The 48902-nt window shown below is 40.9% G+C and carries 50 protein-coding genes (1 of these 50 running past the window's edge); 21 read left to right on the forward strand and 29 right to left on the reverse strand.

All coding sequences use genetic code 11. The annotated features are described in order from the left end of the window. The 3 genes from DW005_RS03565 to DW005_RS03575 all read left to right on the forward strand — a co-directional run. On the forward strand, positions 1-230 hold the 3' portion of the coding sequence (locus DW005_RS03565) for a 5'-methylthioadenosine/adenosylhomocysteine nucleosidase (protein WP_117478192.1). Its footprint begins 469 nt before the window's first position; only the last 230 of its 699 coding nucleotides appear in the window; the start codon falls outside the window, past its left edge; the stop codon is at positions 228-230. A 102-nt stretch (positions 231-332) separates the two neighbouring features. Continuing rightward, positions 333-1871 carry an endo-1,4-beta-xylanase gene (locus DW005_RS03570; protein ID WP_117478193.1) on the forward strand — a complete coding sequence of 513 codons (1539 nt, stop codon included), beginning with the start codon at positions 333-335 and terminating at the stop codon, positions 1869-1871. Between the two features lie 105 nt (positions 1872-1976). After that, positions 1977-3500 carry a L,D-transpeptidase family protein gene (locus DW005_RS03575; RefSeq protein WP_117478194.1) on the forward strand — a complete coding sequence of 508 codons (1524 nt, stop codon included), beginning with the start codon at positions 1977-1979 and terminating at the stop codon, positions 3498-3500. Between the two features lie 317 nt (positions 3501-3817). Here DW005_RS03575 and glgB read toward each other — a convergent pair whose 3' ends face one another. From glgB to DW005_RS03595, 4 genes are all read right to left on the reverse strand, one after another. Next, positions 3818-6094 carry a 1,4-alpha-glucan branching protein GlgB gene (gene glgB, locus DW005_RS03580; RefSeq protein ID WP_242989350.1) on the reverse strand — a complete coding sequence of 759 codons (2277 nt, stop codon included), beginning with the start codon at positions 6092-6094 and terminating at the stop codon, positions 3818-3820. A gap of 22 nt (positions 6095-6116) precedes the next feature. Beyond that, positions 6117-7856 carry a phospho-sugar mutase gene (locus DW005_RS03585; RefSeq protein ID WP_347461395.1) on the reverse strand — a complete coding sequence of 580 codons (1740 nt, stop codon included), beginning with the start codon at positions 7854-7856 and terminating at the stop codon, positions 6117-6119. A 90-nt stretch (positions 7857-7946) separates the two neighbouring features. Continuing rightward, on the reverse strand, positions 7947-9248 hold the full coding sequence (locus DW005_RS03590; RefSeq protein ID WP_117478196.1) for a PEGA domain-containing protein: 1302 nt from the start codon (positions 9246-9248) through the stop codon (positions 7947-7949). A 71-nt stretch (positions 9249-9319) separates the two neighbouring features. Further along, the gene (locus DW005_RS03595; RefSeq protein ID WP_117478197.1) at positions 9320-10318 is read right to left on the reverse strand and encodes a hypothetical protein; all 999 of its coding nucleotides are present in this window, start codon (positions 10316-10318) and stop codon (positions 9320-9322) included. A gap of 125 nt (positions 10319-10443) precedes the next feature. Here DW005_RS03595 and DW005_RS03600 point away from each other — a divergent pair, with 125 nt between their 5' ends. The 3 genes from DW005_RS03600 to DW005_RS13680 all read left to right on the forward strand — a co-directional run bounded on the left by DW005_RS03600 (position 10444) and on the right by DW005_RS13680 (position 13626). Then, positions 10444-12171, forward strand: coding sequence for a DUF885 domain-containing protein (locus DW005_RS03600; protein ID WP_117478198.1), 1728 nt, complete (start codon positions 10444-10446; stop codon positions 12169-12171). A gap of 89 nt (positions 12172-12260) precedes the next feature. Next, complete coding sequence (locus DW005_RS13750) at positions 12261-13124, forward strand: YIP1 family protein (protein ID WP_181974927.1); 864 nt, start codon at positions 12261-12263, stop codon at positions 13122-13124. 43 nt (positions 13125-13167) lie between these two features. After that, the gene (locus DW005_RS13680) at positions 13168-13626 is read left to right on the forward strand and encodes a hypothetical protein (protein ID WP_147324410.1); all 459 of its coding nucleotides are present in this window, start codon (positions 13168-13170) and stop codon (positions 13624-13626) included. A 217-nt stretch (positions 13627-13843) separates the two neighbouring features. On the opposite strand, the gene DW005_RS03615 is transcribed toward DW005_RS13680, so the two are convergent. Together DW005_RS03615 and DW005_RS13755 are read right to left on the reverse strand one after the other, a co-directional pair. Then, entirely contained in the window at positions 13844-15364 is a 1521-nt protein-coding gene (locus DW005_RS03615; RefSeq protein WP_117478200.1) for a carboxylesterase family protein, read from the reverse strand. Positions 15365-15471: 107 nt separating this feature from the next. Then, positions 15472-15624: a hypothetical protein gene (locus tag DW005_RS13755; protein WP_022377772.1), complete on the reverse strand. Its 153-nt coding sequence runs from the start codon at positions 15622-15624 to the stop codon at positions 15472-15474. A gap of 737 nt (positions 15625-16361) precedes the next feature. Here DW005_RS13755 and DW005_RS03625 point away from each other — a divergent pair. The 3 genes from DW005_RS03625 to hydF all read left to right on the forward strand — a co-directional run bounded on the left by DW005_RS03625 (position 16362) and on the right by hydF (position 19787). Next, the gene (locus DW005_RS03625) at positions 16362-17801 is read left to right on the forward strand and encodes an ISLre2 family transposase (RefSeq protein ID WP_117478202.1); all 1440 of its coding nucleotides are present in this window, start codon (positions 16362-16364) and stop codon (positions 17799-17801) included. A 338-nt stretch (positions 17802-18139) separates the two neighbouring features. Next, positions 18140-18508, forward strand: coding sequence for a hypothetical protein (locus tag DW005_RS03630; protein WP_117478203.1), 369 nt, complete (start codon positions 18140-18142; stop codon positions 18506-18508). A 73-nt stretch (positions 18509-18581) separates the two neighbouring features. Then, positions 18582-19787, forward strand: a complete 1206-nt coding sequence (gene hydF, locus DW005_RS03635; RefSeq protein ID WP_117478204.1) for a [FeFe] hydrogenase H-cluster maturation GTPase HydF — start codon at positions 18582-18584, stop codon at positions 19785-19787. Here hydF and DW005_RS03640 read toward each other — a convergent pair. Both DW005_RS03640 and DW005_RS03645 read right to left on the reverse strand, forming a co-directional pair. Then, a complete protein-coding gene (locus tag DW005_RS03640; protein ID WP_117478205.1) occupies positions 19779-21680 on the reverse strand; it encodes a GGDEF domain-containing protein in 1902 nt (633 codons plus the stop codon). The two genes, hydF and DW005_RS03640, sit on opposite strands and share 9 nt — an antisense overlap. 19 nt (positions 21681-21699) lie before the next feature. After that, the gene (locus DW005_RS03645; RefSeq protein WP_242989351.1) at positions 21700-23091 is read right to left on the reverse strand and encodes a CCA tRNA nucleotidyltransferase; all 1392 of its coding nucleotides are present in this window, start codon (positions 23089-23091) and stop codon (positions 21700-21702) included. 91 nt (positions 23092-23182) lie between these two features. On the opposite strand from DW005_RS03645, the gene DW005_RS03650 reads away from it, so the two are divergent. The 6 genes from DW005_RS03650 (at position 23183) to DW005_RS03675 (ending at position 27255) form a co-directional block, all read left to right on the forward strand. Then, positions 23183-23449 carry a TIGR03905 family TSCPD domain-containing protein gene (locus DW005_RS03650; RefSeq protein WP_022377765.1) on the forward strand — a complete coding sequence of 89 codons (267 nt, stop codon included), beginning with the start codon at positions 23183-23185 and terminating at the stop codon, positions 23447-23449. 71 nt (positions 23450-23520) lie between these two features. Further along, on the forward strand, positions 23521-23997 hold the full coding sequence (locus DW005_RS03655) for a QueT transporter family protein (RefSeq protein ID WP_117478207.1): 477 nt from the start codon (positions 23521-23523) through the stop codon (positions 23995-23997). Positions 23998-24108: 111 nt separating this feature from the next. Next, positions 24109-24981 carry a M15 family metallopeptidase gene (locus DW005_RS03660; RefSeq protein ID WP_022376283.1) on the forward strand — a complete coding sequence of 291 codons (873 nt, stop codon included), beginning with the start codon at positions 24109-24111 and terminating at the stop codon, positions 24979-24981. Between the two features lie 15 nt (positions 24982-24996). Continuing rightward, a complete protein-coding gene (locus DW005_RS03665; protein ID WP_117478208.1) occupies positions 24997-25728 on the forward strand; it encodes a lysophospholipid acyltransferase family protein in 732 nt (243 codons plus the stop codon). A gap of 75 nt (positions 25729-25803) precedes the next feature. Continuing rightward, on the forward strand, positions 25804-26262 hold the full coding sequence (locus DW005_RS03670) for a hypothetical protein (RefSeq protein ID WP_117478209.1): 459 nt from the start codon (positions 25804-25806) through the stop codon (positions 26260-26262). 258 nt (positions 26263-26520) lie between these two features. Continuing rightward, positions 26521-27255 carry a zinc ribbon domain-containing protein gene (locus DW005_RS03675; protein WP_181974928.1) on the forward strand — a complete coding sequence of 245 codons (735 nt, stop codon included), beginning with the start codon at positions 26521-26523 and terminating at the stop codon, positions 27253-27255. A 42-nt stretch (positions 27256-27297) separates the two neighbouring features. Here DW005_RS03675 and DW005_RS03680 read toward each other — a convergent pair whose 3' ends face one another. From DW005_RS03680 to spoIIR, 6 genes are all read right to left on the reverse strand, one after another. Next, entirely contained in the window at positions 27298-28710 is a 1413-nt protein-coding gene (locus tag DW005_RS03680; RefSeq protein WP_117478211.1) for an ATP-binding protein, read from the reverse strand. Positions 28711-29010: 300 nt separating this feature from the next. Next, positions 29011-30033, reverse strand: coding sequence for an HD-GYP domain-containing protein (locus DW005_RS03685; RefSeq protein ID WP_117478212.1), 1023 nt, complete (start codon positions 30031-30033; stop codon positions 29011-29013). After that, complete coding sequence (gene dapF, locus DW005_RS03690; RefSeq protein ID WP_147324411.1) at positions 30030-30875, reverse strand: diaminopimelate epimerase; 846 nt, start codon at positions 30873-30875, stop codon at positions 30030-30032. Before dapF ends, DW005_RS03685 begins: the two co-directional genes overlap by 4 nt. A gap of 12 nt (positions 30876-30887) precedes the next feature. Then, positions 30888-31322 (reverse strand): DUF1934 domain-containing protein, encoded by a 435-nt coding sequence (locus tag DW005_RS03695; protein WP_022376288.1) that lies wholly within the window; start codon positions 31320-31322, stop codon positions 30888-30890. A gap of 11 nt (positions 31323-31333) precedes the next feature. After that, the gene (locus tag DW005_RS03700) at positions 31334-32383 is read right to left on the reverse strand and encodes a D-alanine--D-alanine ligase family protein (protein ID WP_117478213.1); all 1050 of its coding nucleotides are present in this window, start codon (positions 32381-32383) and stop codon (positions 31334-31336) included. 101 nt (positions 32384-32484) lie between these two features. Continuing rightward, positions 32485-33120, reverse strand: coding sequence for a stage II sporulation protein R (gene spoIIR / locus DW005_RS03705; RefSeq protein ID WP_022376290.1), 636 nt, complete (start codon positions 33118-33120; stop codon positions 32485-32487). Positions 33121-33242: 122 nt separating this feature from the next. On the opposite strand from spoIIR, the gene ispE reads away from it, so the two are divergent. The 3 genes from ispE (at position 33243) to DW005_RS14330 (ending at position 34892) form a co-directional block, all read left to right on the forward strand. Then, complete coding sequence (gene ispE, locus DW005_RS03710; protein WP_022376291.1) at positions 33243-34106, forward strand: 4-(cytidine 5'-diphospho)-2-C-methyl-D-erythritol kinase; 864 nt, start codon at positions 33243-33245, stop codon at positions 34104-34106. 98 nt (positions 34107-34204) lie between these two features. Next, entirely contained in the window at positions 34205-34786 is a 582-nt protein-coding gene (locus tag DW005_RS03715; protein WP_117478214.1) for a hypothetical protein, read from the forward strand. Next, on the forward strand, positions 34758-34892 hold the full coding sequence (locus DW005_RS14330) for a hypothetical protein (RefSeq protein WP_278286499.1): 135 nt from the start codon (positions 34758-34760) through the stop codon (positions 34890-34892). The genes DW005_RS03715 and DW005_RS14330 overlap by 29 nt, the downstream gene beginning before the upstream one ends. Here the strand turns inward: DW005_RS14330 and DW005_RS03720 are convergent. The 14 genes from DW005_RS03720 to DW005_RS03780 all read right to left on the reverse strand — a co-directional run bounded on the left by DW005_RS03720 (position 34889) and on the right by DW005_RS03780 (position 44971). After that, complete coding sequence (locus DW005_RS03720) at positions 34889-36439, reverse strand: SPOCS domain-containing protein (RefSeq protein ID WP_181974929.1); 1551 nt, start codon at positions 36437-36439, stop codon at positions 34889-34891. The two genes, DW005_RS14330 and DW005_RS03720, sit on opposite strands and share 4 nt — an antisense overlap. A 105-nt stretch (positions 36440-36544) precedes the next feature. Continuing rightward, positions 36545-36784 (reverse strand): Veg family protein, encoded by a 240-nt coding sequence (locus DW005_RS03725; protein ID WP_022376294.1) that lies wholly within the window; start codon positions 36782-36784, stop codon positions 36545-36547. Between the two features lie 125 nt (positions 36785-36909). Then, positions 36910-38103, reverse strand: a complete 1194-nt coding sequence (gene coaBC, locus DW005_RS03730; RefSeq protein ID WP_117478216.1) for a bifunctional phosphopantothenoylcysteine decarboxylase/phosphopantothenate--cysteine ligase CoaBC — start codon at positions 38101-38103, stop codon at positions 36910-36912. Between the two features lie 13 nt (positions 38104-38116). Next, positions 38117-38503, reverse strand: a complete 387-nt coding sequence (gene panD / locus DW005_RS03735; RefSeq protein WP_117478217.1) for an aspartate 1-decarboxylase — start codon at positions 38501-38503, stop codon at positions 38117-38119. Positions 38504-38521: 18 nt separating this feature from the next. Beyond that, the gene (panC, locus tag DW005_RS03740; protein ID WP_022376297.1) at positions 38522-39367 is read right to left on the reverse strand and encodes a pantoate--beta-alanine ligase; all 846 of its coding nucleotides are present in this window, start codon (positions 39365-39367) and stop codon (positions 38522-38524) included. A 12-nt stretch (positions 39368-39379) separates the two neighbouring features. Next, entirely contained in the window at positions 39380-40207 is an 828-nt protein-coding gene (gene panB, locus DW005_RS03745; RefSeq protein WP_117478218.1) for a 3-methyl-2-oxobutanoate hydroxymethyltransferase, read from the reverse strand. After that, positions 40208-41074, reverse strand: coding sequence for a Rossmann-like and DUF2520 domain-containing protein (locus DW005_RS03750; protein WP_117478219.1), 867 nt, complete (start codon positions 41072-41074; stop codon positions 40208-40210). A gap of 63 nt (positions 41075-41137) precedes the next feature. Further along, the gene (locus DW005_RS03755) at positions 41138-41551 is read right to left on the reverse strand and encodes a hypothetical protein (RefSeq protein ID WP_117478220.1); all 414 of its coding nucleotides are present in this window, start codon (positions 41549-41551) and stop codon (positions 41138-41140) included. 5 nt (positions 41552-41556) lie between these two features. Continuing rightward, positions 41557-41844, reverse strand: coding sequence for a recombinase family protein (locus tag DW005_RS14125; protein ID WP_242989353.1), 288 nt, complete (start codon positions 41842-41844; stop codon positions 41557-41559). A 21-nt stretch (positions 41845-41865) separates the two neighbouring features. Beyond that, positions 41866-42006: a hypothetical protein gene (locus DW005_RS14130; RefSeq protein ID WP_022376301.1), complete on the reverse strand. Its 141-nt coding sequence runs from the start codon at positions 42004-42006 to the stop codon at positions 41866-41868. An 88-nt stretch (positions 42007-42094) separates the two neighbouring features. Next, positions 42095-43027, reverse strand: a complete 933-nt coding sequence (locus tag DW005_RS03765) for a hypothetical protein (RefSeq protein WP_117478221.1) — start codon at positions 43025-43027, stop codon at positions 42095-42097. Further along, positions 43017-43505 carry a type II toxin-antitoxin system antitoxin SocA domain-containing protein gene (locus DW005_RS03770; protein ID WP_117478222.1) on the reverse strand — a complete coding sequence of 163 codons (489 nt, stop codon included), beginning with the start codon at positions 43503-43505 and terminating at the stop codon, positions 43017-43019. Before DW005_RS03770 ends, DW005_RS03765 begins: the two co-directional genes overlap by 11 nt. A gap of 74 nt (positions 43506-43579) precedes the next feature. After that, a complete protein-coding gene (locus DW005_RS03775; RefSeq protein WP_117478223.1) occupies positions 43580-44635 on the reverse strand; it encodes a Fic family protein in 1056 nt (351 codons plus the stop codon). A gap of 150 nt (positions 44636-44785) precedes the next feature. Continuing rightward, entirely contained in the window at positions 44786-44971 is a 186-nt protein-coding gene (locus DW005_RS03780; protein ID WP_117478224.1) for a hypothetical protein, read from the reverse strand. 391 nt (positions 44972-45362) lie between these two features. Between DW005_RS03780 and DW005_RS03785 the strand changes: the two genes are divergently transcribed. Together DW005_RS03785 and DW005_RS03790 are read left to right on the forward strand one after the other, a co-directional pair. Next, entirely contained in the window at positions 45363-46013 is a 651-nt protein-coding gene (locus tag DW005_RS03785) for a hypothetical protein (protein ID WP_117478225.1), read from the forward strand. 50 nt (positions 46014-46063) lie between these two features. Beyond that, positions 46064-47368, forward strand: a complete 1305-nt coding sequence (locus DW005_RS03790; RefSeq protein WP_117478226.1) for a restriction endonuclease subunit S — start codon at positions 46064-46066, stop codon at positions 47366-47368. 33 nt (positions 47369-47401) lie between these two features. Here the strand turns inward: DW005_RS03790 and DW005_RS03795 are convergent, their stop codons facing one another. Continuing rightward, complete coding sequence (locus DW005_RS03795; protein ID WP_117478227.1) at positions 47402-48211, reverse strand: tyrosine-type recombinase/integrase; 810 nt, start codon at positions 48209-48211, stop codon at positions 47402-47404. A gap of 131 nt (positions 48212-48342) precedes the next feature. Between DW005_RS03795 and DW005_RS03800 the strand changes: the two genes are divergently transcribed. Next, positions 48343-48846: a restriction endonuclease subunit S gene (locus tag DW005_RS03800; protein ID WP_278286502.1), complete on the forward strand. Its 504-nt coding sequence runs from the start codon at positions 48343-48345 to the stop codon at positions 48844-48846. Positions 48847-48902 lie beyond the last annotated feature (56 nt).

Raw genomic sequence — 48902 nt, forward strand, 5'->3', positions numbered from 1 at the left:
CCAGTGCGGAGAAAAAGAATTATTTAATTGAAACATTCCATGGTGACTGTGCCGAAATGGAAGGTGCTGCCATGGCGCACACTGCTTACTTAAACAACGTCCCATTTTTAATTATCCGCGCCATTTCTGACAAGGCAGATAATTCCGGTCATATGGATTATCCGGTTTTTGCAAAACAGGCAATTATCCACACCGTTTCCCTGCTTAAGGAACTTTATCAACATTTATAAACAATTTTCTTTGAGAATAACACAGTGGAATGTCACAATAGTTTATTGTGGCATTCCTTTTTTGGGGTTAAAATATGGTTACAATGAAAGGAGTGTAGCTATATGAAACAAATCAAAAAGGTAATTGCCCACAGCCTGGTTGCCGTTCTTTGTCTGTCTTCATTTCTGACAAACACGGCGTCCACCGAAGCAAAGGCAAAAAAACCAAAACTTTCCCAAAAATCAATGACCCTGACAAAGGGAAAATCAAAAACTCTTAAGGTAAAAAACACAAAAAAATGCAAGGTCACCTGGAAAACAAGCAAGAAAAAGATCGTTTCAATTTCAAAAAAGAAACGTACCTCCTGCAAATTAAAGGCAAAAGCGAAAGGAACCGCAAAAATCACCTGCACGGTAAAAAGAAAGAAAAAGACATATAAACTTACCTGCAAAGTAAAGGTGAAAGCAAAAAAGACCGTCGTTGCTTCCAGCTTAAAGGATACCTATGCAAAAATTGTACCATACATGGGTACCTGCCTAAACTACGGAAGTGCTTCTAATCCACGAGAACTGCAAAACGCGTCCACAATGAAATTTGTAAAAAAACAGTACAACAGCTTTACTTTGGAAAATGAAATGAAACCGGATGCTATTCTCGGCTCATCCGCCAAGCTCATTTCCGTTGCTGACGCAAAGAAAAAGGGATATTACATTCCTGCAGGATATACCGAATCAACCGTTCCGGAATTAGCATTTACAACCGTTGACAAATCTTTAGAGGCCGCAAAAAACAACGGTTTGAAAATGCGTGCCCATACTTTGGTATGGCACAGCCAGACGCCATCCTGGTTCTTTACAAAAAATTACGATGGCTCAAAAGTTGTTACTCCTGCTGTTATGGATGCCCGTCTTGATTTTTACATTCATAATGTAATGGGACATGTAATGGATAAAGAAAAAGCTTTAACCGGTTCTGCCGGAAGCATTGTTTACGCATGGGATGTCGTGAACGAATATCTCCACCGTCCGTCTTTTGCATTTTTCAAAACATGGACGAGCGTATATGGCGATATGGGAAATTCTCCTTCTTATGTAAAGAAAGCATTTGAAATTGCCTACGATATGTTAAAGAGTTATCAGGCAACGGATAAAGTCACGTTGTTTTATAATGATTACAACACCTATTTCGGTGTAAAAGACACATTAAATCTGGTGGAATTTATCAACAAAGGCGAAACTGCTAAAATTTGCGGAGGCATCGGCATGCAGAGCCACGTAGATGTAAAAGTTCCTACGGTTGCCGAATACGGCAGTGCATTGGAGCAGTTTTTAGCAGCAGGTTACGAAATTCAGATAACCGAACTTGACTTTACTATAAACTTTGACACGGAAGGAACTAATGCTTCCTACGCTTACACACCGGAGCATGAAACCGATGCAGATCAGGCAAAATTCGTAAAAAAACTGATGCAGACCATCATTACCAAACAAAAGAATCGTAATCAGAGTGTAAATCCAAAAGGAATTACCGGTATCACTCTCTGGGGCTTATGTGATGCGACGTCATGGCGTTCCCAGTGTGCTCCTCTTTTGTTTGATACCAGTATTTATGATCCAAAATTGTCATACACAGCCTTTTTAGAGGCGGCAAAAATCTGGTAAGTTGCGGTAATTGTAAAAAAAGAGTGTGTTTGTGTTGACAACTCCACCGCAAAATTTTATAATCCCATTGTGAGACAATATTATTTAGGAAAGAGGGATGTAAGGGTGGATAATCGAGAAACACAAAAACCATCTTGGATTCGTACAAAAAAGGGAAAGGCAATGCTTATTGCTACAATTGCAACACTTGTTGTAGTGATAGGCATTGTTTTGGGTATACATATTTATTATATGAACCGCTGGTACTCAAACACATGGATTGGTGACAGAGAAGTATCAGGCATGACCTATGAGGAATCTGCGGAATTGATTAATCGGGTATTTTCCACGTATCAACTGAAAATAACAGGAAGAAATAATGGAACTTTGACCATTGGAAAAGATGACATTGATTATCAAGTCGACATCAAAGATTCTCTTCAGAAAAAATATGATGAGCAACATGATTCTCTTCCTTTCTTTTCCCTGGGAAAAAGAAAGCAGGTGGATATTGACTTAGGGGCTTCTTATGATGAGAAAAAACTGGATGCCCTCGTGGGACAGTCTGATCTCTCAACCGGAAGTGAGTCATATCCGGTTACACAACCGCAAAACGCAAAGGTCGCTTTTTCATCAGAGAAAAAATATTTGGTTATTGAAAAAGAATATTTAGGAAATACGCTTAATCACGATGAATTGATAACGGCGATTGGAAAAGCTCTGAAATCCGGACACGAAAAGGTAAACTTAACGGATGAAAAAAAATACCCAGATGTATACGAAAAGCCAAGTATTTATTCCACAGACCCTTCGCTTCAGCAAAAAGTGGATGCCTGCAATCCGGTAATTCTGCGCTGGATAACCTGGACAATTCAAAAGGACATTAAAGAAACCATCGGTCCAAAACAGATTTATAAATGGTGCAATTATAAAAACGGAAAAGTTACTTTTGATAATCAGGCAATTGAAAAATGGGTTGAAAAAACCTGCTTTAAGTACAAAACTATTGGCGTGACACGCTCATTTAAAAGCCACAACGGCAAAACTGTTTCCGTAACCGGTGGGGACTACGGTTGGCAGCTTGTTTACGATACAATGCTGAAGCAATTGACAAGCGCTCTGAAAAAGACAATGGATGCAAATAAGCAGAAAGCCTATATGGAAAATCCGGATGCCACACAGAAAAAAGCATTGACGATCAAAAAGAAAACAAAATTTGCCAACACGGCATTTACAATGAACATAGATGACAAAACAAAGGATTGGGACACAGAAAACTTTACTGAAATTGATCTTACTGCTCAAAAGGTTTATGTATGGCGCAACGGAAAAGTTGCTTTTAAGTGTCGAACAATCAGCGGAAAACCAGTAAAAGACCGTCAAACACGAACCGGTGCTTATTTCATCAAAGAACACCAGACACACCGTACTCTCCGCGGCGATAACTATGCAACGCCGGTAAACAACTGGGTTCGTATCATGTGGACCGGAACCGGATTCCACGGTGCGCCTTGGCAGCCATGGAGCCGCTGGAGTAAAACACTTTATAGAAGCCGTGGTTCACACGGATGCTTAAACTTATCTCCATCGGATTCGAAAAAGATTTATGACTTGACAAAGTACCGTGAGATGGTGTTTATACATTATTAATGTAGGTTGTTAGAAATAAAAAAGGGAAAGCGGGATATTTGCTTCGCAAATATAGCTTTCCTTTTTTATTTTAACAACCGGCGATAGGGCTGCAGATTATACTAACTCTCGCCAAAATGCTGGCTGCTATGTTACGACTTAAGCCGAAGTGGCTTTCTAACTTTATATATTACTAAAAAAGATTTGTGTTTCATGGGTACAAACGCGCGGATTCAATATGCACACTTTCAGCACATGACATATCTCCGCGTGTTTGTCTAAGCGACAGCGCCCATGAAACACAAACTTTTTTAGTAAAATATACAATTAGAAAAACACTACGCCTTATAATCATACCGCAATACTACGACCGACAATGGTGGAACATACAGTTCCAGTTCGTAATATTTCTTTCCCGGCTGGATTTTTTCGCCCGGTCTTGGTACTACCGGTGCCTTACATGGTTTTGCCTGAATCGGCTTTTTATTCACACGGTCTTCACCGCCAAATCGCTCTTCGTCGGAATTTAGTATCTCCGTAAAGGTTCCGGCACAAGGTGCATTGACCTGATAATCTTCCAATGCCATCGGTGTGAAGTTTGCAATAAACATCAACTGGTCTTTTACTGAGCTGCCACGGCGCACAAACGCTACTGTACTTAATTCCGGACGCCAGCAGTCCATCCACTCAAAGCCCATAACATTAAAATCGTGATAATACAAGGCATCGTACTTTTGGTACAAGTGATTTAATTCACGTACGTAATCCTGCATTTTCTTATGTCTGTCATCTTCTTCCAGTAAAAACCAGTCCAGACTTCGAAACTCTGCCCATTCTCGTTTCTGAGCAAATTCCTGCCCCATAAACAAAAGCTTTTTGCCCGGATGACCATACATAAATCCAAATGCGGCACGAAGGGAAGCAAACTTATCTCCTTCCAAACCGGACATCTTGTTTAACAGAGAACATTTTCCATGAACCACTTCATCATGCGATAAAACCAAAATGTATTTCTCACTGGTGTAATAATCAATACTAAAACACAACTGCCTCTGATGGTCTTTTCTGAAATATGGATCTAATTTCATGTACTCCAAAAAGTCATTCATCCAGCCCATATTCCATTTGTAAGAAAAGCCAAGTCCGCCATCTGCTACCGGCGCCGTAACGCCCGGCCATGCCGTCGACTCTTCCGCAATGATATAAGCTCCCGGATGCTCCTTTTCCACCTCGGAATTTAAATGCTGCAGGAAATGAATTGCCTCGTAATGCTCATTTCCGCCATCTTTGTTCGGAAGCCACTCGCCATCGCTTTTTCCATAATCCAAATACAGCATAGAGGCAACGGCATCCACACGAAGTCCGTCAATATGGAACTTCTCTATCCAGAACAGTGCATTGGCAACGAGGAAGTTTTTCACTTCCATTCTTCCGTAATCAAAAATATATGTTCCCCAGTCTGGGTGTTCACCACGTCTGCTGTCCGGATGTTCATACAACGGCTGTCCGTCAAAACGTCCAAGGCAGTGAGCATCTTTCGGAAAATGCGCCGGTACCCAGTCTAAAATTACCTGAATCCCCCGCTTGTGCATTTCATCCACAAAATACATAAAATCTTTTGGCTCACCATAACGGCTCGTCGGCGCATAATAACAGCCAACCTGATATCCCCATGAGCCATCAAACGGATACTCTGCAATTCCCATCAATTCAATATGAGTATAACCCATATCAACCACATAGTCGCCAAGCATAGATGCTAACTCACGATATGAAAAATTGCCATTGTCATCGTCTTCAATCCGTTTTTTCCAGGAAGCAAGATGAACCTCATAAATACTCATCGGCTCTTTGTCTCTTACATCTCTTGATTTTTTCTGATGCTTCTTCTGATAAGAACCATCCTGCCATTTGTAGCCATCAAGCGACGTAATTCGGGAAGCATTTCCCGGACGCAGTTCCGCATAATTTCCATAAGGGTCTGTCTTATACAACTTATCCCCGCTCTTTGCCGTAATCTCATACTTATAGGCAGCGCCTTCCCACGCGCCCGGCACGAACAGTTCAAAAATACCGCTGCTCCCCCTCATAATCATCTTATGAAGTCTTGCATCCCACATATTAAACTCGCCGATTACACTCACGCTGCAGGCGTGTGGCGCCCAGACAGCAAACTGAACGCCCTCCACGCCATCGCGCTTCATCGGATGTGCTCCTAATTTTTCATAAATTTTATAATGGTTTCCCTCCGAGAATAAATACCGGTCAAGTTCACCAAACATCCCCGGAAATGCATAAGGGTCGTCAATTTCAATCACATCGTCCGGTCCATATTCCACCCGGAATCGATATTTTTTCAGCCGCTCCGATTTCTTCTCAATGACATAGCCAAAAAATCCTTCCGGCTCCATTGGTTCCATCTCGTAAGTGGTCTCCCCTTTTGAATCCAGCACCCACATACGTTTTGCACACGGACGATATGCGGTAAAAATCTGCACATCCTCCTCTTTGAAAATGTGGCAGCCAAGCAAATCCTGAGGTGCATTCAAAATTCCCTCTTCCAATTCCTTCAGCATCTCTTTGCTCGTCCACTGTTCCAAATATGGATTGCTCACATGTTCACCCCCTGCATTTATTTTATCCTAACTGATTCAGCAAGTCCTTTACAATTACAGCCAGTTTTTCTGATTTTTCATCGGCATCTGCCAAATCTTTACCAACAACACCAAAGTAAAGTTTAATCTTTGGCTCCGTACCGGATGGACGAACACAAAGCCATGCATCCTCGGTCAATTCAAAATAGAGTACGTTGGACTTTGGAATACCGGTTGGTTTCTTCTCGCCGGTCTTAACATTTACGATTTCATCTTTCAAATAATCTCTTACTGCCGTCACATCGTAATTACCAAATTTCATCGGCGGATTTTTACGGAGATTATCCATAATCGACTGAATCTTCTGCAGTCCCTCAATACCTTTATGCGTAATGGCAATTACATTATCTTTGTAGTAGCCGTATTTCTCATACATATCTAACATAGCATCCCAAATTGTTTTGCCTCGCAGTTTATAATAAGCAGCCGCCTCGCAAAGTGCCATCGATGCCACAATCGCATCCTTATCTCTTGCATGCGTTCCAATCAAGCAGCCATAACTTTCCTCAAAGCCGAACAGATAGTGGCCTTTTCCGGTTGTCTCCATGCGGAGAATCTCTCTTCCAATCCACTTAAATCCGGTCAGGCACTCGGTCACTTTGATACCATAATATTTTGCCATCGCATCTACGAGGTTTGAAGTAACAACCGTCTTAATCAACTCGCCATCTTCCGGAAGTTTTCCTTCCAGTGCAAGTTTCTGTCCAATTTCATAATCGGCAAGAAAACTTCCCGACATATTTCCGGTTAAGCAGATATACTCACCGGATTTGGTATCTTTTACATAAACACCAAGGCGGTCCGCATCCGGGTCCGTTGCCAGAACTAAATCGGCATCTTTTTCTTTTGCCAGTTTAAGAGCAAGTTCGAATGCTTCCGGTGCTTCCGGATTCGGATAACTGACGGTAGGGAATTCACCATCCGGCAGTTCCTGCTCCGGTACAACAAATACATTTTTAAAACCAAGTTCTTTCAAAATACGGCGTACCGGCAGATTTCCGGTTCCGTGAAGTGGGGTATAAACAATTTTCAAATCTGCTGACGCTTTCTTAATGCAATCCGGATGAAGAACATTTTTCTTAAGTTCCTCCATATAACGGTCATCAACAGCTTTTCCGATATTCTCATACAAACCGGCTTTCTTTGCCTCTTCTTTGTCCATTGTCTTAACGGCCGCATAATCGGTTACCGCTTTCACCTCATCCATAATTCCGGTATCATGAGGCGGTGTAATCTGTGCACCATCTTCCCAGTATACTTTGTAGCCGTTGTATTCCGGCGGGTTATGGCTGGCAGTAATGTTAATACCGGAAATACATCCTAACTCACGAACGGCAAAGGACAATTCCGGTGTCGGTCGAAGTGATTCAAAAACATAAGCTTTAATTCCATTTGCTGCCAAACAACAAGCCGCTTCATCTGCAAATTCCGGTGACATCCGGCGGGAATCAAAAGCAATTGCCACGCCCTTTTTCTGTCCGTTCTGTTTGATGATGTAGTTGGCAAGTCCCTGTGTCGCTTTGCGTACCGTATAAACATTCATACGGTTTGTTCCTGCCCCGATAATACCACGGAGACCGGCTGTACCAAACTCAAGGTCCGCATAAAAACGCTCTTTGATTTCATTTTCATCCCCGGCAATACTCTCAAGCTCTTTCTTTGTGTCGTCATCAAAATATGGATTTGATAACCAAGCTTCGTATGTTTTCTTGTAGTCCATAATTTCCTCCTTGCTGCCACATCCATGTGTGGCCTGCTTTTTTAATTTATTTCACTTTCTAAAAAGTGATATTCACCCTTTCGGGAAATTTACTTAACTATTTTTTGTCAAATCCGGAAAACTCCAGGAAATATCCTTGCTGTCATCCGATATTTCAACGGCATAGGTTTTTGTCTCATAACCATCTTTTGTAAGAGAAAGTGTTACATTTCCTATCATTTTCGTAAAACTGCAGGGCACCTCTCCCTTATAAGTTCCGTTGACATAAACGGCGGCACCAACCGGCGCACTTACCGTAACCTTATGGTCGTTATCATAAGTGACACTGCTCTCACTCGAAGAGGAGGACGAATCATCGGAAACCGAGCTGGAAGAATCGGAACTGTCGGTCTCGACATCCGCACTTTCTTCTGCCAAATTAATATGAACGGTCAGACTCGCATCCTTCACGGTAATAATACCGCTGTAATCTTCGTAGCCCTCGAGTGAAACTTTCACGGAATGATTACCATATTTTAACGAAACAGGTTTTGACGGGTCAGTGAGCGATCCGTTTACATAAAGTTCTGCACCCTGTGGATTCACATCAAATGTAACCCGCGCCGTATCCGGCACTTGATTCTGGTACTTCGCCATATCGACTTTCGTAACCTGTCCGCGTTTTACTTCTACCGTGACTTCAGCCATCAAATCACCATTTTTCATTGTGACAAGCTGCTGCCCCTCCGGCACAACCAAAAGCATATCCTTTGCGACCGGAAGAATTGCCTCGCCCTGCACCGTAACCGTACCGCCGGTAAAATCCTTAAAATTATTCGGCTTGATATATCCATGTCCCCTTGTGACAACAACAGAAAATGCTTGTCCATTCATCCCGCGGAGAGTCACTTCATCCTCCGGCGTAATCTCCAATGGGTCAATCTGTCTGCCATCTGAAAATACAAGCAGGTCATCGTTATAGGCATAATTCACACCACGCACCGTAAGCCGTTTTTCGTCCTGGTTGATTTCGAGCGAAGCTCCCTCGTGCTCGGTAACCGATGCGTTCTGTATCATCTTCTCAACCTTTTTTCCATCTTCACTTGTATACACATCATAAACTTCACCCGGCTCAATTTCGGATGCCGTCATTTGTTTGTTGTTCTTTGTCAAAATCTGTGTACCACCGGTATAAGGATACGTCTCCATCGTCTGGAATGTTGTATTATAAAATTCCATCGTACCCTGCTCTTCATCAACAGCGCCAACTGCGCCGACAAAATCAGCCCCCTGCTCATAGCTGACACTCGGCTCCGGAGAGTTCGTCACCTCCGCCTTTTTGGCAGTTGACCCGCAGCCGGTCAGACCAGCCAGCAAAACAATAAAAAGACAAATCTGTATTTTCGCTTGCTTCATTTTTTATCTCCTGACACTCTTTTTGCGTGACAAAATGCTTCCGTATATTAAGAATTATATTGTATCACATTTTAGGCTTTCTGACTAGTCCCTAACGTAAATGTTCGCATTTGCTGCAAAAACTTATCTTTGCTCTCTTCCTGCTCACAAACAGCCTTTAATTTTTCCATGTTTTTGTTGGAAATCCACGTCTTTTTACTGTTGATGTACTGATTGAGAAGCTTCCAGTATTTAATTGGATATGACAAAATGGTGATGAGAAATTCCAGTTCTTTTTTACTGCATCCTGCCCCCTCGCAGTAACCATTCCACAAAACTACTCCTTTTTCCACCTGCCACTTATTCTTTTCCATGACTTTTCTCATAAAATACGCCATATCAAGAAGCTGCATTCCCGGTGCGGCATGCTCAAAATTTGTTGTGGCGAGCCCGCTTTTGGTTAAAAGCAGATTATGGTAATTATACTCCCCGTGGCAGACGTCTTTGGTCTGCCCACTGTGTTCCTTGTAATAGAGATTTTCGGATAGCTGGCTGCGTACCTGCATGGCACGCTCATAGAAATTTGGAAAGCACTGCATGGCATACCGCTCAAATTCCGTTTTTTTCTTCTTTCCACGCATATACCCATACACATGTTTCATTTCCCTGTTATGTTTATCATACCGGGATAAAAGTGGCTGCTGAAGCAAAACCGGTTCCTCATAAAAGTTTTGCAGACTACTGTGGAGCTGTCCTAAGTTTTCTGCCATCAAGCGAATCGTGGTCACATTTTTGCAGTCACATTCCTCTCCAAAAAACCATCGGTACAAAACATATTTTGTCCCATCTTCCGCTTCTGTCAAATACTCTCCATCCACATTTTTCACGGCAAAATCTAAAAGTGTCATACCGTTTTTACGCAAATGATCCTTCACTTCATTTTCCCATTCAAAATGTCCGGTAAGTTTCATTTTTTCACGAAGCAGCAGAGGACCGTCTTTCGTATCAAATAGGATGGCACCCCTTGCCCGATATTGATTTTTCACCTGAAACCCGTATTTTTTCTCAATTAATTCCCGTCTGTCTTCCAAAAATATCCCCTCCTCAGTCTCCGTTTGTCTGCCTTAAATTTTATGTATCAGAATGAAAAATATGCCATATCATAAATGTTTTTCCGCTTTCATACACTGGGAACAAACGTCTTGGAGGCGCCCTCATGAAAAAAAGATTTTTTGCGCTTTTTCTCCTTTTTTCCCTCTTCATTGCAGGCTGTCAGACCGGGCAGGAAGCAAACGCTGACTTTAACACCTTTTGCATGGAAACATTTCGCTCCTATGCCGCGAGTGACTCCTTAACACTCAATTACACGCTGATGTCCCCGAAAAAATACGGAATTACGGATTTGCCTGATGGGTTTTCTTCGTTTTCCCTTCACGATTTGAAGCAGATGCAGACTTCGACGGAAAATACACTTGCAAGACTTCGTAGCTTTGCCTCGAAAAATTTATCCCGCGAGGACAGACTTCTCTATGATACACTTGATGCCTCGCTTACGCTGTCACAGGAGGACATCCGCATGCTTGCTCATTCGTATTCGTTCGACCCTTCGAGTGGGATTCAGGCACAGCTTCCGGTTCTTCTCTGTGAATTTATTCTTACAGACAAACAGGATTATGACCAGTATTTTTCTTTACTAAAGTCCATCCCTGCCTACTTTAACTCCTTGATTTTCTTGGAAAAATTCAAGAAGAAAAAGGGCACACTGCCATCCGCCACAACCATTCGCCACACAATAAGACAGTGTCAGGAATTTGTCGACTCATCAGGGACAGATGCCATCGAGAAAAGTTTTGAAAAATCCATAAATTCCGCCTCTTTTTTCTCTGCTTCCGAAAAGAAAGAGCGGTTAGAAAAACATAGGAAACTTCTCTCTCACTCGCTTTTCCCCGCCTATAAAAATCTAATTGCCGAATTAGGTAAACTTTTGCCCTTTGCTCCAACTGATGGTGCCCTCGCCGCATACACAGGCGGCCGTGCTTATTATGAATATCTGGTAAAAGAAAAAACCGGCACAATATCTTCACCGGATTCCTTATTTCAAATGCTGACAAAAAAACTAAGCGAATCCGAACAAAAACTTGCCACCCTTGCCGCCACGTCACCTTCGTCCTTTTTGACCTGCGAAAAGCACACTTCAAAATATGAAGAGCCAAAATCGATTCTTACTCATTTAAAGAGAAATATCCGCACGGATTTTCCTGCACTGAAAAAACAGACCTGTCACATACGCGCCGTTGATTCCTCGTTAGAAAACTTTTTAAGTCCCGCCTTTTACCTCACCCCGCCCATCGATGAGCCCGCCGCCAATGTGATTTACATCAATCATGCCGCAAAGTATCGCCATCAGAATTTATATGCTACGCTGGCACATGAAGGCTATCCGGGGCACTTATTTCAGAACTGTTATTTTCGCGAAAAAAATAAGCATCCCCTGCGTTATGTCCTTAATTTTCCGGCATACACAGAAGGCTACGCCACCTATGCAGAAATCTATTCTTACCAATTTTTAGATGCCACGAAAGAGGAAATCGATATTTTGCAGAACAATGCCATTTCCACCCACTGCCTGTATGCGCTCTGCGACATTGGCATTCATGCAAAACACTGGAACCGGAAAAAACTTTCCGATTTTCTTTCAAATCATGGGATTGTAACAACAGATAATGCCAGAGCCATTTATGAAACGATTATTGACTCGCCCGGCAGTTACCTGCCTTACACGATTGGTTATCTGGAAATCTGCCGGATTCGTGATACGTTTCAAAAAGCAGCCGGAAAATATTACAGTCCGCTTCTCTTCCACACATTTTTATTGGATACCGGACCAACTTCTTTTCCCGTTTTAGAGAGGCAAATTAACGGCTGGCTCAAAGAAAAAACTTGAAACTCCCGATGTTCAATGATATATTGATATTAGATTTATTTTATAGATCTCACCTAACTAATCAATTAAAAATTGGAGGAAATATTTATATGGGAAACTTTTGTACACAATGTGGCCGTCCGCTTCAGGAAGGCGAAGTTTGTAACTGCACTGCACAGACAGCGCCAAATCCGGCACCTGCTGCTCCAACACCAACGCCCGTTGCTCCGAATCCGGTAACACCGCCACAGGCTGCACCAACACCGGCTCCGGCTCCTACACCGGCTCCTACACCGGCTCCTACACCGGTACAGGCTGCACCAAGTCAGAGTTCACGTGAAATCAAACAGGGCTTTGAAAATTTGGTTACTGCGTTGAAAACTATTTGGAAAAACCCGGCAGAAGCTGTTTCTGCTCTTGCAAAAAAAGAGAGCTGGCTTGCCGCATTGATTTTAATTGCCGCACAGGCACTTTTCAGCGGATTATTTGCTTTGACAAACTACGGTGTAGGACTTGAACATAATTCCGCAATAAGCCTTGTGATTTCCTTTTTCTTTACCTTCTTCTTCTCGATTGCTCTCTCCGCAGCAGCAATGGGAATGTATCTTGGTATCGGAAAAGCAGTGAAAGCTAACGTTACTTTTAAATCCGCACTGGCAACAGCATCCATTCGCTGTTTCGTATGCCTGCCACTGACTTTTATCGGTCTTTTACTTGGCATGGCAAGCGTACAGATTGGTATGTTTTTCTTCTTCCTCGGTGAAATCATTGCTGCTTTCTTAAGCATCCTTGCCGTAGAGAAGAATTTTGAAGTGAACGCAAACCGTGCTTTCCTGATTGTCGGCGGCACGTATGTTGTATTATATATTTTGTTTGTTATATTCGCAGCACTTTTCAATGCTGTAATGCCAACAGAAGTATTTACGTTTGTTGAAGGCTCTTCCTACAGTCGATGGAGTGATTGGTTTAATTAAATGCCGGCGTGAAAAAGTTTAAAAAATAAGTGAGGATTTTGATATGTTTAGGCAAGGTATAAAAGGCAGATATCTACATAAACATGCCACTTTTCTGTGGCTTAGCCTTTGCCTTGCCATTTTTTTATCGTCTCTGCCTCAAAAGGCACTTTTTGACAGAAATATTTTCTCATGCAGCCACGAATTAGACCAGTCATTGCAGCCGGTGCAGACACAGATTGGCACAAATGATTCCATCCCATTTTCCGGATGGGTTCTTTCTGCCGGCAAAGAGGGACAACCATTATCCTTTCTTTCCAGAATTCGTGTATCAAACCGGATTCCTTTCCGGCTGCCGATTCCGGAACTTTGGTTTTCCGTTTTAGGTCTTTGTTTCGCCCTTTGGCAGTTCGTTTTTCTGCAAAGACTAAGGCGGCAGAGAAAAGACAATCATCTAAGAAATTTTTTGATACGATACATACATAATCAAAACGGAGAAACCTACCGTCAGGTCCTTTTCTGATTTCATAGAAGTCGGGAAAGGAGGACGTAACCATGATATTTGCAATTAAAACAATTATTTGCATTGCTGTTATCGGTCCAATCACAGCATGGGCTTATCATATTGAACATCGATAATAGCAAACAGGTTTCTCAAACTCAAATTTTATCAAGTGGCTTATGCCAAAAAAAGACTGCCTGTTCTGCGATATAACAATCGTCAGAGCAGACAGTCTTTTTTATTTCATTCGTTCTATTCTGTCACTAAGAAGGAACTCCATCAGCTTGGAATTTTTTTCATTTCCGGATTTTGCACCTTGTGCAGTAAACACCATTTCTGCCCGGTCATTTTCCTGATACGGATTCCATTTTGGAAGAACCTTTCCGTCATCATCTGTTCCATTTGGATCACCGTATTTGATAAAATTCGCCCAATAATTACACATTTGTCTGGCTAAATCATAATGCCTGCCAACAAATGGCCGCCAGCATTTGGCAAGTGTTTCAAAGAAAAACCACAAATCAACGGAATGAAATGTTCCCGGATGATCCTCTCCCGGTATATCCGGCGCAAAACGATAATAATAACAGTTTGCAGGCTTCACACTTTTTTCATTTAGAAGAAATGCGGCCTTTGTCATAAGTTCCATACCGCTAACGGGCGCATAACCATCTTTCGTTTGCTCATGCACTTGTGGTATTGCAAGAAACTCTTCCGCTTTTTTGCAAAACCAAGCACTTGCCTTCTTCTCAAGTTCTTCTTCATTCTGCGCATCAATCACAAATGGAAACTCATCTTCCGTATTTCCGGCAAGAACAGGCACACCGGCATATTTCCCTTGCGCAAACAAACGAATCGGATCGCCGATACAAATATTATTATCCCTTGACGTTACCATAATTTCATTTTCATACATAAATTTATCATAACAATCACGAATATATTTTGCATCCAGCTGCCTGGCCTCTGCCAGAGTCTTCACACCAAGATAATCGAAAAATTTCTCACCAAGTTTCTCTGCCTCATCCAACGATGGCGGAATTCCCATTCCCTCTTCAGCATATGGGCTTCGAATCATACCGCTCATAATCACTGCACGCTGAAACAAACCAAAGTTATCCGGACAGGTCATCTGAGTCAGTACACTCCCTGCCCCCGCCGACTGTCCGGCAATGGTAATCTGTTCCGGGTCACCGCCAAATGACGCAATATTTCGTACAACCCAGCGAAGCCCTGCCTGCTGGTCAAGATTTCCAAAGTTTGTCGGTGCTTCCGGTGCCTCTTTGGTCAAATCTTTATGAGCAAGAAATCCAAAACAGTTGATACGGTAATTTACTGTCACAACAACGACACCTCTTTTAGCAAGCCGCTCTCCATCAAATTCCATTTCGGATGGATAACCCCACTGCAGCCCGCCGCCAAAATACCATACTAAAACCGGCTGTTTTTCATCTACAGTCTTTGCACTTGTCCACACATTCAGGTACAAACAATCTTCGTCCATAGGAATCTCCGGATCTACATGCCACTCTTTGCAATACACGTCTGTTCCAAGTCCCGGTATGCTCTGCATGGAAATCGGTGCAAATCGAGATGCATCCCTGATTCCCTCCCAGTCAGCCGCCGGCTGCGGTGCACGCCAGCGATTTTCTCTAATTGGTGGTGCCGCAAATGGGATTCCCTTAAATACAGTAATTCTAGGATCCGCTGCTTCAATTCCGCGCACCCATCCGTTTTCAGTCTTTGCCTCTCGTATCATCAAAAAACCTCCTTTTTTCTTTCCCCAAAACAAACTCTTAGAAATTTTATGAATACACGATTGATCTGTGTCGAAAAAGAAGCACTCTCATAATCGAAAGTGCTTCTTTAAACCATACGGTGTTTCTGAATAATCTCCTCGTATCTGCGGTTAGAGGCTTCCATCTCCATCTCAAATTCTAATTCTTCAATCTCAGCGTCCTCCTGATCGAGTTCCTCTAACAGTCCAAGGAGATCATCATCCGTCAAAAACTGTTCCATGATTCCCCTCCTTTTATTGATATATTTATTGTAGCATAAAAGAGGGGGGTTCACAAGGGGGGGATGGTACTTTTTTTGGTTTCCGTAATCTAGGAGAAGGGCTTTGCGCCCACTCGTCACAAAGCCCTTCTCCTAGATTACGGAAACCGAAGAAACTGCCATTAATCTTTTTTGTTCTAGGTGTGTTTATTGGTTCTGTGACAACTCTTTTTGCTTGTTTTGCCTCATAGAGTTGCATTTTTGCCTTATAATTAAGCCTAATCAAGGAAAATCGCAGGTTATATGCAACCCTTTCTGCTAATTTTTTCTTTTTGGTTGTTTTTTTTCTCTTCATTTTAAAACGGATGCAACTCTTTTTGCTTTTTGTAAAGATTTAGGTTGCATAAGTTTCGATGGACCCTCTATTCTGCGAAGATTAATTGGCTCCAACCCTGCCTTCCCCATATGATGCGTTATTTTTTTGTTTTCCGTAATTCAGTAGAAAAACTTTGTGACAAGTGGGTTTTGAGTACGTCGGTATGTGGCACTGGTAGTTTCAGTGACCATACCGCTACGCACTCAACGAGCGAGAGCGCCCACGAGACGCAAAGTTTTTCTACTGAATTACGGAAAACAAAAAAATAGTTAGTGTATAATTTTTATTGGCAAAAATAAAGGGAAGAAGGAAATACCCTCTTCCCAATCATACAGTTTTTCTTTATGATGTTAGTTGCTAGAAAAACAATAAAGGAGACTGTATGATGAAATTAATTGTAGACGAAAACTTACTATCTTTCAAGGTGTTAGAGCAAAAAATATTCGATTATGTTTGTGAACTTGGCCGCCAGATTACCCAGCAGATTCTGGAAGCCTATGATACAGAGCTTGCAGAAAGTCGCGATAAAAAGCATTATCGGGGAAAAGGGAAACGAAAAACCTGTATCAAAACGGTATATGGCGAAGTAGAGTATAAGAGAGCTGTATATCGTACAAAAACGGAACAGGGAGAAAACGCCTATGTCTATCTGTTAGATGAAGCCATGCAAATGGATAAGATTGGATTGATTTCCACTAATCTTGCAGAAAAGATAGCGATGACGGTAACGGAATCACCTTACCGCGTAACCGCAGAAACCATAAGTAATACCTGTGGACAAAGCATCAGCAGCGGAGGTGTATGGAATATGATGCAGCGGCTTGGTGAACGGCTGGATGAAGAAGAACAGTATGCCGTAAAGGAAATGCATGCAGACCGGACGCAAGGAGAAAAAATCATTCCTGTGTTGTTTGAAGAAATGGATGGCATATGGCTGCACATGCAGGACAGCAGTCATAAAAGAATGAAAAAACAGGAAATGAAAGTGTTTACCATGTATGAAGGCTGGGACAAAGACCAGCAAAGACGAAGCACCCTGGTAGGAAAAACCATGTTGGCAGGAATGGAGACAAGCCGGCTCTTTCATGAAAAACGGGAGGCATTAATAGAGAAAAAATACGATGTGGATGAAATTCAGCAGAGAATTCTAAACGGAGATGGAGGAAGTTGGATTAAGGAAACATATGACCCGGATGCGATTTTTCAGTTAGACCGTTACCATGTTTATCAGGAAATCCTGCGAAAGATAAGTGACCGAAACGCACAAAGAGAAGCAAGAAATCTGTTTGAAGAAGGAAAAACAGAGAAATTGTTAGAGTTTCTTTTGGTGTATGCAGACAGTGTGGAAACGACGGATGAAAAAGATAAGAGGAGCAGAAATGCACGTGAGTTATATCGATATCTTAATAACAATAAAGTCGGACTGTTGCCTTATCAAAAGCAGGGAAAGAAGATACCGGAACCAGGAGAAGGGATTGTATACAAAAACATGGGCGTGCAGGAATCCCAAAACTGTACCGTAATTACCATGCGGATGAAGCACCGCCGGATGAGGTGGTCAATCAAAGGAGCCAGTAACATGGCAAAAGTATTGTGCTGCAAAGAGAATAAAGAACTTTGCCATACCATTGAGAAATATACAGATGGATTAATTTTTAATGCACGCATGAATGAAATCATGGAAACATTAAGTGCCGCAAAAACATCGAAAAAAGATGGGAAAGGAAATGGATATGTAGAATTAATGAGAGGTCATGTGCCGTTAATAGATGCAGCAGCAACCGCATCCAGAAAGGCATTTCGGAATGCGTTTATAAGATAAAGAAAAACTGAGTTTGGAATGACGGGTTTGTGACAAATGTTCGCTGCCGGTTCCTTTGGATTTCAGTAATTCCGTAGAAAAACTTTGCGACTCGTGGGTTTGAGTACGTCGGTATGTGGCACTGGTAGTTTCAGTGCCCATACCGCTACGCACTCAACGAGCGAGAGTGCCCACGAGACGCAAAGCTTTTCTACGGAATTACTGAAAACAAAAAAAGTGCCAACGAACACTTGACACAAACAAAAAATAACACCCCTTGAAAATCCCCCCCACATAAGCTATGATAGTACCATGCGAAACCAATTTCTGCTAAAACAGAAACGAAAGGAGTTTATCAAATGAACGAAGAAAACATTGTTTTTAATTCAGAGGATGTACAAAATAACAAAGTTATGGGGATTTTAGCTTATTTCGGAATTCTTTTCCTGATTCCGCTACTTGCAGCAAAAGATTCACAATACGCAAGATTCCATACAAATCAGGGAATTGTGCTTTTTATTTTCAGTGTAGCACTTAACATAATCGGCAATGGTATTTCCTTTGTAATCTCTGTTACAAGCTTCGGAATCTTATCCTTTGTGGGAACACTTATAACCGGACTGATTGGATTGGTTTGTTTAGCATTTGCTATTGTCGGCATTGTAAATGCCTGCTCCGGCGAGCCAAAGAAACTTCCGATTATCGGAAACATCACTCTTTACAAATAATAAACAGTTATTATAGCAGACCAAAGGCGGTTATCTTACAAGATACCGCCTTTTTAAGAAAGGATGACGGATTATGTCAATGAACACAACACCAAAGGGAGAACGAATCCACATTGCTTTATTTGGACGGCGAAATGCCGGAAAATCAAGTCTCATTAACGCCATAACCGGACAGGACTTAGCCATTGTATCCGATGTACTGGGAACCACAACTGACCCGGTTTACAAGGCAATGGAAATTTTACCGCTTGGTCCGGTTATGCTAATCGACACACCGGGACTTGACGATGAAGGCGTGTTGGGCGAAGAGCGCATCAAAAAGGCGCGAAGCGTTTTAAATAAAACGGACTTAGCGTTAATTGTTGCCGATGGAAACGAGGCAGCAAAAGATTTTTCTTTTGAGCACCAGATTCTTGCCCTGACGAAAAAGAAAAATATTCCTTCAATTGTTGTGTTGAATAAACAGGATTTATGGGCTGAAAATGAAGCAGCAATTCAGGCATATGGAGATTTATGTGTTAGTTCCAAAACAGGGTATCACATTCATGAATTGAAAGAACTTATGACGACAAAACTGCCGACAGATGACCAGACCGGAAAAATCGTTGGTGATTTGCTCTCCCCACTCGATTTTGTCGTTCTTGTCGTTCCGATTGACTCTGCGGCACCAAAGGGACGTCTGATTCTGCCGCAGCAGCAGGTAATTCGAGATGTGCTGGAATCCGGAGCGACCGCTATTGTATGCCGGGATACCGAACTTGCAGACACTTTGAAAAAGCTGGGCCAGCCACCAAAACTTGTCATTACGGACTCCCAGGCATTTGCAAGTGTATCAAAAGACACGCCAAAAAACATTCCTCTTACTTCTTTCTCGATTCTTTTTTCCCGCTATAAGGGAGATTTGCAGACACAGATTGATGGAGTAAAAATGCTTGATAAATTAAAAGACGGCGACACAATTCTGATGGCAGAGGGATGTACACACCATAGACAGTGCGATGACATTGGAACGGTAAAACTTCCACGATGGATTTCCGAGTACACCGGTAAAAAATTAAACTTTGCCACATCAAGCGGCGGTGGATTTCCGGAAAATTTGAGTCCGTACCGGCTGATTGTCCACTGTGGCGGATGCACCTTAAGCAAGCGGGAAATGGCATTTCGCATCGCTGAAGCAAAAGACCAGAATGTCCCAATTGTCAACTATGGCACGATGATTGCACAATTAAAGGGCGTACTCAAAAGAAGTATCGCCCCATTTGCTGACGAGTTATCGTAACGCCTCGCCACGGTTAATTTTATTAATTACTTTATTCCGATACATGATTTCATCACTTTCTTTAATGAAAATTTCCATGGTATCCTGCTGCGAAGGAACGCGGCAGGCATACCCATAACTGGCGTGAATATCATATTCTTTACCGCCACTCTCATTGAACGCATCCAGATAAGCAACCAATTCTTCCAGATAATGAACCCCCTCATTTTCTGCAATATCTTCGGCAATAATTTCAAATTCATCACCACCGGTGCGTGCCTGAATCACCGCATCCGGACATGCATGATGAATCGCTTCGCGCACTTTTTTCAATGCATAATCGCCTTCTATGTGACCATAATTGTCGTTAATCTGTTTCATGCCATCCATATCGATAATCGCAAGGAAAATCTGTTTTCCTTCCTCTTTTGCCTTTTCAAACATCGGATTCCCGCGGTTCTCAAAACCGCGTCGGTTGTACATCCCGGTCAGCGAATCGCGGTCATACATTTCTTCCAGTTTTACAACAAGTTTCTGCATTTTCTGATATGTCATGATGTCCTGAAGAAGATTGCCGATAATAATGTTCCAATACATATACAGCCGTCCCGTTGTTTCGACATCTATAAATTGCAGCGCCTCATAGCCAAAACATAAATCCTGAAAATGAAGCGGTGCCAAAAACCACATCTGCGGCTCTTCGCTGCTCATGCATTTAGGAATCAGTTCTCTGCGGTCAAAATGTTCTCTCGTTGGGCTGATATTTTCCCGATTACGAATAGCAATCGGCATTTCCATTTTATCGGTAAAGCCTTTGAACTCTTTTTTTTCCAGCCAGCCCTCACACAAACACATGCAGTAATCTTTAAAGCCTTCAATATTATAAATATAACGTCCGATTTTCTGTCCGACTTCATCAATCGTATGACATTCACTCATATGAATCGACATAAAATGAAACTGCATTTCACGGTTCTGGCTAATGTTTTCAGTCTCATACATACGCCGGCGGATGGTCATGATCTCCTGTCCCTCACTTGCCATACAGCCACATGATTCCCTCGGCTGCAAAACAGCATCAAAAAAAACATTCTCCACTTTTTCCGGGCAATCCTGCTTTTTATCAATAATTTGTACTGCCCGCCTGCCCATTTCAAAAAACGGAACCATTGCCGTCGTAATACATGGTGTAAATGCGAGAGAACTGCGCATACCGTCGTATCCACTCACCGCAATATCCTGAGGAATCCTATACCCACGCCGAATAAGTTCACTGGCAACGGCTGCCGCCATATAATCATTGGCGCATATAATTCCCTCCGGCTGCGACTCACCCTCTGCCAAAAACCAGTCACATGCCTCTTTACCTTTATTTTTCCAAAAATCTCCATAAAAAACCTGATGCTCACCATAGGAAAGTCCATATTCATCCATTTTACGTTTAAAACAAAGAAGCCTCTCCTGTGCATCCCAGTGGTCTTTTGGTCCTGTCATAAAACACAGTTTTTTCATCCCATGTTCTTTGACAAAATGGTCAATCAGCCCTTCCATACAGCTGCCGTTATCCACAAGCAGATTATTTGCTCCGACCAAAAGTTCGCGGATACTGATAATCGGACAATGGCAGCGCTCTCTTATGTTCTTAATAACATGCTCTCTGCTGTCGATTTCCTCCATCGTATCAAGCGCTAAAACAACACCGTCTAACTCTTCGTAAGGCGGCAATTCCCACAATGTCTGATCTCCGATAAAATAGCGGTGGTTCTGTCCATAATTACCATAATCGGAAAACACAGCAACATTATAACCAAGTTCCTTTGCCCCGGTAATAATTCCCTGACATAGGCGATTTTGAAATTCGCTCGCAGAACGCTCCAAAAACACACCAATCGTTTTTCGACTATTATGAAACATCGAATCACTCCCTCTCCGTTTATTTTTTCCACTCTTTCGCTAAAAAGAGCAGTTTCTCTTTCTCGTTATCTTCCGGATGCGCCAACACATGCTCCAATAACTGTTGCAACATTTCGCCAATTGCCGGTCCCGGTGTCATCCCCATCTGTATCAACTCACGGCCACCAATTGTCAAATCTTTCACACAGACTGCCTCGCCCGCCTCGCATATTTCCCGATAGCAGCGCTTCGCAGCCTCTAAGCGCATCAATTTTTCCTTCTGTTTATATTCACTCTGTGACAACAAATCCGCCTGCTGTAAAGTAAACAAAAGCGGCATTAAATCCGTCCCTGCCTGATTCATCAACCGCCGCATCGCCTGCTTTGCTTTTCTCGGCTGCGGCTCATCTGACAAAACGCAGTTTTCATGACGTCTGTCGTGATAACGAATTAACGTCGTTACCGTTGCCACGGTTTCATTATCAAATTTTAACCGGCGGAGAATTCCCCTCGCCTTCTTAGCTCCGTACTCCGGATGTTTATAAAAATGGGCAATTCCTTCGTCATCAACCTGCTTGCAGTCCGGTTTTGCCACATCATGAAGAAGCGCAGCATAAGCTAACATTACCCGCTCTTTTGTGCGAAATCCCGCCTGCTCTCCCAAATCATTAATATGAGAAATGGCCGCTAACGAATGATGTCCGACATCAAAACAGTGATGTGGATTTTCCTGCGTTGTAGCAAGCATTTTTTCAAGTTCCGGCAGAAAATATGCGCTTAATCCCGTCTCTACGGCAAGCAGTAATTTGTCACTTCCCTTTGAAACAATAAGCTTGGTAAGTTCGGTGCGGATTCTCTCGGCACTCACATTTACCAAAGTCGGTGCTTTTTCCTTTATTGCCAAAAATGTTTTTTCTTCCAGTTCAAACTGAAGCTGTCCGGCAAACCGAATCCCTCGCAGCATTCGGAGTGCATCTTCATCAAACCGCTCATTTGCCTCACCGACACAACGGATTACTTTTTTTTCTAAATCTTCACGCCCTCCATATAAATCTACGATTCCAACACGCGGATTATACGCCATCGCATTAATTGTAAAATCACGGCGTTTTAAATCTTCATTCAAATTGGGCGTAAATAAAACTTCTTTCGGGTGACGGTGGTCTTCATATTCGCCGTCCATGCGGTAGGTTGTCACTTCATAACCGTCATCACCAATCATAACCGTCACGGTTCCATGCTGGATTCCCGTATCAATGGTACGCCGAAAAAGGGCTTTCACCTGTATCGGATTCGCAGACGTTGTAATATCCCAGTCATCCGGTACGCGCCCCAAAAGTGTGTCGCGGACACAGCCTCCCACGGCATATGCCTCGTAACCATTTTCTTCTAATGTCTCAATAATCGATTTTACCTGTTCAGGAATTTTCACGTTATCACCCAAACATATTATACCGCTTTTTCCTTTGACAAACAAGCATATTTTCGCTACAATGTAGAGCGAAGGAAAGGAGGGAAGGATAATGAATTACACCTATTATACAAAAGGTACTTGTTCCAAACAGATTGATTTGGAAATTAATGGTGACGTTATCACAAATGTAAAGTTTTATGGTGGCTGTGATGGAAATTTGAAAGCCATTCCTGCACTGGTTGATGGATTAACCGTAGATGAAATTTCAAACAAATTATCCGGCATCCAATGTGGATTTAAAGGCACTTCCTGTGGCGACCAGCTGGCTCATGCAGTCAGAGAAGCCTATGAGGCTGAAAAAGCAGCCAATGCCTAGTAGAAATTGGTCTGCTTTGACTGAGTGTTCGAAACCATCCACTCATTAAACAAAACTAAGGAGAGAAAAAAATGAAAAGCAAAAAATTAGTATTTATCTGTCAGGCAGCCGTTATCGCTGCCCTCTATGTCGTGTTGACTTATGTATTCAGCGCCTTTGCAAGCGGCGTTATTCAAGTTCGTGTTTCCGAAGCATTAACCATACTGCCAGCCTTTACACCGGCAGCAATTCCGGGACTTGTCATCGGATGTCTATTGAGCAATACCCTGACCGGGTGTGTTCTTCTCGATATTATTTTCGGAAGCGTTGCTACCTTAATCGGTGCACTCGGCTCGTATGCACTTCGCCGCCATACATGGCTGGTGCCAATTCCGCCAATTGTTTCCAATATGATTATTGTGCCATTTGTCCTTCGTTTTGCCTATGGTGCAACAGACGCATTTCCTTTTATGATAGCAACCGTTGGCGCAGGAGAAATTATTTCCTGTTATTTACTCGGCATGATTTTATACGGAGCACTCAAAAAAGTGAACCATACACTGTTCTAAAAATGCCTTGAGGCATTGATTTTTACGCTTTATAAGGGTATAATTGTAATATTAGGATAAAAATTTCGTGCTTACACGATAATATTCAGTTATTTGAGGATAGAGACACTTATGAAGCGAATACTTTTGATTTTCGCAGTATTCTTTGTCACCGTGGCAGGAATTTATTACTGGAGACAGACGCACTTACAAACAACGTCCGATTCCATTTCCACGCCCCGTGTGACAACACCATCTGCGACAAAACCGGAACCGACTGAGCCACCTTTACTTCCCTCAAACCTTGAGAGCATTACAACAAACAATGTTACGGTTCCCTTAGATGTAGTACCCGGCAGTTACACGGCACTTGTAAGCCGCGACTATCTGCTGCCATCGACCTATGTACCAAAAGATTTGGTCGAGATTTCCGTTCGATTCAGTTCGAACTCACACGACGACAAACGAAAAATGCGGCGTGTTGCATCCAAAGCACTGTCAAAAATGTTTCGGGCCGCCGAGAAAAAGGGCATTATTTTATATGGTGTTTCGGGCTACCGTTCGTATGAACGCCAGAAATCCATTTACTCAAGAAACGTTGCACTGCATGGAAAAAAAGCGACGGATTCTTTATCCGCAAAACCCGGCAGCAGTGAACATCAAACAGGTCTTACAATTGATGTTTCCGCCAGTTCGGTAGGCTGCTTATTGACCGAGCGTTTTGGCTCTACCAAAGAGGGCAGATGGCTCGCCAAAAATGCTCACAAATACGGCTATATTATCCGCTATCCGAAAGGAAAAACAAAACTTACCGGCTATTCTTACGAACCATGGCACATTCGCTATGTCGGCGTCAGCTATGCCAGTTACTTAAAAAAGAATAAGCTGACACTTGAGGAATTATATGGTGTCAACCAAAAAGCGGATGAAAATACACCGAAAGTCGATGTGGAGAATCCCGATGAATATGAAACCTCACCGCCGTCTCCGGCACCAAATCAATAGAAAAGGGGTACTTGTATGAGAACCATTATTATTTTAATTTTATATGTTGTTATTACGATTTTAAGCCTTCCAATGTACCTGATTGAAGCAATTGTGCGGCTTATCAGCCCACGTGCGGCAGCCCACATCGCACAAGTCATTGTTAAGGGAGCGTTTAATCTTGTAATGTTTGTTTCGGGCTGCAAAAAGACCATTATTGGCGTAGAAAATATTCCGAAAGACACACCGGTAATGTATGCCGCCAACCACCGAAGCTTTTATGACATCATTTTAGCTTACGCAACGGTTCCGAATCAGACCGCTTTTATTTCGAAAATGGAAATTAAGAAAATGCCTTGTGTCGCACAGTGGATGTATTTTTTAAATTGTCTGTTTATGGACCGTGGTGATGTAAAACAGAATCTGCAGGTTATTTTATCTGCCATCACACTCGTAAAAAACGGCTATTCCATTTACATTGCACCGGAGGGAACCCGAAATGCAACCGATACACTGCTTGAATTTAAAGAAGGCAGTATGAAGATTGCCACCAAGGGAAAATGTCCGATTATCCCGGTCTGCTTATGCAACACCGAAAATATTTTTGAAAATAATCTGCCTTGGATTAAAAAGGGAAAAATCCTGATTGAATACGGAAAACCAATTTATCCTGAAGAGCTGGATAAGGAAACAAAAAAACACCTCGGCGTTTACGTGCGTGGAATTATTGAGGAAATGTATGAGGAAAATCGAAAAAAAATCAGCTAAACCTTTCTTTTTTTCCCATTCCATGATAGAATAGTTCCAGTTTGAAATTTTTATGAAGTGGAGGAATCGCAAACCATGCATGTTTTTTTAACTATTTTAGCAATTGTTGCCATTGTATTAGTTGTTGTCATGGTCGTTCTTTACTTCTTAGGCAAAAAAATGCAGAAGAAGCAGGACGAATCGCAGGCACAGATGCAGGCCGCATCCCAGACAGCAACCATTCTTGTCATTGACAAAAAACGGATGAAATTAAAAGATTCCGGTCTTCCAAAGATGGTTTTGGAAAACACACCGAAATATCTCCGTGGCTCAAAAGTACCGATTGTCAAAGCTAAAATCGGACCAAAAGTAATGTCTTTGATGTGCGACGAAAAAATCTTCCCGGTTCTCCCGGTAAAGAAAGAATTAAAAGTTGTCATCAGCGGAATTTACATTATGGGCGTCAAAGGACGTAACGTGCTTGACAATCCGGAAGAAAAACTCGGATTCTGGCAAAGAAGTAAATTGAAAGCATTGAAAAAGGCAGGAAGATAAATATCGCAGAAAGATAGAAATTGCAGAAACATAGAAAAAGTAGCAAGCGGGATATTTGCTCACGCAAATATAGCTTGCTGTTTTTCTATGTTTCTGCTTGCGGATAAGGGAAAGAGAAGCTTGTAACAGGGGGAAGTTGTTTTTTGTCAACTCCCTTTTCAAGAACCCTCCCTTCCCCATTCTTTAATCCAACAAGGTTTGACATATTTTACTCATATGCTATTATTTATAAATAAAATAACGGAAGGAGATTGTTTTATGAGTTTAATTAAGTGTCCTGAATGCAAAAAGAAAATCAGTGATACTGTATCTTTTTGTCCCAATTGTGGAGCAACCATAACAGACCATATAAAAGAACAGCAGAAAGGAAAAGGCTCAAAAAAAATCATTATAATTAGTTTAATTATTTTCTTAATACTTGTGGTTATAGGGTTGGCAGCTTTTTTTATAGGAAAACAAATTAAGTCAAATAAAGAAGAAAAATTGATGAAAGAGCAAGTAAAAAAGCAAGAGGAACAATTCTATAATTATTGTGATACCTATTCCAAAGCATTAAGAGATATACATGAATATTGGCTTGATTATACAAGTCAAAAAAGAAAAGTGTGGTATAATTGCATTTGGAATATTGAATCGGATGAAACAGATGATTTTACAAAGGATTCAAAAGGGGCTTTTTATAGTGACTCCAATGACGCACTTTCAGAATTTAGTAGTAGCAGTTATGTTGAAAGTTTATTAGATGAATGTGTAGAAGATGTCGGAAAAGAAAAAGATTTATATGCAAAACTAGCTCGTATTAAGTCCAAGAACAAAAATATATTAGAGTTAAAAAAAATAATTTCTAGTACACATGAAACGGTTACTAATATGTATAAAATGGAAGAAAGTTATGGGTATAATTACAAAGAATATGATGAAAAAATGGATAACTATTTAGAAGATATAACGGATGCTCAAACAAAAATAGATTCAAAAAAAGAGGAGCGGTAAATTTTTATGGAGGTCATACTTTATAAGTACGACCTCCATTTATTATTTTTCTATCTCCCAGTGACCGCTGTAACCACTTCCAATATATGACACATTTGGCATTTGTTTTATTCTTCTTTTTACTGTTCTTACGCTGATACCAAGCTTTATGGCAATATCGGATGTAGAAATTTTTTCGTTTTCTTTTATCATATCAAAAATTTGGGTCTGTATATTTTCTTGAGTGCCACCTTGAGTGCCACCTTGAGTGCCGTCTTGAGTGCCGTCTTCAACTCCATTAGTCTCTGCCAAATAATTAGCGACATAATTCAAATTATACAAAGTCAATGTAAAATCATCATAATCTGCTTCAAAGACTGGCATCTTCGTCTCATCAAATTCTACCTGTTCCTCGTAGTCTGCCAAAATTTTCTTAAAACCACTGCCTCTACGTTCCATGTATTTTAAACGACTGAAAATATCAGCTAAAATTGGATTCCTTCGTTTTGAAGGAATCTTCAACATATCTTTTCCTTTTAAAGATATACCACTTACCATTCCTCCCGGTGAATATATTTCTATTCTATCATCGAACATATCTATATGAACTTCACTTCCTATATCCGTATAACTTCGATGAATCAGAGCATTTACTAAACCTTCAAGCACTGCTCGCTCCGGATAATCAGGCATATCTATTCTGCCATCATCCACCTTCCGCCATGCCTTCTTTGAATTATTTCTAATGAATTCCGTTCCGGACTGCAATAAAGTTACAAGGCTTCCTGAATATTCCTTATCATCAAGTGCATCCACTATTCCTGATGCCTTAGTTAATCCATTCCATCTTGTGCAAAACAATCTAGAGTGACGCACTGGAGATTCATCTGCCAAAAGTGCACCTGCATTGGTAAGATTTCCATTTTCATCAACCAAACCAAAAGATTCATAATCTGTATCATCAAATGTATTTCCTGTTCTCTTCTTATATACCGATTTTAATTTTGTAAAAGACATATCACTAAAATCATATCTTGATTTCAGACTATCATAGCTTTCTCCACTTCCACGAAGTACTAACTCTCTTAACTGGGACGGTGTAGCTGGAACACTTTCATTTCCTATGCGCATAAATGCAACAAGCTGCCCATCTCCATCATAATAATATGGCGTCTGCTGTCCTTTCATTACTTCTACAATAATAAACGTCTTTGCTCCATCTTTTTGAAAAGAAAGTTTAACATCTGGTATAGGATTTAAATGTATTTTAATTGCCTCACTAATTTTTTCTGCATCTTCTTCTGCATTAGCAAGCCCCACCAACTCATCATCATCTGCTACACCGAATACCAGCTTGCCACCAAAACAATTTGCAAATGCACTGATACTTTTACACCAGCTTTTAGGTCTTTTTGTCTCTAGCGCAAGCTTCTTGTCATAATACGTGGTTTCACCAATTAACTGCTTTATATCCATTAAAAACCACCTCCTCTATAAACCAATACTTTCCCATTATGTCCATTTTGTATGAATCCATTCTTCAAGTTTCATTTTCTGCCACTGACAGCAATACCTGCATCGCATCTTTATATAATTTACCCAATGCCAGTCCGTCTTTAATGTTTTATCATGCACATAACATACATCATATTTCGCACATTGTCAACTCCCTTTTCAAATACCCTCCCTTCTCCATTCTCAAATAAAAAAAGAAGCCGGGTTCAAAGCTATATTTGCTCACGCAAATATCCCGCTTTGAACCCGGGTCTTTTTTTATTACCTCTCAAAATCCAAAATCGAAAGTGGCTCACTAAGATTCTCATTTTGTTCTGCCAAATCAATCGTTTCACCATCGGATAACCGGCGCACAACCGGGTAGAGCGTATGGTACTGGCGATTCTCTACCACGACCGCAACGTTACCATCCGACAATATCACGTTACGTCCCTTTGGATAAACCGGTATGTAAGTAATGAATGCCTTTACATATTCCGGCTGGAACATTTTTCCTGCATTGTTCATCAAAAACTCAATGGCCTCTTTTGGTGACTGTGCTTTTTTATACGGGCGCTCACTTGTAATCGCATCATAAACATCCGCAATGTGAATGATTTTTGCAAACATATAAATCTGGTCGTCGCGCAGTCCCAGCGGATAACCGGAACCATTTACATTTTCATGGTGCATATAAACACCCATTTTCGTCTTGGAACTGATGTTAATGTTCTCTTTGAGTCTTTCATAGCCAAGCTCTGAGTGCGTTTTCATTGTCTCATACTCTTCCTCAGAAAGCGGACCTGCCTTTTCCAATAAATCAAGCGGCAAATTAAGTTTTCCGATATCATGCAAAAGCCCTGCTGCCGAAAGTTCCTTCAGAATCGATTTTTTTAATCCGATTCCGATACCTGTAAGCACCGACAAAACCGCCACATTTACCGAATGTTTATAAGTATAATCCGAGTTTGTCCGCATACTGATTAAGTTGACATTAATATCACCATTTAAGCTTAACTCTTCCGTAATATCACTTGCCACTTTAAGTGCAGCATCAATATCAAGTTTTGTCAATGCCTTAGTCGCCTTTACCCCCAATTCGTCACTAATCAAATCTTCTACTGTAATATCTGATGACATCTCATCTTCAATATACAACCCCGCCAAGCCTATATCACGCATTCTTAAAATTAACCGTTCGGTCAATTTGACCCGGTAATTCACTAAAATGCTGCCCTGCTCATTGTAAATGGATTTCCCAACAATCATTCCGGGCTGTGCACTGTCAATACTGATATATCTCATACGTCAATCTCTCCATCAAAAACCGTCGTTGCCGGTCCTTTCATCTGTACTTCGCCATTAGCTAAATACGTGTCATATAGTTTACCCCCGCGAATCTGTACCTCAACTTCTTCTCCCCGTTTGCAAAAGCCATTTAAAACAGCCGCTACAACGGATGCACATGTGCCTGTTCCGCAGGAAATCGTCTCCCCGGAACCGCGTTCCCACACCCGCATCTTTATCGTGTGGTCATCGATTACCTCAACAAACTCTGTGTTAATCCGGTCCGGAAATAACTCGTGGTTTTCAAAAGATGGTCCAATTTTTTCCAAATCTAAATCATCAATTCCCTCTGTAAAAATCACACAATGCGGATTTCCCATTGAAACACAAGTGGCTTCATACTCTTTTCCGTCAACCACAAGTTTTCTAGCAACAAATGTATCGCCATCTGCTGATACCGGAATCTTTGCAGGTTCCAATACCGCCTGTCCCATATTTACCGTTATGTAAGTAACCAATCCGTTTTCCACGGTAAGTTTTAATGCTTTTATGCCGCTCTTTGTTTCAATCGTAATCTCATCTGAATGAACTATTCCATGCTCATACGCATACTTTGCGACACAGCGAATCCCGTTTCCACACATCGCACCTTCCGAGCCGTCTGCATTATACATAATCATACGACAGTCCGCAGTTTTAGACGGTGCAATCAGAATCAAGCCATCGGAGCCAATTCCAAAATGTCTGTCGCTCACAAAAACCGCCAGTTTGGATGCATCGTCTATTTGTTCTGTAAATAAATTTACATAAACATAATCATTGCCGGTTCCGTGCATTTTCGTAAAATGTAATTTACTCACACAACTCCTCCTTTATTCTTCAATGAAAATATCTACATTGCAGTTAGACAAAAATGTCTGGTTCAGTTCCAAATCATAATCTAACTTCAAATGAAATCCCCGCTCGGTGAGTATCTTCTGGAGCGATTTCGTGCTAAGCGCAATCTCCAGCTCCCCAACCGGCGTCGAATAATATGAATACGTCGTCTCATTTGGCACAAACACCATATGGCTTTCCGCCGGACCATGCTTGATAATCTCTAACTGGTCGTCTTTGTATTTCACCAGATTTTTCACAACGGAGACAAGTCCATTTTCTTCCTCTTCCACAACTTCCTCATAGGTAATCCATGCAAATCCATCTCTCTCACACATCTGCCCAACAGAAATCACTTCCACATCATCGCGGTCGCCGTCTTCGCCGTGCATATGCATGCCGCAGATTCTAAGTTTAACCTCTTTTGTCATGTTCTGACTCCTTATCTTTCAAATGCAAGTGCAATAATCTGATCTAACAATTCTTCTTTCTCAAACCCTGCTGCCTTCCAAAGCATCGGATACATACTGATGTTGGTAAATCCCGGAAGTGTATTAATTTCATTGAAAATCACTTCGTTCGTTCCCTGCTCCACAAAGAAGTCAACACGCGATAATCCAAAACCGCCCACGGCGCGAAATACCGCTACTGCATTTGTCCGGATTTTCTCCTTCACTTCATCCGGCAAATCCGGGTCAATTACCGTCTTCGATTTCGCATTGTTATACTTGGCATCAAAATCATAAAACTCTGCTGCCGCCAAAATCTCACCAACCGGCGAAGCTTTTGGATTTTGTCCGCCTAAAATGGCACACTCCACTTCTCGTCCGATAATCGTTTCCTCAATCAATACACGATGGTCATGTTTTTTCGCAAGTGCCAGCGCTTTTTCTAACTCTTCTCTGTTATGTGCCTTGCTGACACCCTGTGAAGAACCGGCATTGGATGGCTTTACAAAAACCGGATATCCCAGTTTCTCTTCTACCTTTGCAATTGTCTCTTCTTTTTCACTCAAATCTCTTGCAGTATCTGCCACATAAGCTGCCTGACGGACACCGGTGCGGTCAGCAAAAATCTTTGTTGAAATCTTATCCATACTTGCAGCGGATGCTAAAACATCACATCCCACATACGGAATTCCCGCCAGTTCAAAAAGACCCTGAATCGTTCCATCTTCTCCAAACTTACCATGCAGAACCGGAAAAGCCACATCAATCGGAATCACTTCCACATCATTTCCCGTTACTTTCCAGATTCCTTTCTTTCCATGATCCGGTGAAATCACTGCTGTCACCGTACCCTCTACCCATGAACCATCTCGAATCGAATCGGTATCTTCCACAAAAAGCCATTTGCCCTCTTTCGTAATACCAATTCGGTAAATATCATATTTATCTTCCCGCAGTCCATCGATTACATTTGCTGCGGAAACACAGGACACATCATGCTCCGATGACTGTCCACCAAAAATCACTGCTACCCTCTTTTTCATAGGAACCCCTTTCCGGGTATTTCACCCTGCCGGTAACTTTTTCATATACCTAATAAAAGTATATGACACCTCCTATACTTTATCACGGAACCCCTTTTTTTTCAAGAAAAAAGAATATTCCTAATCCATTCTATGAACAAAGACGACGTTTCGATACCATTTTCCCCATCAAGCAGTGAATTGTACTCCTCTTCCGTCAAACATTTCTTTAATTTTTCCTTGGATTCTCCCGGCACAATCTGGTATGTGGAGTCCACAAAACACAGCGTCGGATACATCACACACCACCAGTTTTTTCCCGCACTTTTTCCCAAATTTACTTTCAGTGCCTCATACTCGCCCGCCGGAAAAATCATATCGCCATATGTTTTCACCGGAAAGTAGCAGGACGAGAGTGTGGCATCCGCATCATAAGAATAGCCCTTTTGCTGCATTTTCTCCTTCGCAACCGCTTCAATCTCCGGAAGCCTTTTCTGAATTTGTATACGCGCCTCATCCACACTTTCTGCATCCTGCATTACACCGCGCAGATATGTAACAACCGCCTCTTTTACTTCCATTTTCAATGCCTGGTCTTTTTTGCTGTCGCTATTGGCAACCACGTGAAGCCGCAGAATTTCCTTCGCAATATCTTTCTGCATCCGGTTTTGTCTCATCTGTCTTGCATAAAAAAACATGAGAACAAACGTCACCACAAACAATCCCGCAATCGCAATCCACTTTTTCTTTCCTGTCATTTTTATTTCCTCCTGATTTCATATTGTCTAATCATAGCATTGACGAATCTTTTCTATTTATACACTTTGCAGGAAAATGAATTTATGGTACACTCTTTACAAAAGCAGAAGGGAGAAATGAAATGGATTCGATTTGGATAAATGCACCGGCAAAAATTAATATTGGGCTGGATGTCATTAGACGCCGCGAAGATGGCTACCACGAAGTAAAAATGATTATGCAGAGCATCCGCCTGTTTGACCGGCTGACACTCACAAAGACGAAAGAGCCGGGGATTAAATTGACAACAAACCTTTCCTATCTTCCGGTAAATGAAGATAATCTTGTCTATCAAAGCGCCAAACGTCTGATGGATGAATTCCATTTGGAGGGCGGACTTGATATCAAACTTGACAAGCGGATTCCGGTTGCCGCCGGTATGGCAGGGGGAAGTACCGATGCCGCATCGTGTATGCTTGCCATCAATGACTTATATGGACTGGGACTTAGCAAACGACACCTGATGAAGCGTGGTGTGAAATTGGGCGCAGATATTCCTTACTGCATTTTAAAAGGAACCGCTCTTTCCGAAGGAATCGGTGAAAAGTTATCGACCATTCCAGCGATGCCTTCCTGCTATATTCTAATTGCCAAACCAAACATCCACGTTTCCACAAAATGGGTGTATACCAATCTTGTACTCGATGAGCACACAAATCATCCGGATATTGATGGCATGTTAGCTTCGATGAAAAAGCGCGACCTTCTTTCACTGAGTAACCAGATTGGAAATGTTTTGGAGTCCGTAACGATTCCCGCCTATCCACAGATTGCCGCCATCAAAGAATGTATGCTGCAAAATGGTGCACTCGGTTCCTTAATGAGCGGAAGCGGACCAACGGTATTCGGTATTTTTGATGATAAAGACAAAGCAATGGCTGCCAAGGAGAAATGCCGTGAACTCCCTTACCGGTGTTTTGTCTTTGTGACGGATTTGTACCGGTAATTTTTAGAATACACTAAACTATTCTCTGTAATCTGCCGATATGTAAAGTAGAGAACATAGAATGCAGCGTGCCACAGGCACAGAAAGGATGGAACCTTATGAGTGTAAATGGAATTACAAGTGCAAACAGTTCTTATACGACGCCACAGACAACAGCAAAAACAAAAACTTCCCAGACAACAAATACTGCGGATGCAAAAGACATTGGTGTTGTATATGAAACTTCAAGCAAAACAGATGACAAATCAAACAAGATAAAAGATTATTCTTCTGTTGTTGCCACCATGAAAAAAGAATTGTCAACGAAAAATGAACAACTTCAGAATCTGGTAACAAAACTTCTTGGCAAACAGGCAGGAAAGTATACCAAACTTGCTGATTTGTTCAAAGACATTCAGGCAGACCCTGCTACCATTGAACAGGCACAGAAAGACATTGCTGATGATGGTTACTGGGGTGTTGAACAGACGAGTGATCGTCTCGTTTCCATGGCTCAGGCATTGAGCGGTGGAGATACATCCAAGGCAGATACTTTGATTGCCGCCATCAAAAAGGGATTTGATGAAGCAACCGAAGCATGGGGTGATAAACTCCCTGACATTTGTCAGAAGACAATTGATGCTGCCGTTAAAAAAATGGAAGCATGGCGCGATGGCACAACTTCCGAAACAGATGCATAAAAACCCGATATCTTTGATATCTTATGATAAGAAGCACTCACCAATTCGTCCGCCGGATGCAGAGCATACCGGACAATACGAGCTGATGGGTGCTTCTTTCTTTTAAGATACTTCTTTTAGAATTAAAATCATATCGCCTGTTTGTACCTGTTCGGTTTCTTTTTGGTTGACTTCCATAATTGCCTCGACGGTTGTAAAAAACTTTTTCGCAATATCCCAGAGAGTTTCTTTTTCCTGTACCACGTAACCGACCATACCGGGCGCACTGCGGAAGGCATCCCAGTCCACTTCCTCACTTTCATATCCGGAAACAATTGGTTCTTCCATCCGGTCAAATACAAGTAAATCCAGCGCGGCAACTGCCTTAATTTCAATCTCTTTTTCTCCGGTGAGAGAAGCACTTACCTGCTCTAACATACCATGGAGATTGATATGGCTATTGTTCGTAAGACCGTTTGCCTCTAACAACTGCTCAAATGGAATCGTACCCTTTGCCGTCGCGAGCGGAACCCTTTCATCCCCGGTCTGGTATAACACACTTACCAAAAGTGCCCCTCTTACCAATAGCCCTTCTTCTTTCTGTTCTTTATGGTCAATAAACAGAGAACCGCTTACATTCCAAATTTGCAGCGGCGCAAATTCACCCGCCGTTACCATACCGGTAAATCGGCATTTGCTTTTATTATGAATTTTCAGATTTTCAAAATAGGATGGCTCATAAACCGGTTTGCACTTTTCTTTTAGCGAATAAAAATCCGTGAGAAGGTCAATTTTTTCCTGACCGTACACTTTCATATCAAACGCGAATACAACTTCGACTTCCAGCACACGGAATTCGCCATCTTCATCTTCTTTCACACCTAAATCCCTGCTGTGAATGGAGGCAGTCACCTGTTCGACCATGTCCGCATTGCATCCATGGCAGTCAATATGCCCCTCAATTGGCAGTGTGTTTTCAAAATAATTAATGGAAGGATTTTCTCCCTCGCCCAGATAAATAACGAAAACATTTGCCTGCCCTTCGACAAGAAGTTTTTCTTCTTCCATCCTTGTGTTTAGTTCCCCAATGCAAACATCCGAGTACAAAATCCGCTGCATTGCATCTTTCGTTCCGGGAATTTTCCACTCATCCCGTACCCGCAGCGTATCTTTTTTACTAAAAACCAGATAGGAAACTTCTGCCGTTCTTTTTTTGGTATAAATATCTTCTCCACCTTCAATGTCAATGGCTCCCTCACAATCGCAAACGCTTCCTGCCGTCACATTAAGTACAACAATTGCTTTCATTCCTAATTTTCTGGAATTAATTAACTCACTTTTTAAGTCGCCAATCTCCGCCTGCACCGAAATTTCATCCTCGGCCTTTGCCTGTGGCAGCAAAATAGTTTCCTCAAAAGGAATTGTCCCTGTCATCTCACTCACCGGAATATCCCCATCCGATGCATATAAAATCTGGAAATGCAAAAGTCCTTTTACACTTGCCTTTCCCTCCATCATATGAACTTCCTCTATCTGTACCTCTCCCTGTTCTTTCATTATCTGTAACGCATCCGGTCTGGCATCCGGCACATTGAAATCGCGGTCAAGTGTAAGCTGCTTAACTTCCCTGCCGTTACACCGGTTCATATGAACTCGCTTTGTAATCAGGTTCAATCGTTTGGCCTCCTTGTTTCGTAGTTGTCTCTTACAATATATATTCCAATGAAACAAAAAAAGAACTAATAAACCGGATTTCTCCATTTATTAGTTCTCTCTCTACTAGCACAGAGTTAATTGTACGTCCTTTGTAATGACATCCGTGTAACTGTATGATACCGTTTGGTAACTATTCTCTTCCGCGTTTTTCACCTGCACAAGAAAGATGCAGGGATATGTTTCCGTAATCACACCTTCGGTTACATCATATTTGTGTCTTCCCAGATTACTCCGAACCTTTACTTTACTTCCTACATGCTCCGCTACGGCACGCCGGACACTGCCAACACTGGCTCTTACCATAAGATATCCCTCCGTTCTTAAAACACGATATATAGCATACGCATACAAGTATACCACATTTTATTGTGGTTGTCAATTTATGGTATCCTCGTCATCACATACCGTCCTTACTATCTTATGCAGTTTTAAGCCATTTTATTCATAATTTCATTCAAAATCTCGTAAGAAACCTCATCCTTTGTCTGGATTGGAAGCTCTTTTGCCCCCTCTTTCGTAATCAAAGTAACGACATTTGTATCCGTTCCAAATCCGGCACCGGCAACTTTCAGATTGTTCGCCACAATCATATCGGCGTGTTTCTTCTCTAATTTCTTTTTCGAGTTTTCTAACATATTTTCGGTTTCCATGGAAAAGCCACATAAAAACTGTCCTTTTTCTTTATGTTCACCGAGCCATGATAAAATATCCGTTGTCCGCTTCAGCGCAATCGACGCTTCGCCGTCTTTCTTTTTCGTCTTTTCTGTATTTACCGTAACCGGCGTATAATCGGCAACAGCTGCTGCCTTGATGATAATATCCTGCTCTCTGGCACGTGTTTTCACTGCCTCAAACATATCCGCTGCGCTCTCAACCGGCACAACATCCACATGAAGCGGTACCGGCAGTTCACACGGACCGCTCACCAGTGTAACCTTGGCTCCACGTCTTGCTGCCGTTTTAGCAAGTGCATATCCCATCTTTCCGGTCGAATGATTCGTCAGATAACGCACCGGGTCAATCGCCTCTCTCGTCGGTCCGGCTGTAATTAAAACCCGTTTTCCTTCCATATCATGTTCATACTGGATTTCCTGTAAAATATGAGAAAGCAGCACTTCCTCTGAAGGCATTTTCCCCTTTCCGACTGCTTTGCACGCAAGAAGTCCGGTTGCCGGTTCAATAACCTCCATTCCGAAATCTCTCAATTTTTGAAGATTTGCCTGCGTAATCGGATTCTCATACATATTGGTGTTCATCGCCGGTGCCACCAATTTTTTACAACGGCACGCAAGAAGCGTTGTACTGAGCATATCATCTGCAATTCCATTTGCCATTTTCGCAATAATATTCGCACTTGCCGGCGCAACTAAAACCAAATCCGCTTTGTTACCAAGCGAAACATGCTCAATATTATAGTTAAAGTTTCTATCAAACGTATCGACTAAGCATTTGTGATTCGTCAGCGTCTCAAACGTAATCGGATTGATAAAATTGGTTGCATTTTGTGTCATCAAAACATGTACGTCGGCGTGAAGTTTTGTCAGCATACTCGTCAGATTTGCGATTTTGTATGCGGCAATACTGCCTGTCACACCAAGCACAATAGTTTTTCCCTGTAACATAAAATCCCCCTTCTTAGTCAGACAACTGACCATGTTTTTCATAAGAAGATACACGTTTAATCTGGTTTTTGTCATCTACAAAAACGACTTTTGGCTTATGGCCGAATACTTCCTCAGGCGTCAAATCGCAATAACTCATAATAATAATGTGGTCTTCTACCTGAACCATTCTCGCAGCTGCCCCATTTAAGCAAATCATACCACTTCCCGGCTCCCCGGCAATCGTGTAAGTCTCAAAACGGCTTCCATTTTCTACATCGACAATCTGCACTTTTTCATATTCGTAAATGCCGGCCGCCTCCATTAAAACCGGGTCAACCGTAATACTGCCAACATAATTTAATTCTGCCTGAACCACTTTGGCACGGTGTATTTTCCCTTTTAACATCTGAATTGTCATGACGCTTATCCTCCAATCTTATGATTCGTAAATAAAGTTATCAATAAGTCTTGTTTTTCCAATGTAAACGGCTACGGCAGCCAAAATGGAACCGTCAATCGTTTCTATTGTTTCAATATTATCAAAGTTTACAATTTCCACATAATCAATTTTGGCAAGCGGCTCCGACTCAATGATTTCCGTAATTGCCTGTTTCACGGTGGCAGCACTTTTTTCGCCGGCTTTCACTAATTCCTCACCACGAAGTAATCCTTTATGAAGAATAACAGCGGCTTTTCTCTCCTCCTTTGAGAGATAAGTGTTTCTCGAACTTTTTGCAAGACCGTCATCTTCACGGATAATCGGGCAGCCAATGACTTCGAGATTAAAATTCAAATCTCTTACCATACGGCGGATGACTGCTAACTGCTGTGCATCCTTCTGTCCAAAGTAAGCGCGGTCCGGCTCTACAATGTTAAATAATTTTCCAACTACTGTGCAGACACCACGGAAATGTGTCGGTCTTGTTTTACCGCACAATCCCTTCGTAAGTCCATCCATGTCAATGAAACTGCAAAAATCGCTTTCATACATATTTTCCGGTTCCGGATGGAAAATAAGATTTGCACCGGCATTTTCACAAAGCGCCGCATCTCTTTCCAAATCTCTCGGATAAGTTGCCAAATCTTCATTTGGTCCAAACTGAATCGGATTTACAAAAACACTGACAACGACACGGTCATTCTGCTCAACTGCCTTGTCAATCAAACTTTTATGTCCCTCATGAAGATAACCCATTGTCGGAACAAGACCAACGGAAAGTCCTTCTTCTCTCCATTTCTTTACCTGTTTTCTTACTTCTTCTACGGTTGATACAATCTGCATTTTTTCTTCCTCCTAGTACAACTTCTCAATAATATCATCATCTATTTTGTATTCATGCTCACTGGATGGGAAAGCGCCGCTCTGGATTTCTTCCATATATTTCTGGAATGCTTCTTTCATCACTTCTCCAATGTTTGCATAACGTTTTACAAATTTTGGTGTAAAGTCAGAGAACATACCAAGCATATCCTGGTAAACAAGTACCTGACCGTCACATCCATTTCCGGCACCGATTCCAATTGTTGGAATATCTAACTTCTCGGTCACAAGATTGGCAAGTTTACTTGGAATTCCCTCAAGTACAACCGCAAATGCACCGGCTTCTTCGACAGCAATTGCATCCGCAATTAATTTCTTTGCTGCCTTTTCCGTTTTACCCTGAACTTTAAATCCGCCAAAAGCGTTAATCGACTGTGGTGTCAGTCCAAGATGTGCACAGACCGGAATTCCGGCACCCACAATTGCCTGAATCTGTGGGCAGACTTCTTTTCCGCCTTCCAGTTTCACGGCTCCGGCGCGTCCCTCTTTCATCAGTCGTCCGGCATTGACAACCGCATCATAAACGGATGTCTGATACGACATAAACGGCATGTCCACAACAACAAGTGCGTTTTTTGCACCTCTTGCTACAGCTGCTCCATGGTGAATCATATCTTCCATCGTCACTGAAATCGTATCCTCATAACCAAGAATTACATTTCCTAAGGAATCACCAACCAAAATTGTATTTACTCCGGCTTCGTCTTCCAGTTTTGCTGTCGAATAATCATATGCGGTCAGCATTGAAATTTTTTCCCCTTTTTCCTTCATCTGCTGAATCGTTACTACTGTGTTTTTCATTTATTGTGTCCTCCTATTCCTGCACATATCATTTAATAACTGAATCATCGTTTGATAATCTCTCTCGGGATTTTTCCGTCCGGCAATCTCTAACACCGTTTCACCAAGTCTTAGATAAACTTCTTTTTCTGCCTCAGTCAACACGGCTAAATGCTTTTTCACCGTTTCGGTATCGCCTCTCTCAATCGGCCCGGTTAAGGCTTCTTCAGGCGATGAATGAAGCAGTGCTTTGATGTTATTTTGCACAAGCGGCGTTGTCAATTCCACCGCATCTTCCCTCGAAAATCCACAGTCCATAAGCATCTGAATGGACATCTCATACAAGCCAATCATCAAATTGCTTATCATCGATGCCGATGCATGGTACCTTGTTTTCTTCGCCGATTCCATGACGCATACTTTATTTCCCGCTTTTCGGAAAATGTCTCCGACAACGGACAAGGCATAAAAATCCCCTTCAGCGGTAAATATTACATGATTCAATTGTTCATACGATGTGAATTTGCTGCTGAACGCATACATAGGATGAAAGGATGCGGCAGATACCCCGTATTCCTCTCGATTAGAAAATAAATCGGATGATAATGAGCCACTAAAATGGCATACTATTTTATTTTGTATTGATTCTTTTTTCAGTTCGTTCCACACACTTTCCAACGCACCATCCGGCGTGGTAAGAAAAAGAATCGTGCTCTCTGCCACTAGTTCGGCCAGAGAATCATATGCTTTTGTGTTTGTAAAAGTCGCGGCCTCTTCCACGCTTTTTTTTGATTTACTACAGTACCCGGCAACCGAAAAACCATGCTCTGTCAGATATTTTCCAATCGAACAGCCAACCTTTCCGGCACCTATAATTCCTATCTTCATGTCATCACCTCCGTAGTCCGTGACAACACATTATCACCTGATGCAGTTTCCTATGAATACCGCTCATACGAGACAGAATAGCACAAATTGAGGGTTTTGTAAAGTGAGTATTTGTGAAGGGTCGCCACTACTGATAACATTGACAGTAAAGAGTCGTTCTGGCTTGTTGCGAGTTTTTAGCGGAACGGTAGTGGTTAGAAGATCACCTATACATGACTTGGTTGAATTATTACGTGTATCAGGTGACTCCTTTTTGTTTGATATAACTTTACTGTCATGATTAAAATTTACAGATGTACCATAGTTCGTTTCTTCAGCAACACTTAGTAGTTGTTCTCTGCCCTCTACTTGCTGATAGTAGAAAGTAGTTACAAAGCCAACTTTTAAGAGATTATCAATCTCTGCGTAGGTCTCTTCAATAATTTCAACTGTATCTTCATCAGCCTTGGCAATTTCTTTAATCTTTCGTTTCTTCACAGTTTTCAGCTCATCCTTGGCATCCGAAAGTTGATTTTCCAAAAACGAAAATGTATCGCTGTCCAGTCATTATAAGTCGGATAATCAATGGCATCTCCAATAGAAATGATACGCACGCCTGCATCACGCAGGTCTTCCAGCTCCACAAGTCCCTTGCTGTTTCGACGGGAAAATCGACTGAAGTCCTTTACAATAAGTACACTGATATTCCCATTCATCAGCTTCTTGCGAAGCTGCCCATATCCTTCACGCTGTTCAAAGGTATACCCGGACCGGTCACGGTCTTCATATATAGAAAGCTTACACTTGGGAAATTAAGCTTTTACAAACTCTTCGATAATTTTCTTTTGGTTCTCGATGGAGGTATTGTCTCTGCCTAACTCTTCATCAACTGAGATACGACAATAACCGGCAATTTCTTGTGTAAGCGTGAGGTCGTTGGTATGTTTTTCCATATTGCCACCTCTCCTTTCTTTGTTTTGTAACAACATTGTAAGTTATGGGTGTAAAAAAGGCAAGCGGTAATGCTTGCCTCGCAAAAAGCTACTTGTTTTTTCTCCTTCCAAACTTTGCAATAATAATAATGGATACTATAGCCAAAATAATAATCACTGCAAATCCTGACAAACTAACGACCTCGGCATTATTTTTTGCTAATATATTGAACCATTTTCCTATACCCACATGTTTTACGTAATTAATCCAAATGCTGGTTAATAATATGCTTATGAGTACTAAATTTGACCAAGCAATTGTACGATAACTATTCACTTCCAAATCCAACTTAGTCATTTTCGATACATAGTAAATAAAAATAAAAATCAAATTCAATACGCATAAGCCCCATACACAACCAACAATTACAATTTTGCACAAAGAAACGGTTTGAAAATTGTTAAATATATTATCAAGAGCCGATATACTCCCAAAAACAAGAAACGCCATTGCAGTAAATATACCTATCAACGAGATTAACTGCGCATATATCTCCTTTTGTGTGACTTGCACCTTACTTTCTATTTGTTCTTCCAACTTCTTTTTTACCGGTTCTAAGTTTTGTGCAATAGTCTGTTTTAATTCATCATCTTTTCTTTTAGTTTGAAGCTTTTCCACCTGATAAATGGCCAAATGAACATGATCATATATCTTTAAAGCATATACTTTTATATCTTTATATTGTGCATCTTCCATGCATAAAACCAACAAAGCCTCAACATTTGATATAAAATTTCCCTGTTCTTCTTCATCTAACGAAAAGTAAAATCCACTTATTTCCGAATACAATATTCGCTCTTGCTTTTCTACATACTTCCTAATAGAATCAACTGTTTTTTGAGGTTTATACTCATCTGCTGTCCAATTAAGAGAAGTACATATTCCCTGCATTCTTCTTTTTAGTTCTTCATATCCCGTTCCTTTTGGACTAGGCACTTTTGTACTTTGAGGTTTTGTTTTTATCAATTTATCAATTGTCATCGCTCTCAAAATACTCCTTTATAGCTTTTTTAGAAATAATCCTGTTCATGCCTTCCTCGTAAGCTTCATTCCAAGGGTCCTGATTATGTGTAATATTTACAAGTGCAGTTGCTGAATAGTCAGCAAACCCGTCTACTGTCTGATTAATCGTTTCTCGATCCTGTGGTTCTATACAATTCTGATTATACTTTTTCTCTACAATTTCCCAATTATCATTTACTTCATAGTACTTTATAATAGTCGGAATATTTGAACTACCATATTGTTTAAACTCTTGATATACCTCTGGAACAACAGGACCAAATCCCCATGCTTCAATTTCTTCAATAAAACATGGCTGTTTCCTCTCTGTAAAGGCTAAAAACTCCGCCTGTACAAAATATAATAACTTTTGCAATTTTAAGTTTGAAATACCATATTCCATTTTATTACTATAATTTATTATATACCTAGCCACATCCAATACTTTATATGCCATGATATCACCTCTTTCAATACACTAATTGTAGCACTTGTAATCTCAGATGTCAATTTTTTTCGAACATTTGTTCCCTACAATCTTTTCACATCCACATATGTTGTACTTTTCCCTGCTCCAACCTTTGCAATCTTCCCGTCATCTGTCAACTTCTTCAGTGCTCTCTCAATCGTCTTTTGACTCAGTTCCGGACACAGAGTCATTATATCCGACTTTCCTAACTTCACTAATGAACGTTCAATAATGCTGTAGACTCGCTCCGGTGAAGTCATTTTTTTCTTTTCCAGCAAGATAAATCGGTCTTCAAAGTCTTTATAGGCATTTATGATAGTTCCCAATGTGTATCTGATAAATGGCATATAATCATTTGTATTCTCGTGCCAGTTTATTGAACTATCCTGCAATACTTCATAATATGTTTCCTTCGATTTTTCTACCACCATTTCAATACTGATATATTTTCCCACAAGGTAACCGGTCTTATATAACAGTAGCAGCGTTAAAAGTCTGGACATTCGCCCATTTCCATCTCCAAACGGATGGATACATAAGAAATCAAGTATTACACATGGTATTACTAATAGCGGATCAATGTGCGTATGGTTGATTACATCTTCATATTGTTTACATAAGCTTTCTATATATTCCGCTGTCAGAACTGCCGGAACCGGTTGAAATCTCACGCTTTTATTTCCAAATTTGTCCTCTTCCTCTATATAGTTATCTACCATCTTATAATGTCCACCATTGCCGGATTCAGAATAACTATATAAATATTTGTGTAAAGTCAGAATATCGTTCGGTTTTAATTGTATGTAAGAATAACTGTCATGAATCATTCCTAATACTTCTCTATAACCAGCAATTTCTTTTTCGTTCCGGTTTCTTGGTTCACTCTTTTTTTGAACAATTTCTTTTAATCTTGCGTCCGAAGTGTAGATTCCTTCAATTTTGTTAGAAGCTTCTGTACTCTGTATTCTTGCAACTTCCATCAATCTTTCCAAAATTTCCGGTTGCGTTTCTATATATAATTCCTGGCGTCCCTTATACTCATGAAGTGCTGAAATCATATTCATTACTTCAATTGTTATAGGCATTTCTTCTATTTTTCTGTAATTAATCTCTTTCATAGTCACTCCATTTCCTTTCTACCCCATTTTATCAAAAATGACATAGAATATCAATATTAATCTACCCCATTTATGTATTTTCTACCCCATTTTCGCTAATTTGGGGTAGAAAAAAACGATGTGGGGTAGTATCGGGCGAATCACCGCTCACTACCTTGCTCCTGCTGCCTGTTTGGGCAAAGCAGTTGTTTTTCCATCATCGGTTTTTTCCAGTCCTCGATTGTGAATCAGCAAATCTGTTGTCTTTTCCAACAAATCCTGCTCACCGGATTCAAAAATAGCCAATCTGTACTTCTTCTCCTTACACTGCTCAATCAAAGGCTGTAAACTGTCCATAACCTTTGGATCAGCTTTTTCCGCATTCGTAAGTCATACTAAGGCATACTTGCCCGCTTTGTTTACCGTCAACTCCATGCGAAACCTCCTTTACCTAAATGATTACCAAGTTTTGTCATCTTTATGCCGGCAATGACGAGTAAACCTAATAGATTCATTTTAGTAAAACCGGTGGCATTCTACATTGAGCCACAATTGAGTCCAGATTGAAAAAGCTCAAATAGAATTTAAGTAATGGAATCCAAAAAAATCTTTCCAAAAATAGCGTTCACATTATTCGAACGGTTGTTCTGTGTCTGATTTTATGATATACTTCCCATATTGAAACGTATTACCACCATAAAATAAGAACCATAAAAAATTACAGGACAAATTACAGGAGATGATTTCATTGAATAGAATTGATTTTCATAGTATAGCTGCCATCCTTTTGGACGGCTTAATTGATGCAGACTACTCGCAAATGGATTTTATCTATATGCTGTTTGGCAGCTTTGCCAACGATAATGTAGATTTTGCATTTGATAATGGATTGGTCTGTAAATGGATTAAAGGACAATCCCGCATCAGCCCCAAAATTATCAGTTATTACAACAGCAAAAAGAACAGAGACAAGCTCTGTAAAGATATCGAATCAGAATTATTGCCATATATCAGTGATGTTTCTTATACCATTTCAGCTATTCGAGATTTGGTGTTATGTGACATCACTACTTCTGAGGAGAAAAAAGATGCCTTACTGACGCACTTTGATCATGCTCCGGCGCATTTCATATGCGATGTATTGGTATACGGATTTTCCAGAAATTTTGTTAAAGTGGGTAATAAAGATTCCGGCTCATCCTCTCCCAGAGTGGATGATGTTATGTACTTACCCCTGCTTCCTAAACCAACGAAATATTTTACAGGACGTTCTAATGCCCTCCTTGAACTCCATCAGTTGTTGTACATATCCTGTACCTGCCTTTCTGCCCTGTGGGCGATTTGTTTTGTAAGTATAGGATATAAAAAATCCACCCAACTCTCATTGACTGAAAATTGAGCAGAAATTGAATCAATAATTTACATTATGAGAAGTTTCAGGATGGAACCGTGAAATGTATTGAAAATGAGATACCATTTGAAGTGCCGGAAGGATGGGCATGGTGTAGGTTTACGTCTGTTACTGTTAATCGTGATAGCGAAAGAAAACCTATCTCATCAGCTAATCGTACTAATGTTGCTAAAATATATGACTATTATGGTGCTTCTGGAAAAATTGACAAAATAGATAAGTTTATATTTAATGAGAAACTATTGCTAATAGGTGAAGATGGTGCAAATCTTGTAACAAGGAGTAAACCTATTGCTTTTTTTGCAGAAGGACAGTATTGGGTAAATAATCATGCACATTGCATTGATTCAACTGATAAACTGATCTTAGAATATCTTTGTTTATATATTAATGCAATTAGCCTTGAAAAGTATGTAACAGGTTCTGCTCAACCTAAAATGACACAGGATAATATGAATTCAATACTTATTGCACTTCCGCCATATGAAGAGCAAAAAAGATTGGAATTTCAAGTTAATCACATATTAAAGACAGTTTCGACTATCGAAAACGAAAAAGAGGATATTGTTAATTACATTTCTTCTGCAAAATCAAAAATCCTCGACCTTGCTATTCGTGGTAAACTTGTACCTCAGAACCCGAATGCTGAGCCTGCTTCTGTTCTTCTTGAACGTATACGAGCAGAGAAAGAAGAACTCATCAAAGCCGGCAAAATCAAGCGTGATAAGAAGGAATCTATCATCTTCCGTGGTGAGGATAACTCTTATTATCAACAAACCGGAACATTAATAGAAAATATTAATGATTGGAATTTGGATGATATTCCTATTAATTGGGAATTGTGCTGTTTAGGTGAGATATGTGATTATGGAAACTGTGTTAATGTAGATACTAAAGATATTGACGAGGAAGCGTGGGTTTTAGATCTCGAAGATATTGAAAAAGATTCCGGCAAAGTTATACATAAAATTAGGAAATATGAACGTAATTCGTCTAGTACAAAGCATCTGTTCAAAAAGGGACAGGTCCTTTATAGCAAGTTGCGTCCTTATCTAAATAAAGTGGTTCTTGCAGATGAGGAAGGATTTTGCACCTCTGAAATTCTTCCGTTGAATTTCTCAAATGTTGTTGAACCACAATATGCATTATACTATCTAATGTCACCTACTTTTTTGAAATATGCCAATCGTTGCTCATATGGAGTAAAAATGCCACGACTGGGTACTGCAGATGGGAGAAAAGCAGTATTTCCTTTGCCTCCGTTTGAGGAACAACGACGAATTTCTCGGCATATTTCAAAAATATTTATTGAGATAGACAATATCTCAAATATGTTACTATAGTGAACAGCCGCTTTCAAAAAGCGGCTGCACTTCTTACCAAGTTACTATTTTATCTACAAGTGCTTGTTGTTCACTTGCGGTACGTCGTAAATAGATACGAGTAGTTTCAATGCTTTCATGCCCCATAAGATCAGCCAGTAATGCAATATCATTATACTTTTCAAGAAAGTTTTTGGCATATCTATGACGGAAAGAGTGTGGATAGACCACTTTGCTGTCCAATCCATATTTGTCTGCATAATTCTTGAGCTGTTGAGAAATACCTCTAGTCGTTATACGATTACCATACCTGTTTAGAAATAGATAGCCTGACGTGCGTTGGGTTTCACCCAACCACTTTAGTGTTTCTTCACGTAATATTTTCGGAATGAATAATCTACGTAATTTACCGCCCTTGCTATACAAATCAAAATATCCAAGTTGCACATGCTCAATCTTAATACGAATTAATTCGCTTACACGAGCACCAGTCGCAGCAAGATACCAGACAACAAAATACCACTCCAAATTGCCATCTTTTTTAAGCTGATTCTTCAGGAATTTATAATCGGCATTGCTGATTACATTTTCCAAAAAGCTTTTCTGCTGGATCTTTACTGCTTTGAGTCGCAATTGTGACTTTTCTAAATATTCTAGATATTTATTAATTGCTTGTATTCTCAGATTTACAGTTTTGGGTTTAAAATGCTCCATCAGATAGCCCTTGTAGGCAAGTAAGTTTTCCTTCGAAATCTTATCATAATTTGTAGTGAAGTAATTCACTGTCCACAGGTAAGATTCAATGGTGTTTTCGGATAGATTACCTTTTTTTAGGTAATCTTCAAAAGTTATTTCTGTCTTCATATAAAGACACCTCCATAAATATATTTGCGGGTATCCGCTGAATCAATTATAGAGGTAAAAGTGTCGAATTCTCTTATTATGAGAAGATAGGAAGCACCATAAAAAATATAGACGATAGTATCCCTTTTGAAATTCCTGGAAATTGGTGTTTCATACGACTTAAAGAATTGTGGAAATTAATTTCTGGGAGAGATTTATCTCCATCAGAATACAACGATAATCAAGATGGTATTCCATATATTACTGGGGCAAGCAATTTTAGAAATGGCAAAATCGAATTAGTAAGGTGGACATCATCTCCACAAGTTATTACAAAGCAGGGCGACTTGTTACTAACGTGTAAAGGTACGGTAGGAGAATTGGCTTTCAATGATTTTGGAAACGCCCATATTGCCCGTCAAATTATGGCGATACGTAACACATATGGTCTTAACGTGGAATATCTTTCTTTTTGTATAAGCTTTTATATTGAAGAGATTAAAGCAGTTGCCAAAGGCTTAATACCTGGCATTTCAAGGGAAGATATTCTTAATCTTATACTTCCAATTCCACCAGAAAACTATCAAAAGTTAGTTGTATCTCAAATCACAAAGAGTAATCATGCATTGTACTTAATAGAAAAGAGCCTCAGTTGAGGCTTCAGACTGTAGACAAAGTGGTGCTAGGACTGTTGTCCTGGCACCATTTTTTC

Source organism: Clostridium sp. AF36-4, from assembly GCF_003435975.1.
Lineage (GTDB): Bacteria > Bacillota > Clostridia > Lachnospirales > Lachnospiraceae > Eubacterium_F.

Bases quoted from the DNA above. Each gene is read 5' to 3' on its own strand.
- panB (WP_117478218.1), bottom strand. From the start codon at position 40,207: ATGAAAAACACAGTAGTAACGATTCAGCAGATGAAGGAAAAAGGGGAA.
- DW005_RS03640 (WP_117478205.1), bottom strand. From the start codon at position 21,680: ATGTTTCATAATAGTCGAAAAACGATTGGTGTGTTTTTGGAGCGTTCT.
- hydF (WP_117478204.1), top strand. From the start codon at position 18,582: ATGTCAATGAACACAACACCAAAGGGAGAACGAATCCACATTGCTTTA.
- DW005_RS14330 (WP_278286499.1), top strand. From the start codon at position 34,758: ATGGCACAACTTCCGAAACAGATGCATAAAAACCCGATATCTTTGATA.
- DW005_RS03765 (WP_117478221.1), bottom strand. From the start codon at position 43,027: ATGACAATTGATAAATTGATAAAAACAAAACCTCAAAGTACAAAAGTG.
- DW005_RS03750 (WP_117478219.1), bottom strand. From the start codon at position 41,074: ATGAAGATAGGAATTATAGGTGCCGGAAAGGTTGGCTGTTCGATTGGA.
- DW005_RS03770 (WP_117478222.1), bottom strand. From the start codon at position 43,505: ATGGCATATAAAGTATTGGATGTGGCTAGGTATATAATAAATTATAGT.
- DW005_RS03685 (WP_117478212.1), bottom strand. From the start codon at position 30,033: ATGAGATATATCAGTATTGACAGTGCACAGCCCGGAATGATTGTTGGG.
- DW005_RS03695 (WP_022376288.1), bottom strand. From the start codon at position 31,322: ATGACAAAAGAGGTTAAACTTAGAATCTGCGGCATGCATATGCACGGC.
- panC (WP_022376297.1), bottom strand. From the start codon at position 39,367: ATGCAGATTGTATCAACCGTAGAAGAAGTAAGAAAACAGGTAAAGAAA.
- DW005_RS03780 (WP_117478224.1), bottom strand. From the start codon at position 44,971: ATGGACAGTTTACAGCCTTTGATTGAGCAGTGTAAGGAGAAGAAGTAC.
- DW005_RS03630 (WP_117478203.1), top strand. From the start codon at position 18,140: ATGAACGAAGAAAACATTGTTTTTAATTCAGAGGATGTACAAAATAAC.
- ispE (WP_022376291.1), top strand. From the start codon at position 33,243: ATGGATTCGATTTGGATAAATGCACCGGCAAAAATTAATATTGGGCTG.
- spoIIR (WP_022376290.1), bottom strand. From the start codon at position 33,120: ATGACAGGAAAGAAAAAGTGGATTGCGATTGCGGGATTGTTTGTGGTG.
- DW005_RS13755 (WP_022377772.1), bottom strand. From the start codon at position 15,624: ATGGAACAGTTTTTGACGGATGATGATCTCCTTGGACTGTTAGAGGAA.
- DW005_RS13680 (WP_147324410.1), top strand. From the start codon at position 13,168: ATGTTTAGGCAAGGTATAAAAGGCAGATATCTACATAAACATGCCACT.
- DW005_RS03795 (WP_117478227.1), bottom strand. From the start codon at position 48,211: ATGAAGACAGAAATAACTTTTGAAGATTACCTAAAAAAAGGTAATCTA.
- DW005_RS13750 (WP_181974927.1), top strand. From the start codon at position 12,261: ATGGGAAACTTTTGTACACAATGTGGCCGTCCGCTTCAGGAAGGCGAA.
- DW005_RS03775 (WP_117478223.1), bottom strand. From the start codon at position 44,635: ATGAAAGAGATTAATTACAGAAAAATAGAAGAAATGCCTATAACAATT.
- DW005_RS14130 (WP_022376301.1), bottom strand. From the start codon at position 42,006: ATGGAAAAACATACCAACGACCTCACGCTTACACAAGAAATTGCCGGT.
- DW005_RS03665 (WP_117478208.1), top strand. From the start codon at position 24,997: ATGAGAACCATTATTATTTTAATTTTATATGTTGTTATTACGATTTTA.
- DW005_RS03670 (WP_117478209.1), top strand. From the start codon at position 25,804: ATGCATGTTTTTTTAACTATTTTAGCAATTGTTGCCATTGTATTAGTT.
- DW005_RS03570 (WP_117478193.1), top strand. From the start codon at position 333: ATGAAACAAATCAAAAAGGTAATTGCCCACAGCCTGGTTGCCGTTCTT.
- DW005_RS03725 (WP_022376294.1), bottom strand. From the start codon at position 36,784: ATGGTAAGAGCCAGTGTTGGCAGTGTCCGGCGTGCCGTAGCGGAGCAT.
- DW005_RS03715 (WP_117478214.1), top strand. From the start codon at position 34,205: ATGAGTGTAAATGGAATTACAAGTGCAAACAGTTCTTATACGACGCCA.
- panD (WP_117478217.1), bottom strand. From the start codon at position 38,503: ATGACAATTCAGATGTTAAAAGGGAAAATACACCGTGCCAAAGTGGTT.
- DW005_RS03650 (WP_022377765.1), top strand. From the start codon at position 23,183: ATGAATTACACCTATTATACAAAAGGTACTTGTTCCAAACAGATTGAT.
- DW005_RS03590 (WP_117478196.1), bottom strand. From the start codon at position 9,248: ATGAAGCAAGCGAAAATACAGATTTGTCTTTTTATTGTTTTGCTGGCT.
- DW005_RS03655 (WP_117478207.1), top strand. From the start codon at position 23,521: ATGAAAAGCAAAAAATTAGTATTTATCTGTCAGGCAGCCGTTATCGCT.
- DW005_RS03680 (WP_117478211.1), bottom strand. From the start codon at position 28,710: ATGGATATAAAGCAGTTAATTGGTGAAACCACGTATTATGACAAGAAG.
- DW005_RS03625 (WP_117478202.1), top strand. From the start codon at position 16,362: ATGATGAAATTAATTGTAGACGAAAACTTACTATCTTTCAAGGTGTTA.
- coaBC (WP_117478216.1), bottom strand. From the start codon at position 38,103: ATGTTACAGGGAAAAACTATTGTGCTTGGTGTGACAGGCAGTATTGCC.
- DW005_RS03660 (WP_022376283.1), top strand. From the start codon at position 24,109: ATGAAGCGAATACTTTTGATTTTCGCAGTATTCTTTGTCACCGTGGCA.
- DW005_RS03700 (WP_117478213.1), bottom strand. From the start codon at position 32,383: ATGAAAAAGAGGGTAGCAGTGATTTTTGGTGGACAGTCATCGGAGCAT.
- DW005_RS03600 (WP_117478198.1), top strand. From the start codon at position 10,444: ATGAAAAAAAGATTTTTTGCGCTTTTTCTCCTTTTTTCCCTCTTCATT.
- DW005_RS03615 (WP_117478200.1), bottom strand. From the start codon at position 15,364: ATGATACGAGAGGCAAAGACTGAAAACGGATGGGTGCGCGGAATTGAA.
- DW005_RS03675 (WP_181974928.1), top strand. From the start codon at position 26,521: ATGAGTTTAATTAAGTGTCCTGAATGCAAAAAGAAAATCAGTGATACT.